Annotated in this window: 46 protein-coding genes (1 of these 46 running past the window's edge); 25 read left to right on the top strand and 21 right to left on the bottom strand. The window is 58.9% G+C overall.

Annotated features, from left to right (window positions below; all coding sequences use genetic code 11):
* On the bottom strand, positions 1–975 hold the start of the coding sequence (locus tag ACR0KW_RS19995; protein ID WP_480806561.1) for a beta-propeller fold lactonase family protein. It extends 1,065 nt beyond the left edge of the window; the window shows 975 of its 2,040 coding nt (coding positions 1–975); it begins with the start codon at positions 973–975; the stop codon falls past the left edge of the window.
* A 156-nt stretch (positions 976–1,131) separates the two neighbouring features.
* Here ACR0KW_RS19995 and ACR0KW_RS19990 point away from each other — a divergent pair, with 156 nt between their 5' ends.
* From ACR0KW_RS19990 to ACR0KW_RS19965, 6 genes are read left to right on the top strand one after another with little or no spacing between them, the layout of a single operon-like run.
* Positions 1,132–5,013: an Ig-like domain-containing protein gene (locus ACR0KW_RS19990; RefSeq protein ID WP_480806560.1), complete on the top strand. Its 3,882-nt coding sequence runs from the start codon at positions 1,132–1,134 to the stop codon at positions 5,011–5,013.
* A 58-nt stretch (positions 5,014–5,071) separates the two neighbouring features.
* Entirely contained in the window at positions 5,072–5,890 is an 819-nt protein-coding gene (locus ACR0KW_RS19985) for a SapC family protein (protein ID WP_480806559.1), read from the top strand.
* A gap of 7 nt (positions 5,891–5,897) precedes the next feature.
* Positions 5,898–7,241: a TolC family protein gene (locus ACR0KW_RS19980; RefSeq protein WP_480806558.1), complete on the top strand. Its 1,344-nt coding sequence runs from the start codon at positions 5,898–5,900 to the stop codon at positions 7,239–7,241.
* Entirely contained in the window at positions 7,238–8,752 is a 1,515-nt protein-coding gene (locus tag ACR0KW_RS19975) for an ABC transporter transmembrane domain-containing protein (RefSeq protein WP_480806557.1), read from the top strand. Before ACR0KW_RS19980 ends, ACR0KW_RS19975 begins: the two co-directional genes overlap by 4 nt.
* The gene (locus ACR0KW_RS19970) at positions 8,655–9,386 is read left to right on the top strand and encodes an ATP-binding cassette domain-containing protein (protein ID WP_480806556.1); all 732 of its coding nucleotides are present in this window, start codon (positions 8,655–8,657) and stop codon (positions 9,384–9,386) included. Before ACR0KW_RS19975 ends, ACR0KW_RS19970 begins: the two co-directional genes overlap by 98 nt.
* Positions 9,370–10,680 (top strand): HlyD family type I secretion periplasmic adaptor subunit, encoded by a 1,311-nt coding sequence (locus tag ACR0KW_RS19965; RefSeq protein WP_480806555.1) that lies wholly within the window; start codon positions 9,370–9,372, stop codon positions 10,678–10,680. Before ACR0KW_RS19970 ends, ACR0KW_RS19965 begins: the two co-directional genes overlap by 17 nt.
* Before the next feature lie 61 nt (positions 10,681–10,741).
* Here the strand turns inward: ACR0KW_RS19965 and ACR0KW_RS19960 are convergent, their stop codons facing one another.
* The 4 genes from ACR0KW_RS19960 to ACR0KW_RS19945 all read right to left on the bottom strand — a co-directional run bounded on the left by ACR0KW_RS19960 (position 10,742) and on the right by ACR0KW_RS19945 (position 17,007).
* Positions 10,742–12,529, bottom strand: a complete 1,788-nt coding sequence (locus ACR0KW_RS19960; protein ID WP_480806554.1) for an ABC transporter ATP-binding protein — start codon at positions 12,527–12,529, stop codon at positions 10,742–10,744.
* A gap of 273 nt (positions 12,530–12,802) precedes the next feature.
* The gene (locus ACR0KW_RS19955; RefSeq protein WP_480806553.1) at positions 12,803–13,504 is read right to left on the bottom strand and encodes a response regulator transcription factor; all 702 of its coding nucleotides are present in this window, start codon (positions 13,502–13,504) and stop codon (positions 12,803–12,805) included.
* The gene (locus tag ACR0KW_RS19950; RefSeq protein WP_480806574.1) at positions 13,504–15,369 is read right to left on the bottom strand and encodes a hybrid sensor histidine kinase/response regulator; all 1,866 of its coding nucleotides are present in this window, start codon (positions 15,367–15,369) and stop codon (positions 13,504–13,506) included. The genes ACR0KW_RS19955 and ACR0KW_RS19950 overlap by 1 nt, the downstream gene beginning before the upstream one ends.
* A 105-nt stretch (positions 15,370–15,474) precedes the next feature.
* A complete protein-coding gene (locus tag ACR0KW_RS19945) occupies positions 15,475–17,007 on the bottom strand; it encodes a sulfatase-like hydrolase/transferase (protein WP_480806552.1) in 1,533 nt (510 codons plus the stop codon).
* A gap of 275 nt (positions 17,008–17,282) precedes the next feature.
* On the opposite strand from ACR0KW_RS19945, the gene ACR0KW_RS19940 reads away from it, so the two are divergent.
* Genes ACR0KW_RS19940 through ACR0KW_RS19925 form a run of 4 tightly spaced genes read left to right on the top strand, consistent with a single transcriptional unit; the run spans position 17,283 to position 21,181 of the window.
* Positions 17,283–18,395, top strand: coding sequence for an ABC transporter permease (locus ACR0KW_RS19940; protein ID WP_480806551.1), 1,113 nt, complete (start codon positions 17,283–17,285; stop codon positions 18,393–18,395).
* Between the two features lies 1 nt (position 18,396).
* Positions 18,397–19,212 (top strand): ABC transporter ATP-binding protein, encoded by an 816-nt coding sequence (locus tag ACR0KW_RS19935; RefSeq protein ID WP_480806550.1) that lies wholly within the window; start codon positions 18,397–18,399, stop codon positions 19,210–19,212.
* Between the two features lie 5 nt (positions 19,213–19,217).
* Positions 19,218–20,534, top strand: a complete 1,317-nt coding sequence (locus ACR0KW_RS19930; RefSeq protein ID WP_480806549.1) for an MlaD family protein — start codon at positions 19,218–19,220, stop codon at positions 20,532–20,534.
* Positions 20,531–21,181, top strand: a complete 651-nt coding sequence (locus tag ACR0KW_RS19925; protein ID WP_480806548.1) for an ABC-type transport auxiliary lipoprotein family protein — start codon at positions 20,531–20,533, stop codon at positions 21,179–21,181. The genes ACR0KW_RS19930 and ACR0KW_RS19925 overlap by 4 nt, the downstream gene beginning before the upstream one ends.
* 47 nt (positions 21,182–21,228) lie before the next feature.
* Here ACR0KW_RS19925 and ACR0KW_RS19920 read toward each other — a convergent pair whose 3' ends face one another.
* From ACR0KW_RS19920 to ACR0KW_RS19910, 3 genes are all read right to left on the bottom strand, one after another.
* Positions 21,229–23,217 (bottom strand): vWA domain-containing protein, encoded by a 1,989-nt coding sequence (locus ACR0KW_RS19920; RefSeq protein ID WP_480806547.1) that lies wholly within the window; start codon positions 23,215–23,217, stop codon positions 21,229–21,231.
* The gene (locus tag ACR0KW_RS19915; RefSeq protein WP_480806546.1) at positions 23,214–23,753 is read right to left on the bottom strand and encodes an RNA polymerase sigma factor; all 540 of its coding nucleotides are present in this window, start codon (positions 23,751–23,753) and stop codon (positions 23,214–23,216) included. The genes ACR0KW_RS19920 and ACR0KW_RS19915 overlap by 4 nt, the downstream gene beginning before the upstream one ends.
* A 61-nt stretch (positions 23,754–23,814) precedes the next feature.
* Entirely contained in the window at positions 23,815–25,395 is a 1,581-nt protein-coding gene (locus tag ACR0KW_RS19910; RefSeq protein ID WP_480806545.1) for an FMN-binding glutamate synthase family protein, read from the bottom strand.
* Between the two features lie 198 nt (positions 25,396–25,593).
* Here ACR0KW_RS19910 and ACR0KW_RS19905 point away from each other — a divergent pair, with 198 nt between their 5' ends.
* Together ACR0KW_RS19905 and ACR0KW_RS19900 are read left to right on the top strand one after the other, a co-directional pair.
* The gene (locus tag ACR0KW_RS19905; protein WP_480806544.1) at positions 25,594–26,001 is read left to right on the top strand and encodes a fluoride efflux transporter FluC; all 408 of its coding nucleotides are present in this window, start codon (positions 25,594–25,596) and stop codon (positions 25,999–26,001) included.
* Positions 25,998–26,360 carry a fluoride efflux transporter FluC gene (locus ACR0KW_RS19900; protein ID WP_480806543.1) on the top strand — a complete coding sequence of 121 codons (363 nt, stop codon included), beginning with the start codon at positions 25,998–26,000 and terminating at the stop codon, positions 26,358–26,360. Before ACR0KW_RS19905 ends, ACR0KW_RS19900 begins: the two co-directional genes overlap by 4 nt.
* Here ACR0KW_RS19900 and ACR0KW_RS19895 read toward each other — a convergent pair.
* From ACR0KW_RS19895 to ACR0KW_RS19870, 6 genes are read right to left on the bottom strand one after another with little or no spacing between them, the layout of a single operon-like run.
* On the bottom strand, positions 26,357–27,880 hold the full coding sequence (locus ACR0KW_RS19895) for a DHA2 family efflux MFS transporter permease subunit (RefSeq protein ID WP_480806542.1): 1,524 nt from the start codon (positions 27,878–27,880) through the stop codon (positions 26,357–26,359). The two genes, ACR0KW_RS19900 and ACR0KW_RS19895, sit on opposite strands and share 4 nt — an antisense overlap.
* Complete coding sequence (locus ACR0KW_RS19890) at positions 27,877–28,860, bottom strand: HlyD family secretion protein (protein WP_480806541.1); 984 nt, start codon at positions 28,858–28,860, stop codon at positions 27,877–27,879. The genes ACR0KW_RS19895 and ACR0KW_RS19890 overlap by 4 nt, the downstream gene beginning before the upstream one ends.
* A 22-nt stretch (positions 28,861–28,882) precedes the next feature.
* The gene (locus tag ACR0KW_RS19885; protein WP_170330281.1) at positions 28,883–29,209 is read right to left on the bottom strand and encodes a cytochrome o ubiquinol oxidase subunit IV; all 327 of its coding nucleotides are present in this window, start codon (positions 29,207–29,209) and stop codon (positions 28,883–28,885) included.
* Entirely contained in the window at positions 29,202–29,834 is a 633-nt protein-coding gene (locus ACR0KW_RS19880; RefSeq protein ID WP_480806540.1) for a cytochrome c oxidase subunit 3, read from the bottom strand. Before ACR0KW_RS19880 ends, ACR0KW_RS19885 begins: the two co-directional genes overlap by 8 nt.
* Positions 29,831–31,915: a cbb3-type cytochrome c oxidase subunit I gene (locus ACR0KW_RS19875; RefSeq protein ID WP_480806539.1), complete on the bottom strand. Its 2,085-nt coding sequence runs from the start codon at positions 31,913–31,915 to the stop codon at positions 29,831–29,833. The genes ACR0KW_RS19880 and ACR0KW_RS19875 overlap by 4 nt, the downstream gene beginning before the upstream one ends.
* On the bottom strand, positions 31,912–32,874 hold the full coding sequence (locus ACR0KW_RS19870; RefSeq protein ID WP_480806538.1) for a cytochrome ubiquinol oxidase subunit II: 963 nt from the start codon (positions 32,872–32,874) through the stop codon (positions 31,912–31,914). Before ACR0KW_RS19870 ends, ACR0KW_RS19875 begins: the two co-directional genes overlap by 4 nt.
* A gap of 186 nt (positions 32,875–33,060) precedes the next feature.
* On the opposite strand from ACR0KW_RS19870, the gene ACR0KW_RS19865 reads away from it, so the two are divergent.
* From ACR0KW_RS19865 to ACR0KW_RS19835, 7 genes are all read left to right on the top strand, one after another.
* A complete protein-coding gene (locus ACR0KW_RS19865) occupies positions 33,061–34,296 on the top strand; it encodes a lytic murein transglycosylase (RefSeq protein WP_480806537.1) in 1,236 nt (411 codons plus the stop codon).
* 401 nt (positions 34,297–34,697) lie between these two features.
* Positions 34,698–36,326, top strand: coding sequence for a peptide ABC transporter substrate-binding protein (locus tag ACR0KW_RS19860; protein WP_480806536.1), 1,629 nt, complete (start codon positions 34,698–34,700; stop codon positions 36,324–36,326).
* A 66-nt stretch (positions 36,327–36,392) separates the two neighbouring features.
* Positions 36,393–37,316, top strand: a complete 924-nt coding sequence (gene oppB, locus ACR0KW_RS19855) for an oligopeptide ABC transporter permease OppB (RefSeq protein ID WP_170326672.1) — start codon at positions 36,393–36,395, stop codon at positions 37,314–37,316.
* A gap of 10 nt (positions 37,317–37,326) precedes the next feature.
* The gene (locus tag ACR0KW_RS19850) at positions 37,327–38,256 is read left to right on the top strand and encodes an ABC transporter permease subunit (RefSeq protein ID WP_480806535.1); all 930 of its coding nucleotides are present in this window, start codon (positions 37,327–37,329) and stop codon (positions 38,254–38,256) included.
* 1 nt (position 38,257) lies between these two features.
* Positions 38,258–40,063 carry an ABC transporter ATP-binding protein gene (locus tag ACR0KW_RS19845; protein WP_480806534.1) on the top strand — a complete coding sequence of 602 codons (1,806 nt, stop codon included), beginning with the start codon at positions 38,258–38,260 and terminating at the stop codon, positions 40,061–40,063.
* A gap of 304 nt (positions 40,064–40,367) precedes the next feature.
* Complete coding sequence (gene galU / locus ACR0KW_RS19840; protein WP_480806533.1) at positions 40,368–41,261, top strand: UTP--glucose-1-phosphate uridylyltransferase GalU; 894 nt, start codon at positions 40,368–40,370, stop codon at positions 41,259–41,261.
* A 185-nt stretch (positions 41,262–41,446) separates the two neighbouring features.
* Positions 41,447–42,523, top strand: coding sequence for a DUF2793 domain-containing protein (locus ACR0KW_RS19835; RefSeq protein WP_480806532.1), 1,077 nt, complete (start codon positions 41,447–41,449; stop codon positions 42,521–42,523).
* A 31-nt stretch (positions 42,524–42,554) separates the two neighbouring features.
* Here the strand turns inward: ACR0KW_RS19835 and fcl are convergent, their stop codons facing one another.
* The 3 genes from fcl to ACR0KW_RS19820 all read right to left on the bottom strand — a co-directional run bounded on the left by fcl (position 42,555) and on the right by ACR0KW_RS19820 (position 45,747).
* The gene (gene fcl / locus ACR0KW_RS19830) at positions 42,555–43,532 is read right to left on the bottom strand and encodes a GDP-L-fucose synthase (protein WP_480806531.1); all 978 of its coding nucleotides are present in this window, start codon (positions 43,530–43,532) and stop codon (positions 42,555–42,557) included.
* 10 nt (positions 43,533–43,542) lie between these two features.
* Positions 43,543–44,667: a GDP-mannose 4,6-dehydratase gene (gene gmd / locus ACR0KW_RS19825; protein ID WP_480806530.1), complete on the bottom strand. Its 1,125-nt coding sequence runs from the start codon at positions 44,665–44,667 to the stop codon at positions 43,543–43,545.
* Between the two features lie 201 nt (positions 44,668–44,868).
* Positions 44,869–45,747, bottom strand: coding sequence for a phytanoyl-CoA dioxygenase family protein (locus ACR0KW_RS19820; RefSeq protein WP_480806529.1), 879 nt, complete (start codon positions 45,745–45,747; stop codon positions 44,869–44,871).
* 103 nt (positions 45,748–45,850) lie between these two features.
* Between ACR0KW_RS19820 and ACR0KW_RS19815 the strand changes: the two genes are divergently transcribed.
* The gene (locus ACR0KW_RS19815; protein ID WP_480806528.1) at positions 45,851–46,741 is read left to right on the top strand and encodes a LysR family transcriptional regulator; all 891 of its coding nucleotides are present in this window, start codon (positions 45,851–45,853) and stop codon (positions 46,739–46,741) included.
* Here the strand turns inward: ACR0KW_RS19815 and ACR0KW_RS19810 are convergent.
* From ACR0KW_RS19810 to ACR0KW_RS19800, 3 genes are read right to left on the bottom strand one after another with little or no spacing between them, the layout of a single operon-like run.
* Entirely contained in the window at positions 46,714–47,793 is a 1,080-nt protein-coding gene (locus tag ACR0KW_RS19810; protein WP_480806527.1) for a helix-turn-helix domain-containing protein, read from the bottom strand. The genes ACR0KW_RS19815 and ACR0KW_RS19810 overlap by 28 nt on opposite strands.
* Before the next feature lie 58 nt (positions 47,794–47,851).
* Positions 47,852–48,598, bottom strand: a complete 747-nt coding sequence (locus tag ACR0KW_RS19805; protein WP_480806526.1) for an anti-sigma factor — start codon at positions 48,596–48,598, stop codon at positions 47,852–47,854.
* The gene (locus tag ACR0KW_RS19800) at positions 48,595–49,167 is read right to left on the bottom strand and encodes an RNA polymerase sigma factor (RefSeq protein ID WP_480806525.1); all 573 of its coding nucleotides are present in this window, start codon (positions 49,165–49,167) and stop codon (positions 48,595–48,597) included. The genes ACR0KW_RS19805 and ACR0KW_RS19800 overlap by 4 nt, the downstream gene beginning before the upstream one ends.
* A gap of 48 nt (positions 49,168–49,215) precedes the next feature.
* On the opposite strand from ACR0KW_RS19800, the gene ACR0KW_RS19795 reads away from it, so the two are divergent.
* Together ACR0KW_RS19795 and ACR0KW_RS19790 are read left to right on the top strand one after the other, a co-directional pair.
* A complete protein-coding gene (locus tag ACR0KW_RS19795) occupies positions 49,216–50,154 on the top strand; it encodes a c-type cytochrome (protein ID WP_480806524.1) in 939 nt (312 codons plus the stop codon).
* 99 nt (positions 50,155–50,253) lie between these two features.
* Entirely contained in the window at positions 50,254–52,560 is a 2,307-nt protein-coding gene (locus ACR0KW_RS19790; protein WP_480806523.1) for a Tex family protein, read from the top strand.
* Between the two features lie 38 nt (positions 52,561–52,598).
* On the opposite strand, the gene ACR0KW_RS19785 is transcribed toward ACR0KW_RS19790, so the two are convergent.
* Positions 52,599–53,858, bottom strand: a complete 1,260-nt coding sequence (locus ACR0KW_RS19785; protein WP_480806522.1) for a replication initiation protein — start codon at positions 53,856–53,858, stop codon at positions 52,599–52,601.
* Positions 53,859–54,439: 581 nt separating this feature from the next.
* Here ACR0KW_RS19785 and ACR0KW_RS19780 point away from each other — a divergent pair.
* From ACR0KW_RS19780 to ACR0KW_RS19770, 3 genes are all read left to right on the top strand, one after another.
* Positions 54,440–55,825 (top strand): AAA family ATPase, encoded by a 1,386-nt coding sequence (locus tag ACR0KW_RS19780; protein WP_480806521.1) that lies wholly within the window; start codon positions 54,440–54,442, stop codon positions 55,823–55,825.
* Complete coding sequence (locus ACR0KW_RS19775; protein WP_480806520.1) at positions 55,818–56,903, top strand: ParB/RepB/Spo0J family partition protein; 1,086 nt, start codon at positions 55,818–55,820, stop codon at positions 56,901–56,903. The genes ACR0KW_RS19780 and ACR0KW_RS19775 overlap by 8 nt, the downstream gene beginning before the upstream one ends.
* Positions 56,904–57,108: 205 nt before the next feature.
* Positions 57,109–57,671, top strand: a 563-nt coding sequence (locus ACR0KW_RS19770; RefSeq protein ID WP_480806519.1) for an IS6 family transposase, incomplete at its 3' end; no start/stop codon positions are given.

Genomic DNA, 57,671 nt, shown 5'->3' with positions numbered 1-57,671 from the left:
CGCAACACTCAGCGTTTCGACATTTTGCAGGCCGCTTTGCACAGTGTCGGCAAAACTGTCCAGATGCACCAGTTGGCCGTTCGGCGTCAGGGCAAACAGGGTCACACCGTCATCGCCGCCGCCAGCCACGACAAACACATGCCCGTCGGCTTCGATCACGGCCAGATCCTGTACAGTTTCAAACCGCGTATGCAGCGAATCCAGAACGTGGTCAGTTGCAATCAGACGTCCGTCAGCCGCCAGCTCCATCACGCTGAGCGAGTTGCTGCCCGCCCCTGCCACAACAACCCAGGACTGGCCGTATGCCTGCACCACCTCGACCGCTGTCGGTGTCGCGATCCCCAGTGTTGCCAGCGCGTCGCTGTTGTCGACCGTGGTCAGGGCACCGGTGTTTTGATCGACCTTGTAAGTGTTGATCGCGCCGCTGACGGCATCGGCCACAATCACGAAATGATCTGCCCCGGCTTGCAGCACCTGCATCGAATCAGCCTGCCCTGCGACCGAATCTGCCAGACTCAGTGACCCATCCCCGTTCACGGTATAAGCCGCTATCCGCCCTGTACCCTCATGCGCGATGGTCAACACATCGCCAAACTGAGCAAGGGCCGAGATATCTCCACCACCGACTAACGAGCCGGTTTCCTGCAAGGCGCCCACGGTCCCGTTTGGATTGAGTTTATACCCGACCAGTCCAATCGCCGTGCGCACATCCAGAACAAGATGATCATCTCCGACCAGCAATACGGGCATGGCACTGTCGCCGACCTGATACGTGATCGTGCCACTGAAATACTCGATGTCCTGCAATTGCGGCAGAGCGCCCTCGACCAGCTTCCACACCGCAATTCCGCCACCCGGGCCGGTCACGCTGTACAGATACGTTTCGCCATTAAGCGTTTTTAAAGCCGTATCGCCGATACCTGAATCGAGCGCAGCGCTCCCTGTTGCAACCACGCCTTCGAACTGAAGCACCATATCAAATCACCCCACGCCAAATCTGGCACCGACTACAGGATGATCTGATGCCCAGTTCGAAACCAAAGCGGGAATGTGGAGAAAACGAGGAGTTCGGCTTCAGTTTAACTCAATTTTTTCTGGTCCGACCGCATGAGTCACCGAAGGGAAAGACAGATGAACAAAACCTGGACCCCTCGGGCGGGCGCGGAAACCACATGTGAGGGCAAGATGACCAAAGAACCCGAATCCAAGATCCATCCGGCTACGGATCAATCTGATTTCGAGCGTAAGCAAAACATCCGTCGGTGGATCGACGGCAAAATGCGCCGTTGGGCCGGTCGTGGCATTGCGGGTGGGCTCGGGTCGACAATCCTGGCCCTGCCCGCACTGGCGCAGGCCACTGTCGAAGAGCTTTATGCCTTCCAATTCGCGGAAACCATTCCCGGGGTACGCTCGGTCAAGCTGCTGGATAATGGCGACGTTCTTCTGAAACTGGCAGATGGCCGCAAACTGGTTGTGGCCGCCGAAAATGTGCAGGTGCTGGAAAGCGGTGCGGTTATGATTGCCGAGGGCGTCGTATCCGAGATCGCCCAGTTCAGCCTGGCCGAGGCTGGCGGTGCCGCTGCGGTCGGGGGAATCAGTGGAACCGGTGCCGCTCTGGGTGGCTTGGGTCTGGCGGGTGCCGCGGCCGCTGCCGGTGGTGGTGGCGGTGGAGGGGACGACGATGCCTCTCCCGCGCCTACGCCTGCGCCCAACTATCCGGTACTCAATCTGGCCGGCTCGCAAGCCAACACTTTGAGTAGCGCCTATCTGAACCTGACCGCGCCGGAAGGTACGGAAACGGTTGAAGTAACCATCGGCCCGGTCACCAAGACCGTAACGCCCGAAGCTGATGGATCATGGAGCGTTTCACTGACCCCGGCTGAGGCCGCTTCTCTACCGCAAGGCGTGCAATCCGTGGCGATCCGCAATCTTGATACCGAGGGTACGGAATTGTCGTCTGAATCGGTTGCATTCGATGTGGATACCATCCCCCCGACTCTGACAATATCGGGGTTTTCGGACGGCGCGGTGATGAACGCAGCCGAACAGGCCACCGATCTGACCATTACCGGCACGACAACAGCCGAAGATGGCCAGACCGTCACCGTCACCATCTATGGGCAAGTTTACGAAGGCACAGCTTCCGGCGGGCAGTGGAGTGTAACAGTCCCTGCCGCAGGGCTGGCCGTCATGCCGGACGGCGCGACGATTGCCGTCACTGCGGACGTCACCGATCAGGCGGGCAATCCGGCCGCGCAAGCCGGGTCCAGCTTTGATACGGACTTTACCGCTCCAACAATTTCATTGGACCCGGTTGCCGGTGGGTCGATTGAATTGATCGACGTCAGCACCGATCTGACGTTGACAGGATCGACCACTGCCGTCGATGGTCGTCCCATTACCGTGACGTTCGATGGGCAACCCTATTCGACCTCCGCCGCGGGCGGCATCTGGAGCGTGACGATCCCCAGCGCCGATCTTGCTGGCCTGTCCACTGGTGTACCTGCCGCATTCAACGTCACTGTTTCCGACGCAGCTGGCAACGTCTCAGTGCCGGTTTCGGTGTCTGTTCCGGTTGATTTGACTGGCCCGTCTGTCACCATCTCTCCGTTGTCCGTCGGTGCGGTTTTGAATGCAGTTGAAGTGGGGTCCGACCTGACGATCTCGGGCACAACCGGCAATGTACAGGACGGACAGCAGGTTTCGGTCAACCTGAACGGTCAGACCTATGCCAATACCGTCTCGGGCGGCAGTTGGAGCGTAACAGTCCCAGCCGCCGATCTGGCTGCCTTACCAGACGGAGGGAATTTCACAATCTCTGCGGACGTTTCGGATTCCGATGGTCTGGCAGCGCCTCAGGCCAATGTGCCATTGGCCAAAGATGTGACCGCCCCGACGCTGTCGGTCGACAGCTTCTCGGACGGTGCCGTGCTGAACGCGGCTGAGCAGGGCACGGACCTGACTATCACGGGTTCGACCACGGCCGAAGACGGGCAGAGCGTTACCGTTTCTATGAACGGGCAAACCTACACTGGTGCTGCATCCGGTGGTGCGTGGTCCGTTACCGTTCCTGCCGCCGATCTGACAGCCTTGTCGGACGGGGCCACCATTGCAGTCACTGCAGATGTGACCGACCAGGCAGGGAACCCGGCGATCCAGGCCAGCAACAACTTTAATACGGACTTCACTGCGCCGACGGTGAACATCACAAACCTTTCGGATGGTGCCATCATGAACGCCGCGGAACAGGGCACGGACCTGACGGTAACCGGCACCTCTGACGCAGTGGATGGCACGGTGGTCTCGGTCGAAATCGCCCGCCCCGACGGAACCGTGGATGTCACCGGCACGGCCACGGTCAGCAGCGGCAACTGGAGCTATACGACCCCAGCCTCGGACCTAAGTGCGTTGCAGGATGGGGTCTCCTACGATGTGAACGCGTCGGTGTCAGATGCAGGAGGTAACAGCGCCCAGAATCGTGCGAGCTTTGACACCGATTTCACTGCTCCAACCGTAACACTCGATCCCCTATCCGTGGGATCCGAACTGGACGTGACCGAACAAGGCAGCGATCTGACGATCACCGGCGCAACCAGCGCCAAGGATGGGCAAACCGTTTCTGTCACCCTGAACGGACAGACCTATTCCGGTGTCGCATCCGGCGGTACATGGTTGGCAACTGTTCCCGCGGTCGATTTGGCCGCTCTGTCGGACAGCACCGGCTATCCGATCTCGGCCAGTGTATCCGATCAGGCCGGTAACCCGGCAACCCCGGCCACAACCACGCTGACTACGGATCTCCGCCCGGTTTTGTCCATGAACCCTGTCGGCACGAACAACGCTGTTTCACTGGCTGACGCTCAGGCATCTGGCGTAACCGTTTCCGGGACATCGATCGGCCTGAGCACTGGCAAAGCAGTGGGTATTTCACTCAACGGAAGCCCGATTGGCAGCGCAACTGTGGCGGCCGATGGCAGTTGGTCTTTGGCTGTCCCGGCCTCGGACTTCTCGGGTCTCGATTCGGGTGATACTCTTAACTTCTCGGCTGATGCTACGGTTTCCGGCGGGCCGGACCCTGCAACCGCAACCGATGAGAACACCGCGCACGAACCTGCGGGTTATGTCATCACTCAGGCCGGAATTTCCGGGAACACGGTGACGTTCGAGGTCTACGCGGACTTGGACACAGATATTTCAGGTGGGCTCGCCCTGGATGTGAAACTGGGTTTCGATCCCTCCGTAGCGACCTACGACCTCGGTTCTGAGATCCCAAATAGCGGTATCTTTGGCTTCTTCGCCAATCCGGATGGGGCATCGCTGATCCGTTTCTCCGGTGCCTCGACCACCATCACAGACCTGAGCCAACCCCTGATGAGCTTCGACATGACGGTCGTCGATGCAAGCAAACCAATTGAGCTGTCGATCGCGACGTCTGTTGGCGGGCATTCCGTCTTCCAGCTCGGAACCAACGGTGTTGACGCGCTAGTCGCAACCGATGTCGACAACATCATCCGCGGGCAGGGCGGCAACGATGCGATTGATGTTTCCGCCGCAGGTCGTGACATTGTAGTGTTCGAGGCAGACCCGGCGGTTAACGGCCTCGACACGGTGACGGGTTTCACGATCGGCCCGGCGGCCGAAGTGGCGGACGCCATTATGTTCAGTGGCCTGAGTGTTGGAACTCTGCGCGGTGACGGAACAGATGTCGAAACTTTGGCCGTTGGCGATGCGATTGGCACCGATACCGGTGTTGTTGGCCTGACAACGGCTTTGGGCGATTTGTCCCAAAACACGATCGAAGCCGCGGTTGAGAGCTTTACCGGGCTTCAAGCAGGCGACGAAATCTACGTCATGGCAACGGACGGTACTGACAGCGTGTTGGTAAAAGTCGACTACAGTGCTCCGAACTCAGCGTCTGTTGAAACCGTCGCGCAATTCACTGGGCTGGATGACCTGACCGGTCTGAGCACAGACAACATCCTGCATACCGATCCCACCGGAGCAACCGCCTGATCACCAAAATGGCTGCCGGTCGCTCTGATTGGCAGCCGTAGCAAAAAATGGGGTAACGATGGCGCAGAACGACCTGGTTCCAGTCACTGCCGCAAGGCACGGGCGCCAATACTGGAAACATTTCACCTCTTACGAATTCGCAGCCAATCGCGCTGAATGCGCGATTGTATTGCAGGAAGTACCGCAAATTGCAGCGGCCTTTCCGATTGTGTTCAGGGAAAGCGGCAGGGATATCGAACCCAGGGCCGTTTTGTCCCTGTCACAGGATATGCCTACCCCTTTTGTTTCCAAAGACGGGCGATGGTTGGCAGGTTACGTTCCATCCGAGCTGCGATGCCACCCCTTTCATGCAGAGCCCTTGGGCCAGAGCACGGCCAACGGATCAACCCTGTTTCAGCTGAATGTGGATGAAACATCCGGGCTGCTAAGCACCAACTCGAAAGACGAACCTTTCTTTGACGGGGCCGGGATTCTGTCACCGGCATTACGCGATGTGCGCAGGTTCCTTCAAAACCGTGTTGCGGCCCGCGAGGCGACTCTGGAAATTTGCCGGGTAATCAAGGCTATGGGGCTATTTGAACCCGCTGAATCCCACGATGGCATCACATTGCCTTCCGGGGCTTTGGGCATATCGACACCGCGCCTAAAGAAACTGTCGCGGGCTGAAAAACTGAAACTGGTTGATTCAGGTGCCTTTCTGCTGATCCACGGCCACCAGATCTCGCTTTGCCATTTCGCTTGGCTGGCACGCGCACAGCAACAGCTGGTCGAGCAAATCTCGCGACAGAAATATACCGAAAATTCAGACATTTCCGGTTTCCTTAGCGCAATGGCCAACGCTCAGAACGACGATTTCCTTGGAACCAGTGGGGTGTGAAACACCTATGCCAATACTCAATCGCAGTCCCGGAAGTGCACTTTATTTCCTCCTTGCCGCAGTGTTGTCGGCCTGTACACCTACGCCCGACCTGACAGGGGTTGAGATGTCCCTGTCCAGCGGGTCCGTCGGGGCTGGTGCAAGCGCACCTGCACCTCGGTTGGCGCAGAGTCCGTTTGGTCAACGGATCAAGTCAGCCGTCGAATCAAACCCGGACCTGGCGCAAAGCGCAACGCGGCTGGAAATTGCAGCAGCAAACACGGATGCCGCAAAGGGGGCCTTTCTGCCTCGACTCTCCGTTGGCGTAAACGCGCGGTCCGAACGCGTAGACTCCGACATTGCCGATGTCACGCCTTATCTGCGCATTTCTCAATTGGTTTATGATGGCGGGGCGGCGTCGAATGATCTGGCAGCGGCAAAGGCGCGCGTGTTGCAAAGCCGCGGAGACCAGGTGCAGACGGCATCGGCGGTGGCGCTGTCGGCGATCGAAGCCTATGTCGTGGTTCTGGACCGGCGGAAAATTCTGGAGATATCTACCCGGAATGTCGCGGTTCATGAAGAGCTGGTGCGCCAGATCACGGAACGCTCGACACAAGGAGTGGGGTCGAATGCTGATGTTCTGACGGCGCGCTCTCGCATGGCGGATGCCCAGACGCGGTTGGCAGATGCCAGGGCGCGCCTGGACCGTGCAGATGCGCAGTATCGAGAGTTTTTTAGCGCGGCGCCCGACGCTCTCCCACCACCCGTCACGGCTCCGAAACTGTCGCGGACCGACGCCCAGATCGTGATGGACAGCCCGCAGGTCAGGCGGGCCGATGCAGCCCTGCTGTCGGCAAAGGCAGAGCAGGCCACCGCCCTTGCTCGCCGTCAGCCCGGCGTTGAAATCGCAGCTTTTGCCGACCGGGATGACAGCAACGACGCGAATTTCGGTGTCGATCTGTCCTTCAACTACGAAATCGACAGTACGGGGCAACGACGGGCGGCCATCGCGGCAGCAGAGGCACAGGTTAAAGAGGCGGAATTTGCGCGGGACTCGGTCATTCGGGACATTCGCCGCGAGCTGGAGTTCATTCGTTCCGACCAGCAAGCCGGCGCAGTTCGCCTTCAGGCAGCCCGGGTTGCCGTGCAGGCCAACGCCGACAGTGTCACCGCCGCTCGCGAACAGTTTACCATCGGCAGGCGCAGCCTGATCGAAATTCTGGATGCACAGCGGGATTATGTGAACGCGCAGGAAAGGCTGATCCTGGCCGAACAGAGTTTCTTTCTGACCAACTACGCCGCGCTGAGCCTCACGGGCGACATCCTGGATCTGCTGGGCGTCTCAACGGTGAAATGGGGTGACGGTCTATGACACAGCTTTTGCCTATATCGCGCGCACCTTCGCTCTCTGCCCTCGAAGCTTGCTTGTTGCATGTCGCAGCCCAACTGGACCGCCCCTTGACGGTGGCCGCCCTGCACGCTGCCCAAACCGGCGCATCAGATGAACTGACCGTTCGCGATGCCATCGATGTGGCGCAAAACTCCGGATTGCAGGCCGGGTACGGTAAACGCAAGTTGCAGGATTTTGACGCGACCCTGTCACCTGCCCTGTTGGTCTTGGAGAACAACAAAGCCGTTGTGTTCCACGGTCGCACGCGTGACGGCAGCCTTCTGATCTTCGATCCGGACCTTGGGGACGGGATCGGCGAAGTGTCAGAGGACAAACTGGGCCGCACGTACACCGGATACGCGATCCTGTTTCGCCGCGACCACCGGGCCGAGGCCTCGGGCAATGAGGCCCTCTCGGCCGGTCATTGGTTCTGGTCGGCGATGGCGGCAAACCGGTGGTCCTATACACAAGTGGTTCTGGCCGCGGCGCTGGCAAACTTGCTGGGGCTGTCCACATCGATCTTCATCATGGTTGTCTATGACCGCGTATTGCCGAATGAGGCTACCGAATCCTTGATCGCCCTGACTGCCGGTGTGGGCCTCGCCCTGGGGTTTGATTTCCTTCTGAAACTCTTGCGTGCCGGGTTCATCGACCGCGCCGGACAAAAGGCTGACATGCAGATGGGGCGGCGTGTTTTCGATCAGGTGTTGAACATCCGCATGAAGTCTCGCACCGGGTCAACCGGCGCGATGGCAAGCACTGTGCGAGAGTTCGAAACCCTGCGAGAGTTTTTCACCTCGGCAACGCTGGTTGCGTTGGTTGATCTGCCGTTTATTGCCCTGTTCGTCTTTGTCATCCATCTGGTCGGCGGTCCGCTGGCCCTGATCCCTGCCCTTGCGGTTCCGATTGTCTTGCTGGCCGGAGTGGCCGTGCAGCCTATATTGTCGCGTCTGGCCGAGAAGAGTTTCTCGGACGGCCAGTCCAAGCAATCTGTTCTGGTGGAAACCGTTTCGGGGCTTGAGACGATCAAGACCACAGCGGCGGCCAGACCAATGCGAACCCGCTGGGAAAGCGCGATTGAGCGTCAATCCTCGCACGGTACGCGCAGCCGTATGGTGACACAGTTCGCCCTGAACCTGACCGGGTTCACCCAGCAGGCGGCGCAGGTTTTGATCGTCTTCTACGGCGTGTTTTTGATAACCGATGGGCAAGCAAGCATGGGGGCTTTGGTCGCTTCGGTAATGCTGACCGGGCGGGCTCTGGCGCCATTGGGGCAGCTTGCCCAGACCCTGACCCGTGTCAATCAGGCCCGCAGCGCGTATCGCAATCTGAACGCGTTGATGCAGGCCGAGAGCGAAAGACCGCATGGGCGCAGCTGGATCAGCCGAAACAGCTTTGACGGTCGCATCCGATTCAAAAAACGTCCACTTCGCCTACCCAGATCAGGCAGAGGATACACTGACCGGGGTATCCTTCTCGATCGAACCCGGTGAAAAAGTTGCGATTTTGGGGCCAATCGGGTCCGGGAAAAGTACGATCTCGCGTCTGCTGCTTGGGCTGTACGAGCCGCGGACCGGTTCTGTCATGCTGGATGGCGTGGATATTCGCCAGATTGATCCGGGCGATTTGCGCCGCAATGTCGGCTCCGTATTGCAGGATATCTGGCTGTTTTCCGGGACGGTGCGCGAAAACATCAGCAGTGGCACTGTCCGACCGCGCGATCAGGACCTGATCCGCGCAGGACAGGTGGCCGGGGTAGAAGACTTCATCGCCCATCACCCTAACGGCTATGATCTGAAACTGGCCGAACGCGGCGAAGGCCTGTCCGGAGGACAGCGGCAGGCCATCGCGCTGGCCAGAGCTCTGATCGGACGCCCGCCGGTTCTTTTGCTGGATGAACCGACCAGTGCGATGGACGTGAAAACCGAAGCGGAAGTGATCCGGCGCCTCAAACAGGACACGCAGGACACCACGATGGTCATCGTCACACATCGCACCAGCCTATTGGAACTGGTGGACCGGGTGATCGTGATCGAAGGTGGACGTGTGTCTGCCGATGGGCCCAAGAGTATGCTCGCTCAACACGCGCGCAAGGCAGGGAGGCACCTGAATGTCGCGGCAACCTGACCTCGCCACCCTCGCGCGGGAAATGCGCGGGCGTTCACCGTTGCGCGGCTCCCTGCTTTTAATGGTGATTGCCTCATGCCTGATCGCGCTAGGCCTTTGGGCGCACCTGACTGAGCTGGACGATGTGACACGCGTGGACGGGCGGATTGTACCTTCGGCCGACGTTCAGGTGATAGAAGCCACGGAACCCGGTGTTCTGCAATCGTTGAAGGTTCGCGAAGGACAGGTGGTCGACAAAGGCAAATTGTTGATGGAGTTCGAAACAACCCAGATCGACAGCCAGTTCAACCAGGAACAGCAGCGCACCTTCGGCCTGATGGCGCGAACGCAACGCTTGCAGGCGGAAATCGACGGGACTGACCTGAGTTTTTCACCAGACCTGATCACAGGCGCACCCGAGGTGGTGCGATCGGAGACCGCGCTGTATCAGGGACGGCAATCCGAGCTACTCGCTGAAATCGCCATCCTTGAGCGCCAGCGTCAACAACGGCAGCAGGAATACGAAGAAGGCCTTGTCGACCGGATCACCGCAAACGAAACGCTCAGGCTATTGGCGGAAGAGCGCGCGATGATGGAACCCCTTGTGGCAAAAAGGATGGAGCCCGCAACAACGCTTTTAACGCTGCGTCGCGGTGAGACCGAGTGGGAAGGTCGGAAAACACGGGCTATGGCCGCGACCAACCGTCTGAAAACCGGTCTGGATGAGATAGACGACCGCATCCGCGCGACCCGCAGCCGATTTCGCAGCGCCGCGTTGACGGATCTGGCGGTGGCAACCACCGAACTTGCCGCGCTGCAACCGGTTTTGCCCGCGCTTCGGGATAGGGTCGACAGGGCGCAGGTGCGGTCTCCGGTACGTGGCATCGTCAACCGGCTACATCGAAGTACGATCGGAGGGCTGGCGCGCAGTGGGGAAGAACTGATTGAAATCGTACCCTTGAATGACACTTTGCTTGTCGAAGCTTATGTTCGACCGGAAGACATCGCATTCCTACATGCCGGGCAGTTGGTCAAGGTCAAGATCACGGCATATGACTTTGCTCGATACGGGGCGCTGGACGGCCAGATCATGCGGATCGGTGCGGACACGATCACGCGGTCCGAACGCAATGACGAAGAGGTTTTCGTGGTGGAGATTGAAACCAGCAATGCGATGTTGGACGCCGATGGTGTCGCCGTCGAAATCATTCCCGGCATGATTGCTGAGGTTGATATCCTGTCGGGCCGCAAGACGGTTCTGGAATATCTGTTGCAGCCGGTTGTCAAAATCAGGGACAGAGCTTTTCGCGATTAGGAATTTCGACAGTCGGCACTGGCCTTGCATGTGCCGACTGCATCCCTCTGACGCTCAAACGCTAGTGCGGAGAGTTAACCCCCTCGGCAGCTGGCTGTTTGAATTGATGGTCGAACAACTGGCGGAACACCCCGTCCTTCTCGATCAGGGTTTCAAGATTGCCTTCTTCAAGAACTTCGCCTTCCTGAATGACAACAATCTTGTCCGCCTCAAGCACGGTCGACAACCGATGGGCGATGACAATCGTCGTTACATTCTCGGTCAGCCTGTCCAGAGCTTTTTTCACAAGCGTCTCGGATTCCGCATCGAGGGCACTGGTGGCCTCGTCCAGCAACAGGATTTCAGACTTGCGCAGAATTGCGCGCGCGATGGCAAGCCGCTGTTTTTGCCCCCCGGACAAAAACGCGCCGTTCTCTCCGACCTGCGTATCGTAACCCTCTTCCAGCTTGCTGATAAAATCGTGGGCATGGGCTGCGCGGGCGGCTTCCATTACCTCTTCATCGGTGGCATCCGGGCGCGCGTATCTCAGGTTGTCCATAACCGAGGACGAAAACAAAAATGTCTCCTGGCCGACATACGAAATCTTCTGCCGCAGTGAAGCAAAGCTCACGCCCTGCAAGTCCTGACCATCTATCTCGACAATCCCGGAATCAGGATCATAGAACCGCATGATCAGGCCAAAGATCGTTGATTTACCACCACCGGACTGACCGACCAGAGCTGTTGTCTTGCCGGCTTCAAAGGTCAGGTTCATATTTGAAATGACCGGTGTGTTCCCCTTATACCCAAACGTCAGGTCCTTGAGACGGATTTCACCCGGCCCCGTGACCAGGGTTTTGGCGTCAGGGCTTTCCCGCATGGCGTCTTCTTCGTCCAGAAGCTCGAACATCATGTTGATCGGAACCAGCGCGGTCTCGATGATAACGCGCATCTTCGACAGCCGTTTTGCCGGCTCGTAAGCCATCAGCAAAGCCGTGATGAAAGACATCAGCTGACCAGCCGAGGTTGGTTCGCTGGCTCCGATGCCGATGGCGCTGATCACCAGAATGCCCGCAATCGCAAGACCTGCCAGAAGTTCCATCAATGGGCTGGCAATCGACTGCAACTTGGAAATCGAGTTCGCACGTTTCTCGACATTCCTGATCGCCCGGTTCATGCGGTTTGTCATGTGGTCTTCGAGGGCAAAAACTTTGATGATCGTAATCCCGCCCGACGTTTCCTGCAGGACTTTGATGATTTCAGACAGTGCCATCATCTCGGATTGCATGATCGCTTTGACACGCTTCAGCAACATGCGAACGCTGATTAACGCGACCGGGCCGACGACAAAGAACAACACCGATAGCATCGGTTGTTGGTAAATCATGACAAATATCAGACCAATCAAGGTCAGCAGATCGCGAACAAAGCTTGTCACGACGACATCGACAAGCCGTCTGGCGGCCTGCGCACCCTGTGTGACGCGCAACAACAGTCCCGAGGATTCGTTTCTTGAGAAAAACCCGACACCGCGTTTGATCAGCTTTGCATAAAGGCGCTCTTGCTGAACGGCAATAATACGGTTACCGGCGCGCGCCAGAAAGACCGCCTGAATGTACGACGCGATCGCCTTGCCAAAAAACAGCCCGATCACGGCGAGGGCGATCAGCCCGACCTTGGATCGCATTTCCGGCTCGGTCATCGCGTTGACGATGTTCTCCATCATCCACGCGGTACCGGCGGTCGTCCCGGCAACACCAACCATGGCCACCATTGCGATCCCGTACAGCCAGCCCTGACTTCTGAGGCTTTCGAACAGCAAGCGGCCAATATTACCAGATTTCCATTTGGCCCAGGTTTTTGTGATCATTCTTTTCTCCAAAACCTTCAGCGGTTCCGATGCCTGACAGCGTCGTGGTCATACCCCGGCACCAACCTGCGGCAGAGGTCAGCTGCGGTGCTGTTAGTTATGCGCGACTGCGTCAAGAATCCATAGGCAGCACACAGATATTGAGGCCGATGTGTCCCGGTTAACATCAATTACAATCTTTTTGAACTGATCTGTGCATAACAATATGTAATCGCAGACATTTTAGTAATTGCGCCAACAAGACAACCTTACCACAGAATATTTATCGGCGTTTTATCGCCACTCGACATCCCCCAGGAAAATATATCCCGCCCCGTAGATTGTCTTGATAAGGCGCGGATTTTTGGGATCTTCGCCCAACTTCGTCCGCAGCCGGGATATACGCACATCCATCGCCCGGTCGAAACTGTCACCTGCGGCACCGCCCAGTGCTTCCTGCATCTGGGCCCGGCTGATCAGGCGTTTGGGACTTTCCAGAAACAGCCGCAAAACCTCGCCTTCCGCATGGCTGAAAGGTGTTTCCGCTCCGCGGCCATCCTCCAGAACGTAACGATCAAAATGCGCGATCCAGCCATTGAAACGTGCCACATCCGATTGCGACGCCTGCACGCGCGGGGACCGCAACCTTGCCCGGATGCGGGCCACGACCTCGGCAGGGTCGAACGGTTTGGTGATGTAGTCATCAGCTCCAAGCTCCAGTCCGGTGACGCGATCCTGCACCTGGGCACGGCCCGAAATGATGATCACCGCCGCCCCTTGTTCAAGCGCCAGCCGGTGAACAAGCGCCAGACCGTCAGTGTCCGGCAAGGACAAATCGACCAGGCACACATCCGGCGTCACGCGTTTCAACGCAGCTTCGAATTCCCGAGCGCGGGAAAAGCTCTGGGTGCGAAAGCCAGCCTCTTCCAGCGCGTCGGTCAGAACACGTCGGATTTCAGGCTCATCGTCGACAATGGTGACCAGTGGTTGTGTCATCAGGCAGCCTCGGTACGGATCAGGGCGGACAGTTGCGCCCGGGTAAACGGCTTGCTCAGCACCGGCGCCAGCGTCAGCGCCTGCCGGTGGAGTGGATCGGAATAGGGCAAAGAGGTCATAAGAATACACGGCAGCGCAGGTTTAAGCTGCGCCAGCAAATCCAGACCGGTCCCCTGCCCTTCCAAACGAATGTCCGACAGCACAAAAGCAATGTCGTCGATATCCGCCGTCAGCGCCAGGGCTTCGTCGACCGAGGTTGCCTCGATCACCGAGAACCCAAGCTCGACCAGCATATCCCGAAACTGCCAACGCAGGTCGTCATTGTCTTCGACCAGAAGGACAAGGCCCTCCTGTTTCGGTGGGGCCGGACGATAGGGCAAACGCATGGCCACCGTCGCGCCCGAAGGGGTATTGCGCAGGTTCAGATCTCCTCCCGCAAGTTTCACGGTGTCGTAGACCATCGGCAGACCCAGCCCGGACCCTTTGCTGCCTTTAGTGGTGAAGAACGGGTTCAGAGCCTTCTCCAGGCCTTCCTCGGAAAAGCCTGATCCGGTGTCCGAGACCGCGATCTCGATCCAGATATCGCCAATCTTATGCGCACTGATGGTGATCTGACCGAACCCGCCGCAGGCATCGCGGGCGTTCAGTACCAGATTCAAAAGCGCGTCCTGAATCATGCCTGGGTCAAGCATCAGTGCCTCGTCGGGCAAAGTGTTAACCACCGACAGCCCCACGCCTCGCGGCAAGGAGGGAGAGGCCAGAACGCGCAGATCCTCCAACAGACCACGCATATCGGTCGCTTTCGGCTGAAAGGTGCGGTTTCCGGTCATGTCCGCGATCCTGTTCAGCAACTGCCCGCCCCGCCGGGCGGTTTGTTGGGTGGCATCTACCAGTTCCCGGGCCTCGGCCGGCAGGTCCATCTTTTCCAGCCGCGACTGCATTCCCAGAATGATCGTCAACAGGTTTGAAAAATCATGCGCCAGTCCGCTGGTCATCTGCGCCGCCATCGCCCGGCGTCGGGTCTGTTGCAGGGCAACACGCGCCTGAGTTTCCTCGGTGATGTCGACCGACATCACATAGACACCACCTTCACCATCCGGGGAAAACGACACGCGGATACGGCGGGAATCCTGATCTTCGGTAAACTCAAACACCGAGGCTTCGCCGCCATAGGCCTTTTTCAAATGGGGTTCGACACGCGGGAAGGCCGCAGACCCCAAAGCCGCTGAGACATGCATACCCAGAATTTCAGAAGGACGGCCCGGCATGACCGAGCTGAGCCGGCGGTTCGAATAATCATAGCGCCCGTCCGGGTCCAGATGCGCGATATGGGCCGGCATCATCTCGGTCGTCATACGCGTGCGGGCTTCGATCTCGGTCAGCTGGCGTTTGGCCTCTTCCAGCGCGGCATTGGTAGCGGCCAGTTTTCGGTTGGTTGCCGAAAGCTCTTCAGCACGGTCCAGCAACTGGCCCGACAATTCCTCGGACCGGGCGCGCAGCAGGGCCTCGGCCTTTTTGGTGTTGGTGATATCGGTGTAAACGGAAACCCAACCGCCTTTTGGCAGAGGCGCCCCTTCAACCGAAATTACCCGACCGTTGGCACGCACACGTTCCATGTAATGCGGTTCAAAGGTCAGCGCCTGTTGAACCCGCAACTCTACGGTTGCTTCTACATTCGCGTCTGTGCCGTATTCACCCCGCGCTGCCAGATAGCGGATCGTGTCCCGGAACTGCGCCCCGGGTCGGACCAGTTCGTCCGGCAAATCGAACATCACCTGAAACGGCCGGTTGCTGACAACCAACCGCAATTGGCTGTCATAAATCGACAACGCCTGCCCGATCAGATTCAGACCGGCAGTCGTCATTTCTTTTATGTGCTTTTCGGTAATGTCCAAATTCGCCCTCCCCGTAGCACATGCGTAACACCGGATCTGCCACAGGTGTAGAGGGCACAGACGCGACAGATTGGGTCAGTATCGCGGTTTGGTCTTTGCCCCGTCCGATGTCAGGGAACACAGCGACAGCGTGTGATCCATGTTGCGCATACGGTGCCGAAGCATCATCCGCCCCAGACGCGCGAGGTCCGCGGCGTAGTCGGTGTTCTCGGCAACATTCTCCATTTCGCCCTTACCCTGATGGTCAAACAGAAGCGGCGGCAGATCGGCGGCGAATTCGACCAGCGTGAAACGGTCATCCCGCAAGATATCCAAACACGAGTCGCTGTTGCCCGTACCCAGCTGTTGCTGCCACAAGCTGGGGTTTTCGGGCGCCGAAAAATCCAGTTCGCTGAACGAATAGCTGCGCCAATCCTCCGGGATCTGCCCTTGCAGCAACGGCATCAGGGATCGCCCGTCCATCGCGTTCGGGATCGGCGACCCCGCCCAATCCAGTATGGTCGGGGTGATGTCGATGGATTCTGTCGGCACAGTAACCACGGCTCCCGCCTGATCGTGATTACCGGGCATCCGGATGATCAGCGGCGTGTGATAGGCTGCGTCATAAACCGTCATCTTGCCCCAGGTGTGGCGGTCGCCCAACATCTCTCCGTGGTCGGCGGTAATCACCACAAGGGTATTGTCATATTGACCGCTGTCCTTGAGGAACTGGATTACACGGCCGACATGATGATCCACTTCGGTCGCCAGTCCCAGATAGACCGAGCGTAGTTTCCGGGCGTTTTCGGGCGTCGGATCCACGTTATCGAACCCTTCGACGAAATCCTTCGCCGATTGCTTTTCCATCGCGGGACCAAAGAAGGGGTGCATCGCACTTTCGTCAGCAGTATCTGCAAACCCTGCCGGCAGGGGCAACGCATCCGGATCGTACATATCATTGTAGGGGGTCGGCGCGACCAGAGGCGGGTGTGGACGGATATAAGTCAGATGCGCAAACCAGTTCTGGTCCTTGAACGGCGCCATGCTGCTGAGGAACGCATTGGTCAGAAAGGCGGTGTCGCTGTCCTCGGCCCGATACAGGGCAGGATCGTTCAGGCGCGGCGCACCACCGTTTGGCGAAACCGGCTTGTACACGTCCCAGTATTTCTCGAACGCGTACCCTTTCTGCATCAGATATGACTGCCAGGGATAAGACTCCTCCAACCGCATTTCGATGACTTCGTGAAATCCGGCCATAGGGTTTTCATAGGACGTCAGGATCGGATCACCCGGATCAAAGACTCGCGGATCGGCTGATGTGTCGGTATAGCCGAACAGCATGGGCAGGTAACCGGCCTTGCGCATCTCGGTCGCGATGCTTGGGGTGTCATGCCGCAATGGTGTGCCATTGCGGATTGACCGGTGGTTCATCGCATATTGCCCGGTCAGGATCGAGGCGCGCGACGGCCCGCAAGGGTTGGTGACCGAAAAGTGCCGGTCAAAGGTTACCGCCTCATCCATGAATGCGCGCAGGTTTGGCAGATCGACATGGGCCGCAAGGGCCCCGTTCAGGCAGTCCGCCCGCAACTGGTCGATGATGATGAACAGGACATTTCCGGGTTTCTGCATTTGGCCTAACCTGATTCCACCGTGGCGTTTCAGCTGTGATCTTTGTCGCGGTTCGGGCGATCGGGCAACTACTTCCTGACCTTGGGTTTTGATCAGGCATAAAAAACTGAACTTAAACGAAAAGCAGGGTTGATTCACGCAATCGGCCGCACCGACGCCGGGTCGCTCCCAAATTGTCACACTGCTGCTATTGCGCGGCGACAATTCCCGGCGGTGCGCAGAAATCCGTTGCAGCCTAACACGGTTTCACATCACATATCGTCATGACGCAGCCCATGATACATCCGGACCATGACGCCGATGGCGTCTGCCTGCGTATTTCGGGAGAAATGCTGACCCAGTCATTGGAAAAAGTGGAACAGGCATTCGCGGCGATAAAACCGCAAAGTGGAAAAGTCACATTTGATCTGTCCAAGGTCGAGGCGCTGGATACCGGCGGGGCTTGGCTGATTGCTGATCTGGCGCGGCGAGAGCGCGCCGTCGGAGCCGAGGTCCGGTTCGAAGGGCTGAGCCCGGCCCATTCCGCCCTGCTTGAATCTGTGGCCGAGAACATACCCGACGATCCAGGGATCGAAACCGAACGCCGCAGCTTTGCCGACTGGGTCGCCAGTATTGGCATGCGCACCGTAGGGTCGTGGAAAGACACGCTCTCGATGCTGGGTTTTCTTGGCCTGACGCTGCATCGATTGGTCCGAACTATAGTGATGCCGTGGCGACTGCGCCGGGCCGCACTGGTGTCGCAGATGGAGGAGGTCGGCTTCAAGGCGATCCCGATTGTGGCCCTGATGGGATTCCTGATCGGTGTCGTGCTTGCCTTTCAGGGTGCCACCCAGCTGAAACAGTTCGGGGCTGAGATTTTTGTGGTCGAGCTAATCTCGATCTCGGTTCTGCGTGAGCTGGGCATCCTGCTGACGGCCATCATTGTTGCGGGCCGGTCCGGGTCGGCCTTCACCGCGTCGATCGGGTCGATGAAAGTGCAGGAAGAGATCGACGCCATGCGCACGCTGGGACTGGACCCGATCGAGGTGCTGGTGATCCCGCGGGTCGTGGCCCTGTTGATCATGCTGCCGATCCTTGGCTTCATTTCCGATATGGCGGCCCTTTTTGGCGGCGGCTTGATGAGTTGGATCGATCTGGACATCAGCCCCGGCATGTTTGTGACCCGCTTGAAGGAAAGTACCGGTATCTGGCATTTCGCCGTCGGCATGATCAAAGCCCCGTTCTTTGCGTTGGTGATTGGCGTGATTGCCTGCTGGCAAGCGATGCAGGTCAAGGGATCGGCCCAAAGCGTCGGCCAGAGAACAACGGCCTCGGTGGTGCAAGCCATCTTCATGGTCATTGCGCTGGATGCTCTGTTCTCGATCTTCTTCTCGGCACTGGATGTCTGACATGGACGGAACCGTGCTGGAACAGGCCTCGGATACCAACGCCCAGCGAGAGGCGGTGATCCGCGTGCGCAACCTGACCAACCGGTTCGGACCGCAGGTCGTGCACGACAACCTCAATCTGGATGTCTGGCGCGGCGAGGTGCTGGGCATCGTTGGCGGCTCGGGCACTGGTAAGTCGGTGCTGCTGCGCACGATTGTCGGGCTGAACAAACCCGCCTCTGGCACTATCGAGGTGCTGGGTGTCGACGTGTTGAACGGCCCGGAACAGGAACGCCGACGCATCGAAAAGCGTTGGGGCGTTGCGTTTCAGGACGGCGCCCTGTTTTCCTCGCTGACCGTTTTGCAGAACGTCATGGCGCCACTGCGCGAACACACAGGCATCAGCGAAAAGCTGATGCAGGCCCTGGGAAGTCTGAAGATCAGCCTTGTCGGCCTACCGCAATTGAGCTGCGGCAAATTCCCCTCGGAACTGTCGGGCGGGATGCGCAAACGCGCGGCTCTGGCCCGCGCGCTGGCGCTGGACCCCGAGATCGTGTTTCTGGACGAGCCCACCGCCGGGTTAGACCCGATCGGGGCAGCGGCCTATGACGAACTGATCGGAGAATTGCAGCACGCGCTGGGGCTGACCGTCTTCATGGTCACGCATGATCTGGACAGCCTTTATGCGATTTGTGACCGCATCGCGGTTCTTGCGGAAAAACGCGTTCTGGTTGAAGGACCGATTGAAGAAATGACCAAAGTCGATCATCCTTGGGTGCAGGAATACTTCACTGGCCCCCGGGCGCGCGCGGCGCAAGAGAAGGGGCAGGACAGGTAGAGGCTATGGAAACCCGAGCGAATTATATCCTGATCGGCGCTTTCACCCTTGCGGGTATTCTGGGGGCGTTCGGCTTTTTCCTCTGGCTCGCCAAATTCGAAGTGTCGCGGCAATACGCCTATTACGACGTGCTGTTCGACAATGTCTCGGGCCTGTCGGCGGCGGGCGGTGTGAGCTTTAACGGCCTGCCAGTCGGACAGGTGATTTCGCTGCAACTGGACGACAACGACCCGTCGAAGGTGCGGGTCAAACTTGAGGTCGATGCCGACATCCCGGTGACCGAGGATACGATTGCGCAGCTGCAATCTCTGGGCGTGACAGGGGTCAGTTATGTCGAACTGACCGGAGGATCGGCCAGCGGCACGCGGTTGCCGCAGAACAGTGTGATCAAAAGCAGGCGCAGTGCGATCCAATCATTGTTCGAAGGCGCACCGAAAGTGCTGGACGAGGCGGTCACGCTGCTGGAGAACCTCAATGCCGTGGTCGATGACAAGAACCGCAAATCGGTCAGCGATATCCTGGAAAATGTCGCCTCGGCATCGGGACGGTTGGACAAGACTCTGTCTGATTTCGAAAACCTGTCTTCTGATCTGGGCGGCGCGGCAAAGAAACTCGCTGACTTTACCAACAAACTGGACCCGTTGATAGAAAAAGCGGAAACAACCCTGACGACCGGCACGGATACGTTGGAAAGCATAAAGACCGCGTCTGTGTCCGCGACCGCCACCCTGGACAGCGCCAAGACGGCCATCGAAAACACCGACCGCGTTATTCAGCAAGATGTCCGCCCACTGATCGAACGGGCGACGACTTTGGCCGAAAACCTGAACGGCCTGTCGGATGAGGCTGACATTGCCTTGGCGACGATCTCGGAAACGTTCCTGAACGCAAACGAGACACTGGGGTCCATCACCGGCGCGATGGAGACTGCAAAAGGCACCCTGACCTCCGCCGAGCGCGCCTTTGACTCGGCCAACAAAGTCATAAACGAAGATGTCGGTGCCGTGATGGACGACATCCGCACGGCAGCGAACGAAGTGTCTGCGACCGTGAAAAACGTCACCGAGCGGCTGGATGATATTTCGGCCGATATCCTCAGCGCGTCCAAATCCGCCTCGGAATTGTTGGGCACCATTGACGGCATCGTGCAGGACAACCGCCGCCACCTGTCGGATTTCCTGCGGGTCGGCCTGCCCCAGTTCACGCGCTTTGTCGAAGAGTCACAGAGATTGGTCATCAGTCTGGACCGGCTCGTCGACAAGGTCGAACGTGACCCCGCGCGCTTCCTACTTGGAACCCAGGCATCGGAGTTTCGCCAATGATCAGGCTTTTTCTTGTGGTTCTTGCCCTTGTGTCGCTGGGGGGCTGCACGGGTCTGGGGACGCTGCGGCAGGCCTCCAAACCAAACGACCTGTACCTGTTGACACCCAAAAGCACGTTCTCGTCGTCGCTGCCGCGCGTTCAAAGGCAGATCGTGGTTCAGGAACCAACGGCCACTGCGGCTGTCAATACCGACCAGATCGCTATCCAGCCCACACCTTTGCAGGTTCAGTACCTGCCGCGCGCGCGCTGGGTTGATCGCGCTCCGCTGATCGTTCAGGCGCTGCTGGTCGAAAGTTATGAAAACAGCGGCAAGGTCGCCGCCGTCGGCCGATCAACCGTTGGATTACGCGCCGACTATGTCATCGTTCCTGATCTGCGGGAATTTCAGGGAATGGTGATCAGCGATGCTGACGGCAACCAAACCATCCGGGTCGAAGTTCGCATCAACATCAAGATCATTGACGAGTTCGAAGACAAGATCATCGCCTCGGATTCCTTTCGCGAGTTCGTAATCGCGGCCAGCGACCAGACCCCGGATCTGGTCAGGGCCTTTGATGAAGCTTTGGGCAAGACCATGCGGGACGCGGTGGAATGGAGTGTTCAGAAAATCCACACCCACGCCGCCAACAACCCTCGTCAATACTAAGCTAAGCAAGAGGGGCGCTGCTGGAAAACAGCGCCCCGAGTCCGGTATCACTGCGACAAGCTATCGGCCAGCCGCATCAGTGTGATGGCTTCGGATCGATAGCCGAACGGGTCCTGACCTTTGGCCCCATCGGCCAGCGCGATCGCATCCTCATAGGACCAACCCCCCAGGTATTCCCCGCCGCGCAGCAACTGGCCAAAACCCGCGATGGCATATGAGAACCGGACATCCCCGGTCGCCTGCCCCCGCCCCGGCAGGATCGGTTCCTCAATCAACTGGCTTTCGGTTTCACCGGGCAGTTTGTAGCGCATTTTGAAGAACCCGATCTCGTCGGACCCATCAGATGCCGATTGTTCTGCGTAACGCAGCGGACTATTCCGGATGGCATCAGAGCCCACAGGCGTTACCTCGTAGATCGCCGTCACCGTATGGCCAGCGCCGATGTCGCCTGCATCCACCTTGTCGTTCGAGAAATCCTCGCGCCGCAGGACACGGGTTTTGTATCCGATCAGGCGGTACTCGGCGATTTGCGCCGGATTGAATTCGACCTGAATCTTGACGTCATTGGCAATCGGGAACAGGGCGCCGGTCAATTGATCGACCAGCACTTTGCGCGCCTCGCCCAGCGTATCGATATAGGCCGCCTGGCCGTTGCCGTTCTGGGCCAGCGCCTGCATGGTTGCGTCATCCAGATTGCCCCGGCCAAAGCCCAGAACGCTCAGGAATGTGCCGCTGTCCCGTTTGCGGGCGATGAATTCTTTCAGGGCGTCGGGGTCAGACAGGCCGACATTGAAATCGCCATCGGTGGCCAGAATGACCCGAGTTATCTCTCCGTCCTCTGCCATGCCTTCTGCCACCTGATAGGCTTGTTGCAACCCGGCCTGCCCGGCGGTCGAGCCCCCGGCCTCCAACCGATCCAGCGCAGTCAGGATCTTGCTTTTCTCCGAGGCCGCCGTCGGCTCCAGCACCTGCCCGGCGCTGCCCGCGTAAGTGACGATCGAGACCTGATCCTCGGGCTGCAGTTCCGACAGCAACAGACGGAAGGACTGCTTCAGCAATGGCAGTTTGTTCGCATCCTGCATCGACCCGGAGGTATCGATCAGAAATACGAGGTTCAACGGCGGACGATCCTCGATCTGCGGAAGCGCCCCCTGAATGCCGATATGGACCAGTTGCGTGCCCTCGTTCCACGGCGTTGGCGAGACGGTAATGGCCGGGCGGAACGGTGCATCCCCTTCGGGCGCTGGATAGCTGTAGGGGAAATAGTTCACCATCTCTTCCACCCGCACCGCGTCTTTCGGTGGAAACTGACCGCGCAGCAACGAGGACCGGACAATCGAGTACGAGGCCGTATCAACATCAATCGAGAAGGTCGATACCGGGTCGTCCGCCGTGACTTTCAGCGGGTTGGTTTCGGCATTGGCAAAGGCTTCGGTGCTCTGTTCTGGTGCGAGACGAAGCCCGTCCGACCCCGGAGGCGGCGCTATCGAAACCGCGCCTTCGTACAATCCGCCACTTGCCACGCCAAAATCTGCGGTGGCGCCCAAGCCATTCATCTGTCTTTTGCTCAGCTCGCGGACTCCCGGTGCTGGCGCTACGGGTTCTTCGATCGCCACCGGCGCTTCTACAACTGGTTCCTCCAGAGCATCCTGCATCAGGTTGTTATCAACCACGGCCTCCTGATCAGATTCCGCCGTTTGAACCGGAGCCTCAGCACGGCTGGTTTCACTCCAGGATGTGGGGTTCACGACATAGTCCCGGGTCTGCGGCACGATCATCACCAACGCTACGGCGGCGATTGCAGTTGTCGCGGTCAAAGCACCACGATGCGATAGGGCATTCAACATGGATTTCACTCCTTCTGTCACGCGGGCCATCAGGCCTCGCTTGACAGTCGGACGCGTGGCGGCACGCGATCCTTGGGCCCGGTCGAAAATTTTCTGCGCCTGTTCCAGATTTTTTGCCCGCCGCTGCGCATCCGGCGCGGGGGTGGCGGCTTTCATCAGCGTTTTGAGGTCTTCAAGATCGTCTGTCATGGGGCCAGCTCCTCTTGCCGCAGGGCGCGCAGGCGCTTGCGGATATCCGACATGCGCCAGGACACCGTGCCCTCGGACACGCCCAGCACTTCGGCGGCTTCGGCATGGGTCATTTCGTCTTCAAGCGTCAGGGCCAGCGTGTCCTGCAACTCCTGCGGCAGTGACCGCATAGCCCGTTGCAGCCAATCGACGGCTTCGGCGGTTTCCGCAGCCTCGGCCCGCCGCATCTGTTCGACATCGCCCCACCCCACTGCGGCGCGACTGTGGCTGGCCTGACGGCGGCGCGCGTCTTCGGCGGCGTTGACGACAACCCGGTACAGCCAGGTGGTGAACTTGGCCTGCGCCCGAAACCCTGCAATCTTGGCTGGCAAGGCCGCGCAGATATCCTGCGTCAGGTCTTCAGCCTGATCAGCCCGCCCGGTAAGGCGAAAGGCCAAACGGAAAACCCGGTCGTAATGCCGCGCCAACAGGGCAGCAAACGCGTCAACGTCGCCTTTTGCAGCGGCTTTGGCCAGATCCTCATCCGATGTTGTCATGCGCATCACAAAGGGTAGGACGGATCGAAACGGTCAATCCTTGGCGGCAGGGCGAGAAAAATCAGAAATGATCCGCCGAAGCCATTTTCCAATCCGCCGCGAATCCATCCGGGATCGAGTCCGTCAACAAAACGCCGTCGTCGATGAACGTATAAAGGTCGGCATAGGACCACTCCCTCTCATCCGCTGTGCGGCGGCGGATATCGCCCGGATGCAGGTCCGAGACCTTTTCCTTGCCCATCGCACCCAGAAGTTCGCGAAAGCTCTCCAATGTGGCATCGTGGAAACGATGAACCCGTTTACGTTTTTGCGGCACATGCACGGCCCGTCCACGGATCGGGTCCTGCGTTGCCACGCCCGAAGGGCAGCGGTTGGTGTTGCAATGCAATGCCTGAATACAGCCCACCGCAAACATCATCGCCCGCGCGGCGTTGCACATATCCGCACCGAGTGCGAATTTTTCGACCATGTCATAGCCGGTGGCGACCTTGCCCGAGCAGATGATCCGAATCTTGTCGCGCAGCCCCACGCCGCGCAGACAGTTGTTGACGAAGATCAGTGCCTCGTTCAGTGGCATCCCCAGACGGTTGGTGAATTCGACCGGTGCCGCGCCGGTGCCGCCTTCGGCCCCGTCGATGGTGATGAAATCGGGCAGGATACCGGTTTCCAGCATTGCCTTGCAAATTGCCATGAATTCGGATGGTCTGCCGATACACAGTTTGAACCCGATGGGTTTGCCGTCCGACATCTCTCGCAGGTGTTGGACGAAATGCAACAGACCGGTTGGCCCTTCAAAGGCCGAGTGGATGGGCGGAGAGATAACATCCTGATGCTCGGGCACGCCGCGAATTTCCGCGATTTCCTTGTCGACCTTGGCTGCGGGCAGCACGCCGCCATGGGAGGGCTTGGCGCCTTGCGACAGCTTGATCTCAATCGCTTTGACCACGTCCTTCCTGGCCTTCTCGGCGAACAGGTCCTTGTCGAACCCGCCGTCCGGCGTGCGGCAGCCGAAATATCCAGTACCGATCTGCCAGATGATATCTCCACCCTCGGCCAGATGGTGCGGAGACAGGCCGCCCTCACCGGTGTTATGTGCAAAACCGCCGTCTTTGGCGCCGCCATTCAGTGCCCGGATCGCATTGGCGCTGAGGGCACCGAAGCTCATGGCAGACACGTTCAAACGCGAGGCGCTGTAGGGTTGCGTGCATTGCGGTCCGCCCAACATGATCCGCTCTTCGCTTTCCGGCACGTGCTTGGGCGCAAGCGAGTGATTGGCCCGATGATAGCCCACGGTCAGGATGTCGTATTGGGTACCGAAAGCCTGTGTATCGACCTGCCCCTTGGCCCGGGAATAGACCAGACTGCGAATGATCCGGTTGTAAGGGCGACCGCTTTCATTGGTTTCCACGAAATACTGCCGAATTTCCGGACTGACGAATTCCAGCATATACCGGAAATGGCCCAGAACCGGGTAGTTGTTCAGCACGTTGTGCTTAGTGGTCAGCATGTCATACAGACCAACCACGGCATAGGGGATCAGGATCACCAGCAACCAATGGGCGGGTGGCCAGAAGAACCCCCACAGCAATGTCAAAGGAAGGCACACGTAGCTCAGGATGTAATAGAGTCTGCGTACAATCATTTCGTGCTCTCCCAAAGTGCTGCCATATCAACCTTGTAGCAACCGTGGATCAAATCGGCATTTGATTGCAAGCGTTTGCGCCCGGGCTCACGCGATCCGGCGGGATTGTGAGGCAAGCAGAAGATTTGGTGGCAGTTGATCCATGCTTCAGCAGTAGGTATGCCGAGACAGAGGTAAACTTGGGCAGGACTACCGGCCGTGACACAAACCCGACCCGCCGTCCGGACCACGGCCATTATGTTCACCGCCGTTTTTGTTGGCGGCGCGGCGGGGTCGCTGCTGCGCGAGGCGTTCTCGGCCCAGATCCCCGGTGCTCCGGTGCTGACGGCGACCTTCGGGATCAATGTCGTGGCCTGTTTCGTGCTTGGTTGGCTCTATGCGGTTCGTAACCGCGTCCACGCGCACGTGTTGCATCTGGGGGCGGTCGGGTTCTGCGGCGGGTTATCGACCTTTTCCTCTTTTGTGGCCGAACTGGAACGAATGGCCGAAGCGCACCTTTGGAGTGCCATTTCCGCCGCCGCACTTGAAATTGCCGTCGGCCTTGCCGCTGCCATTCTGGGCGAAGCTATCGGACGGCGACTTCACGGGCAGAGGTCGGCGGGATGAGCGCGTTTTTTCTTCACGCCATGTTCGGATTGGGCGGCGGATTGGGAGCGGTTCTGCGTCACTGGATCGCTTTGCGCGTCAACCATGACCTGCCCTTTGCAACGCTGATCGTGAACGTCCTGGGCAGCCTGCTATTGGGTCTGTGGATTGGTTACCTTGGCGGGCCGGTGGACTTGGGCGAGGAAGAAAGACGGCTGATATTTGGCTTCTGCGGCGGCTTCACCACGTTTTCCAGCTTTGCGTATCAATCTCTGGAACTGCGGCGGGAACGGACAATCGCGCTGGCCGCGGGAAACATCCTGCTCAGCCTCGGCTTATGCTGGCTTGCCCTATGGCTGGGTTTGGTGCTGATGCGCTAATGCGCGGCAACGGCAGCCTGCGTTCCGGGTTTGGGCGCTTTGCAGAAAAACAGTAGCGGTATCGTAGCCAAAGCCAGCAAACCCAGATTGTTGAATACAGTCAGATAGGAAATCAGCTCGGCCTGCTGGCCGATCACCTGCCCCAGAACGGCAGCCCCTTCGGCGCTTTCTGGTGTCAGGTCAAGTGGCTGTAAATAGGCCTGCGCCGCCGGATTATAGGGGGTCACGTTCTGGCTCAGCACCGCCGTATTTGTCTGCAGCCCGCGCACCACCCATGTCCCCACCAGCGATATCCCCACCGATGAGCCCAATTGCCGGGTCACGTTGAACAGGCCCGAGGCTTCGTCCTGCCGTGATTTCGAAATACTCTCAAACGCCAGAATCGACATCGGCACAAAGACCAGCCCCATGCCCAACCCGCTGACGGCCCCTGGCCACGCAAGCTCCCAGAACCCCGCATTCATATTCAGCGCGCCCATCATGAAGTTGCTTATGGCCGTCAACAGCATCCCCACCCCGGCCAGAAGACGCGGATCGAACCGTGACACCAGCACCGCTCCGGTCACAACCATCGATAGCCCGGCGGTGATGCCACGCGGAATGAACAGGTGCCCCGAGGCGATAACGGGATAATCCAGCAGGTTCTGCACAAAGGTCGGCAGGATCGCGATACCGCCAAACAGTGAGATGGCAAAACCCGCAATGACCAGATTGCACAGGGCAAAGTTGCGATCCGCGAAAAATCGCAGGTCCACTACTGGCCGTTTGGTGGTCAACGCGTGGGCGATGAACCCCAATGCACCCAGAACCGACGCGATCAGTGCCACCTGAATGACACGGGACGACAACCAGTCCTTGGTCTCGCCCTGATCGAGGATGAACTGCAGGCAGCCGATGCCAATTGCCAGCAGGGCCAGGCCTGCCCAGTCGATCCGCACCTCTTCGGTTTTGTCATCGGGCAGCTCGCCCGCCAGCAGCAACAGCGCCATCGCGGCCACCGGGAGGTTGACGAAAAACACCATCCGCCACGAGAAATACTCGGTCAGAAGCGCCCCGACTGTTGGCCCCAACACCGGGGCCACCACAACCCCCAGCCCAAAAACCGCCATCGCCTGGCCGCGTTTTTCACGGGGGAAAGCATCGAAAAGAATGGACTGAGACAACGGGATCAGAAACGCGCCGAACATGCCCTGCGCGAGACGAAAGAAAACTATGGTTTCAAGGCTCCAGGACAGGCCGCACATGACAGACATGGTTGTGAAACCAGTGATAGCCGTCAGGATCAGCCGTCTTCGACCTACCCGACGGGCGACGAAACCGGTCAGGGGCATGACCACAACCGCCGAGACAATGTAGCTGGTCAAAATCCACGTCGCCTGATCGGTCGTGGCCCCAAATGCGGCCTGAATGTGGGGCAGCGCGACGTTGACGATGGTGCTGTCCAGCACCTCGAGAATGGCGCTGAGCACCACGGCGACAACAATCACCGGATTGACGCGGCTTGCCGCCGATCCGGTCATTTCCCGGACTGATCCGCTGTGGTGTCCACGGTCACCTTACTGCTACCGCCCACGCGCAGCGGTACATCGGTCGGGTCAAGTTCCACACGCACCGGGAACCGGCGGGTCACCTTGACCCAATTGCCGCTGGCGTTCTCAGACGGCAAGAGCGAGAACGTGTCCCCTGACCCGCGCCCGATCGAGGCCACTTTGCCCGTCAGGGTAACCCCCGGCAGCATATCAACCTTGATCGTAACCGGCTGACCGGGTCGGATACGCGGCAGTGCGGTTTCCTTGAAATTGGCATCCACCCACCAGTCAGAGGATTCGACGATGGAGAACTGCGGTGCATTGGCCGAAACGGCCGATCCCGGACGCAGTGTCAGGTTTGCGACCCAGCCATCTGCGGTGGCGTAGACCTTGGTCCAATTCAGGTTGGCCTGTGCAATTTCAAGCTGCGCTCGTGCAGACAAAACTTCGTCCTGCTTCGCGGCGAGCCCGCTTTGCAGCGCCAGCAGTTCGGATTGGCTGGTGGTCAGACGGGCCGAGGCCTCGGCAAACGCCGTTGTCGCTTGATCCAGCGAGACCTGCGCCAGATCGCCGTCCGAAAACAGCGCCTTGGACCGTTCAAAATTATTCTTGGCAGTGTTGAAGGCCGATTGAGAGGACTGAACCGCCGCCTCAGCCGCGGTGATCTGATTGGAATAGGATTGCGCCTGTTGAAGCGAACTGTCCAGATCGGCCTGTGCCTGATCCACTGACGCCTTGAACTGCGTGTCGTCGATCGTGAACAACAGATCCCCAGTCTTGATCGGCTGGTTGTCGGTGATCGGAACTTCAGCCACCTGCCCCGTCACCTGCGCCGCCACGTTAATGATGTTCGCACCCACATAAGCGTCTTTGGTCGAGGGATACCGTTCCTCGTGCCGCCAATACAGAAACAGCCCGGCGGTGATGGCGATCAGCATGGCTGCGACGGCGGCGATTTTGAAAGATTTCATGCATCAGGCCTCTTGCAGGTCGTTACATCGGATAGGTGTGCATCCGCACCGCCAGATTGCCCATGATCCAAACGGTTCCGAGGATGATGATCAGCAGGACCAGCGTTGAAAACAGGACCAAGTCAAGGTCTTCGCGGCTGCTGCGGCGACGGTCGATATGCAGGAAATAGACCAGTTGCACGATCAGTTGCGCCAAGCCCAACAATGCAATCGAGAGGTAAACGCCCGTGGTCTTTATTCCGTATTTATAGGCGATGAGGAACACCGCCGCCGTCAGTAAAAGCGAGCCGCCATAGCCGATGACGTACCGCCGACGTTCGCGCCGGTGCATCTCGCTGCGCTTATCCATAGGTCAGCCCTCCGAAATAAACGATGGTGATGATGCCGATCCAGATCAGGTCGAGGAAATGCCAAAACAGCGCCAACCGCACCACGCGCGACATCAGCAAGTCGGTAAGGCCAAACACCCGCAGCTGGATGCCCAGCACGATCAGCCACACACAGCCAGCCGCCACGTGTAGCCCGTGCAGCGGCACCAACCCGTAGAAGGCGGACAGGAAACCGCTGCGTTGGGGGATACCGCCCTTTTCAGCCATTGCGATGAAGTCCCGGATTTCCAGCACCAGAAAGCTGAGGCCCAACACCAGTGTCACGCAGAACCAGAATACGATCCGCCATCGGGGCAGGTTGTATTTCAGCGCCAGCATCGCCAGACCCACCGTCAGACTGCTGGTCAGCAGGATCAGCGTTTGGGCAAAGATGCTGTACAGATCGAACAGCTCATGCGGACCCGGCCCCCCCGCTTGTGCGTCGATCATGGTGATATAGATGGCAAACATCAGGCCGAAATAGACTAGGTCGCTCATCAGAAAGACCCAGAAACCGAAGGTGACAACTTCGGTGGCCCGGTGGGCGCTTTCATGGCGCCGCCCAAGGTTCAGGCCGGGATAGCTGTGGGTGGGTGCACGCTTCATGTCGCGGCCTCCAGATCGGGGCGGGCAAGGCCGCGGTTCTCTGGGGCCGTTTCATGGTCGCGATCTACAGGTTTGGAGGTGCGCACCAGATCAAGCCAGGCTTCGTGTTGTTTGCGCACCTCTTCGGCCGGAATGAGCTCTTCAAAGTCGGTTTTGAAAGTCCAGGCTATGAAGGACGCAAGCATCAGAACCGTCATCAAGGCCGCCAGCCACCAGATCCACCAGACCAGTGCAAACATCCAGACACCGCTGAGCACACAGAGTGTAAACCCGATCGCGGTATTGCGCGGCATCGAGATGTCCTCATAAGCGTCGGGGCTGGGGTAGGCCTCGCCCCGCTCCTTGGCCACGGCGAAGTTATCCCGGTCAGTGACCTGCGGGATGATGGCGAAGTTATAGGGCGGCGGCGGCGACGGGATCGACCATTCCAGCGTGCGACCATCCCATGGGTCGCCAACAGGGGCGCGGGTATTCTCACGGTCCCGGATGCTGACCCACAGCTGGACGAGGATGGACAGCAGCCCGCAGGTGATGATCAAAGCACCGATAATCGCGACGAGCATGTAGGGGTGGAATGAGGCGTCGCTATAGCTGAAGGACCGGCGCGGCATCCCCATCAGACCTACGAAATAGAGCGGCATGAAAGTCAGCAGGAACCCGACCGTCCAGCACACGACCGATACCCGGCCCCAGAACTCGTTCAGGCGGAACCCGAAGGCCTTGGGGAACCAGTAGTTATAGGCCGCCAGCAAGCCAAACAGCACCCCCGGCAACAGCGCGTTGTGGAAATGCGCCACCAGGAACAGGGTGTTGTGGACCTGATAATCGACAGTGGGGTTAGCAAGGATCACGCCCGACAACCCACCGATGACAAACAGCATCAGGAAGGCCAGGCCATACAGCATCGGAACGGAAAACCGGATGCGCCCGCGGTATAGGGTGGCCATCCAATCATAGACCTTCACCCCGGTTGGGACGGCGATCAGCATCGTCGCAATGCCAAACACCGCATTGATCAGCGCGCTTTGGCCCATGGTGAAGAAATGGTGCAGCCAGACGGTGAAGGAGAGTACCGCGATACACATGGTGGCTATGACCAGCGAGTTATACCCGTACAACCGCTTGGCCGAGAAGGTGGCGAAAACCTCGGAATAGATGCCATAGGCGGGCAGAACCAGCAGGTAGACCTCGGGGTGGCCGAACAGCCAGAACAGGTTGGCATAGTTCATCATGTTGCCGCCCAGGTCGTTGGTGAAAAAGTGAAAGTCCAGATACCGGTCCGCCGCCAGCATCAGCGCGGCAACGCCAAGCGGCGGCATGGCGAAGATGATCAGGATCGAGCTGCTGATGATCGTCCAGCAATACATCGGCAGCCGCATGAACTTCATCCCGGGCGCCCGCAGCTTGTAGATCGTGACGGCAAAGTTGATCCCCGTCAGCGTCGTGCCGATGCCCGAGACGACAATGGCCCAGATCCAGTAATCCGGCCCCACCCCGGGATTGAACGCAGCGCCCGTATAGGGTGGATAGGCCGTCCAGCCGCCGGTCGAGAAATTGCCCACCACCAGCGACACCATCAGCATCATGCCCGCCGAGACGGTGAGCCCGAGGCTGATCTGGTTCATCACCGGAAAGGCCACATCCCGCGCGCCGATCATCAGCGGCACCAGATAGTTCGCGACGCCAAAGACAAAGGGCACGGCCACAAAGAACACCATGATGGTGCCATGGGTGCTGAACAGCTCGGCGAAATGTTCGGCCTCTAGGAAACCATCGCCCGGCCCTGCCGCCTGTTGGGCGCGCATGACCACACCCTCCAATACGCCCCGCGCCAGCATGACGATGGCAAAAACGATATACATGATGCCGATCTTCTTGTGGTCGGCGCTGGTCAGCCAGTCACGCCATAGCGGCCCCCACAGGCGGAACCATGACAGCAACCCGACTACGGCGATCACGCCGACGACAACAATGCCAGCGGCCGCATTCGCCACGATCTCATTCGTGTTAGGCGTCTGGATCAGGCCGGCAATCGGAAACGCGTCCCAGTTCAGGCGGCCAAAGAACCCGGTATCGGTCATTGCGTGGCCTCCTGTCCAAACTCTACCGTTCCCGGCTGTTGATCCACGGGCAGAGGTTGACCGCCGTGATAACGATGCAGAATGGACTGGAGCAGATCACCGTCCTCCAGCGTGAAATACAAAGCGTTGAGCGGCATGAGAGGGGTTCCCAATTCCGCCTGTACCTCATCCCGGTCCGTGCGCTTGGCCAGTGTTCTGTATGTGTCCTCGGTCAACGGGATGCCGTTGGCGCGGACACTTTCAACCCATGCATTGAAGTCTTCGGGCTGCATGGCCTGGGTCAGGAACTTCTGTTTGGTGAACCCACGGCCATTATACTGCGTGTTTTCGCCTTGCATCGTCTCAGGCGTGTCCGCCACCAGATGCAGTTTTGTCGTCATCCCGGGCATGGCGTAAATCTGCCCCGCCAAAGCTGGGATCATGAAGGACTGCATGACCGTGTCCGTGGTCAGCGTCATCGCAACCTGTTGTTTGACCGGAATTCCCAGTTCGCCGACGGTGGCGATACCGAGGTCGGGGTAAATGAACAGCCATTTCCAATCGAGGCCAACGACCTGAACGTTCAGCGCCGGGGTCTCTCCGAAAGCGGCCGAATAAGGGTCTAGCCGATGCGTCGCTTTCCACAAATAAAAGGACAGCAGCGCCACAATCACCACCGGCACGCCCCACATGACGAATTCCAGCTTGGCGGAGAAATCCCATTTTGGCCGATAGGCCGCCGTACCGCCTTTGCGTCGCCGATACCGCAGGGCAATCAAAGGCACCAGAACAAGCACCGGAAGCACGGCAATCATGATCAGAACGGTTGCCCGCAACAGATGGGTTTTCTGGACAGCCGCTATTGGACCCTGAGGGTCCATGAAACTGTCGGCGGCCCACGCCATCTGCGCTGATACAGCCACGCTTGCGGCCGATACCAGCACTGCCCATGCCGCAGCTGAAGGTCTGAGTAAGGTCACGCCTGATCGTCCTCTTCTGCCTTCGTTTCGGCCAACTATCGGCAGAGTCACGAAATTTCTCAAGGTTTTTTCCAAAACCATCGATTGTCCCCAGCGTCACCTGAACAACCAAAGCTATAGGAGTGTACAAAACGCCACCAATGCTACGGTTGACTTGACCTTACAGGCACGCGACACATTCCAGTGATGCGTTGGATTGTTCTTGCCCTCAGCCTGTGGTGCCTTTCGACAAGCGCCTATGCGCAGGATCGCGCTGCAGTTGAGCGGCAATTTCAGGTTTGGTTGAACGAAACGGTCTGGCCACGTGCCAGGGCCAAAGGCGTCTCACGCAAGACCATGAAGCGGGCCTTTGACGGGGTAACGCTCAATTGGAAACTACCGGATCTTGTACCGCCGGGGCAAAGGGCAGAAACACCCAAACAGCAAAAACAGGCTGAGTTCGGATCGCCCGGGCGCTATTTCAACGCAGGCTCTGTGCAGGGGGCGACAGCCACAGGGCGGCAGATGGCGCGCCGCCATGCGACAACACTGGCGCGGATCGAGGCCGAAACCGGCGTGCCCGGCCGCATCATTCTCGCAATCTGGGGCCGCGAAAGCGGATATGGGCAAGTCCCCATCCGCCACAACGCGTTTCAGGTGCTGGGGACCAAAGGCTTCATGAGCACCCGCTCGGACTATTTCACCGAGGAACTGATCGCCGCTTTGCAAATCGCCGAGGCCGGGCACGCCCCGTCCGGCACGTTGAAAAGCAGTTGGGCCGGTGCGTTGGGCCAACCGCAATTCATGCCCTCGAACTTTCTGACTTATGCGGCGGATGGCAACGGTGACGGGCGGTCTGATATCTGGGCCTCGCCCGAGGATACAATCGCATCGATTGGGAATTTTCTGTCGCAACATGGTTGGATCGCCGGGTGCGACTGGGGTTTTGAAGTGACCGTCCCGCCCTCGGTTTCCTGTGCCTTGGAAGGACCGGACCAGGGCAAGCCCATTCGGGACTGGGCTGCGATGGGCGTAACCCGTGTGTCAGGCAAACCGTTTCCGAAACATGAACTGCCGGGCGAAGGCTTTCTGATGATGCCCGCAGGGCGCAATGGCCCCGCCTTCATCGTCACGCCGAATTTCTACGTTCTGAAGGACTACAACAAAAGCGATCTCTACGCCCTGTTCGTCGGCCATGTCGGAGACCGCATTCAATATGGCGTCGGAGATTTCAGTGCCCGCTGGGGCAAGGTCGGCAATCTCTACCGGTCTGATGTGGCCGCCATGCAGAGAGCTTTGGAGCGCCAGGGGCATGATGTCGGCGGCGCGGACGGGTTGCCCGGATTCAAGACCCGCCGCTCGATCGGGCGCTGGCAACAGGCCACGGGCCGCACCCCGACCTGTTTCCCCGAAGCCAGCATGAAATCCACCCTGAACCAATAGCGATTCGCACGGTCCCTTACGTCACTTCGTCGGCAAAACCCCGTCCTTTGGGCAAAGCACAAATCGAGACCTTCACGAAAGTGTTAAGAACCGCTGAAGTTTCCTCATTATATTTCGGAACCACCCCGGGTTTCATTCACAATCCACCTATAGTTGCCTATTTTTCAGGCAAAGGCTTTATCCTTTTTTGAAATAGTGCCACCTTCGGCGCCAGTGAAAGGCGACTTTCGCAACCACGTTCCCGACTGCAAACCGAAAGACTGCGACGCGGTGTTCATTGCGATCTGAAAAAGCAAAATTCGAACGGGTCCCGGTCTCGACCAGAGTCGGACAAACAAGGTGGCCAGCAGCCATCCTGAATGGATGCGCGCGCCTTGCCTCTAAAAAATGGGAGTAGAAAAATGAACAAGTATATTCGTACATCTCTGGCCGGGCTGTTGACCTCGACCATGATTACCGGCGCGGCCTTTGCCGCAGGGACCCATCCTGAAACCGGCGAGGCGCTGGCGGACGATCAGACCTTCATCTATCGCCTTCTGGACGAAACCACGTCCTTTGACCCTCAGGTCGTTGAAGACGTCGACGGCTCGGATATCGTCCGGGACCTGTTCGAAGGCCTGATGAACCAGGACGAAGACGGTAATCTGGTTCCCGGTGTTGCCACCGGCTATACCACAAACGACACCAAAGACGTTTATACCTTTACCCTTCGGGATAACGCCAAGTGGTCGAACGGCGACCCGGTGACCGCAAATGACTTTGTCTACGCGTGGAAACGGGCCGTCGATCCTGCCCTGTCCTCGCCCTATGCCTGGTTCATGGAGCTGATGTCGATCGAGAATGCGTCTGAGATCATCGCAGGTGAAAAACCCGTCGATGACCTGGGCGTCACCGCGATCGACGACCACACGCTTGAGGTCAAGCTGAGCGCACCGCTGCCCTATTTTGCGCAGATGACCACTCATACCACCACTTTCCCTGCCCCGCAGAAAGTCATTGAAGAGCTTGGCAGCGAATGGACCAAACCCGGAAACATCGTCTCGAACGGTGCGTACGTGCTGACGGAACACCTTCCGCAGGAACGTTCGACCCGTGAGCGCAACGAGATGTACTGGGACAATGAAAACACGATCCTCGACAAGGTCGTTGCGCTGGTCATCAATGACGAGAACGTCGCCCTGACCCGTTATCTGGCTGGTGAGCTGGACCGCACCGATGTACCGGCAGGTCAGTTCCCGCGCCTGAAGAAAGAGCACCCGGAAGAGGCCGTCAGCTTCCCGCGTCTTTGCAACTACTATTACACGTTCAACCTGTCCGACACCGGCCCCGAGGCGTTCAAAGATCCCAACGTACGTCAGGCGTTGTCCCTGGCCGTGGATCGTAAAATCATCACCGAAAACGTGATGGCGGGCGGCCAACCACAGGCCTACACTTTCGCGCCTGAAGCCACTGCAGGGTTCAACGTACCCGAAGTTGAGATGGCCTCTATGTCTCAGCCGGAACGCGATGAGCTGGCCAAGGAACTGCTGGCAGAAGCAGGCTATGGCCCCGACAATCCGCTGAGCTTTGAAATGGTGTACAACACCTCGGAAGCGCACAAGAAAGTGGCCGTTGCCCTCAGCCAGATGTGGAAACAGAAGCTGGGCGTAAACGCCAACCTGGCGAACATGGAATGGAAAGTGTTCCTGGAAGAGCGCGGTAACCAGAACTTCGATCTGGCCCGCGGCGCATGGTGTGGCGACTACAACGAAGCCTCGACCTTCCTTGACCTGCTGCAATCGCAATCCGGCTACAACGACGGCAAGTACAACAATGCACGTGTCGACGAGTTGCTGGCCGAAGCGAAGACCTCGGACGACCCGGCTCCGCTGTACACCGAGGTGGAACGGATCATCGCGCAAGAGACCCCGGTTATCCCGATCTACCACTATGCTGGCGTCTACATGATCGACAGCGATGTCGGAAACTGGCCGATCAATAACGTAGAGCAGAACTGGTATTCCCGGAACCTCTACAAGCGCGCCGAATAATCATCCTGAAAACACGCTTTGCCCCGAATAACGCTTTCGGGGCAAAGCCAATAACGGGGGCATGAAATGCTTGCCTATATCATCCGGCGGTTGTTGATCGCCGTTCCGACGATCCTGTTGCTGATCGTCGCCTGTTTCTTTCTGATGCACTTTGCGCCCGGCGGGCCTTTCACGTCAGAGCGGCCTTTGCCGCCGGCGGTTCTGGCCAATATCGAGGCGCGTTACGGGTTGGACCAGCCGCTGTGGAAACAGCTGTGGGACTACCTCTATAACATCGTGGTGCATTTCGATTTCGGCCCGTCCTTCAAATTCAAGGACCGGGACGTGAATGACATCATTTCGCAGGGTTTCCCGATCTCGCTGACCTATGGCTCGTTGTCCTTCCTTGTGGCCACCGTCATCGGTGTGAGTCTGGGGATTGCCGCTGCAATCAAGCACAATAGCTGGATCGACTATTTCGCTGTGGGTCTGGGCATCGCTGCGCAGGCGCTGCCGAACTTCATCATGGGCCCGATCTTGATCCTGACATTTACCCTGTGGCTGGGATGGCTGCCGGGTGGCGGCTGGCACGGCGGACAGTGGCAATATCTGATCATGCCGGTGATCGCACTGGCGACCTCGTACATGGGGTCGATCGCCCGGATCACACGGTCTTCGATGCTTGAGGTTCTGAACTCGAACTTCATCCGCACCGCCCGCGCCAAGGGTCTGCCGACCAGAACCGTGATCTGGCGCCATGCGCTGAAACCCACCCTCCTGCCGGTCGTGTCTTATCTGGGTCCGGTCTTTGTCTACGTGCTGACAGGATCGGTCTTTGTTGACCTGTATTTCTCGACAGGTGGATTGGGTCAGTCGTATGTGAGCTCGGCCCTATCTCGAGATTACGCGGTGCTGCTGGGGGTCACGATCCTTTATGGTACGCTGACCGTCATCGTGAACCTGCTGACCGACCTGGCCTATGCCTGGTTCGATCCGAAAATCCGTTACTGAGGGGCTGGCAATGCTTGGAAAATCACAAAAAGCCGCCCAACTGGCCGAAGATGTCACCGACTACACGGTCATTCAGGGGCGCTCGCTTTGGCAGGACGCGCGGATGCGCTTTGTCCGCAACAAGGCCGCGATGGCCAGCGTGTTCATTCTGGTGCTGATCGTTCTGTTCACGATCATCGGCCCGTATTTCGCCGTTTGGACCAACGAGGAAATCGACTGGAACGTCATGGGTGACGTGAGCGGCATGGGGATGCCGTCCGTCGAGACCGGGCACTTCTTCGGTGTCGATGATCTGGGGCGCGACCTTTACAGCCGTGTCATTCAGGCGACGACCACCTCGTTGCTGGTGGGGTTGATCGGGGCGGCGACCGCGCTGATCGTGGGTACCTTCTACGGGATCGCGGCAGGATATATCGGCGGCCGTACCGACAGCGTGATGATGCGCTTTGTCGATATCCTGCTGGCCATCCCGGCCACACTGATCATCATCCTTTTGCTGGTGGTCGCGGGGCGCTCGTTCTTCATGCTGTTCATCGCTCTGGGCGCGGTCGGGTGGCTGACCATGGCGCGGATCGTCCGGGGGCAGACCCTGACCCTGAAGAACCGCGAATTCATCGAAGCCGCACGCGCCGCCGGTGTCAGCGAATTTACCATCATGTACCGCCACATCCTGCCCAACCTGTTGGGCGTGGTGATCGTGTATGCCTCGCTTCTGGTGCCCGAGATGATCCTGACGGAAAGCTTCATCTCATTCCTCGGCCTTGGTATTTCAGAGCCCTACACATCGTTGGGCCGTCTGATCGCCGAAGGCGCCGGCACCATGGGTTATGGCACCCTGTGGCAACTGATGTTCCCCCTGGCATTCTACGTCGCCATCATCATCACGATGTTCTTCATCGGGGATGGTCTGCGTGACGCTCTGGACCCGAAGGATCGCTGATATGAGCCTGTTTTCTGTTAAAGACCTGAGCGTCCAGTTCGATACCCCCGATGGCGTGGTCGAGGCCGTCAAAGGCATCAGTTTCGACATCAATCCGGGCGAATGCCTTGGCATCGTCGGCGAGAGCGGGTCGGGCAAAAGCCAGACCTTCATGGCCGCGATGGGATTGTTGCCACCCGCCGGTCGGGCCTTGGGATCCGCCACTCTGAATGGCGAGGAAATCCTGAACCTGCCTATCAATAAGCTGAACAAGATTCGCGGCGACGACGTCGGCATGATCTTCCAGGACCCGCTGACCGCGCTGACCCCGCATCTGCGGATCGGTCAGCAGATGCGCGAAGTCCTGCAAGTGCACGAAGGGTTGCAAGGGTCCGCCGCACGGGCGCGTTGCCTAGAATGGCTGGATCGTGTTCGCATCCCCGAGGCAAAGCGGCGGCTGGATCAATACCCGCACGAGTTGTCGGGCGGAATGCGTCAGCGCGTGATGATCGCCATGTCGATGCTGTGCAACCCCAAGCTGCTGATTGCGGATGAGCCCACGACCGCGCTGGACGTGACCGTTCAGGCCGACATTCTGGATCTGATGGTACGCCTGCAAAAGGACGAAGGCACCGCGATTGCCCTGATCACGCATGATATGGGCGTTGTTGCCCGGATGTGCGATCGCATTCAGGTCATGCGCCTGGGTCAGTTTGTCGAGGCCGGGGACACGCGCGAAATCTTCCGCGCACCGCAGCATGACTACACCCGTACCCTGCTGGAAGCGATGCCGCGGATCGATGCCGGGGATGCGCCGAAAGCGCTGGAAAAGGTCGATGACCCGCTGCTCAAGGTCGATGACGTCAAGGTTCACTTCCCGATCCACGTCAAAGGCGGGGTGTTCGGACGCAAGGTGCCTCTGAAAGCCGTGGATGGTGTCAGCTTTGACATCCGCAAGGGCGAAACGCTGGGCGTAGTGGGTGAGTCCGGTTGTGGCAAGTCCACTTTGGCGCGGGCGGTTCTTCAGCTGATCGAACCCAGCGCGGGCAATGTCAGCTGGCTAGGCCACCCTATCGTCGGGCTGAAACGGGCCGAGCTGAACAAATACCGCAAGGACCTGCAGATCGTATTCCAGGATCCGCTGGCCAGCCTTGATCCGCGCATGACGATCTCGGCCTCGATTGCCGAGCCGTTGAAGACCTATCGCCCTGATCTGACCGATCGCGAACGCAAGGATATGGTCGCGCAAATGATGGAGCGGGTCGGCCTGAAGGCCAACATGATCAACCGCTATCCGCACGAGCTGTCTGGTGGCCAGAACCAGCGCGTCGGCATCGCACGCGCGATGATCAACAAACCCAAGTTGATCATCTGCGATGAGGCGGTCTCGGCCCTTGATGTGTCCATTCAGGCGCAGATCGTCGAATTGTTGCGCGAGTTGCAGCAAGAGTTCGGGCTGTCGATGATCTTCATCAGCCACGACCTGTCGGTGGTGCGCGCAGTGTCGAACCGGATCATGGTTTTGTATCTGGGCCGGATCGTCGAACTGGGCGACGGAGAGGTGATCTGTTCCGATCCGATCCACCCCTACACGAAGTCCCTGATATCGGCGGTTCCAATCCCGGACCCGGATGTCGAACGGACCCGCCAGCGGTTGAAACTGCCGGGTGAGCTACCCTCGCCCATGGACCCGAAAGCTGCGCTTCGGTTCCTGCCCAGCCGGTTGGCCGCGGGGGAAAACAACTATGTTCCGCAGCTTACCGAAGTGAGACCCGATCATTTCGTGGCCGAACATGACCCGCTGGATGCGATCATGAACCCGGGCTGACCCCCTCTGCCCCGAAGCCTTTTAACCGGCTTCGGGGCAATGGTTTTGTCACGTCCAGCCGACCATTTCATGGCTGCTCCGGCCGTCACCAGTCGGATGCCTCATTTCGCTGCAAAGGGTGCAGAAAATCGCGATGTTCAGCATGTGGGGCCAGATCGTTTTGACTTTTACCCCCCCGGGTGGCACCATCTTGGGAAATCGCGGCCTGTTTACCCGTTGACGTTGAATGTTCAGGCCGCAGGTCCTAAGAGGTCTGCGCAGTAAACACACTATCAGACATTGTTTTAGTAACTTGAGAGGTCAAATGGCACGTAAGGTCACAAAGGCGATCTTCCCCGTCGCAGGGCTTGGCACACGGTTCCTGCCGGCGACAAAGTCGGTTCCGAAAGAGATCATGACTTTGGTTGATCGCCCGCTGGTACAATATGCCATCGACGAGGCGCGCGCCGCCGGTATCACCGAATTCATCTTTGTAACGTCACGCGGCAAATCTGCTCTGGAGGACTATTTTGACCACAATCTGGTTCTCGAGCAGGAATTGAAAACCAAGGGCAAGGACCAGCTGCTGGAAACGCTGAACGCAACCAATATGGAAAGCGGCGCGATCGCGTATATCCGTCAGCACAAGGCGCTGGGTCTGGGTCACGCGGTCTGGTGCGCCCGCCGCCTGATCGGCGATGAACCCTTTGCCGTGATGCTGCCCGATGACGTGATCGCTGGCGACAAACCCTGCCTGAAGCAGATGGTCGAAGCCTATGAGGAAACCGGCGGCAACATGGTTGCGGCCATGGAAGTTCCGGCTGACAAAACCAGCGCTTACGGCGTTTTGGATGTAGGCGAGAATATCGGTTCGGTCGTCCGGGCGCGCGGTATGGTCGAAAAACCGAAACCCGAAGAGGCACCGTCGAATCTGGCTGTTATCGGGCGCTACATTCTGGGCCCGTCAGTTCTGTACAACCTGAACCAGATGAAGAAGGGCAGCGGCGGTGAAATCCAACTGACCGATGCGATTGCAGAGGATATCGGGAACGGTGTGCCGGTCTTTGGCTACAAGTTCGATGGTCAGCGTTTTGATTGCGGTTCCAAGTCCGGCTTCCTGCAGGCCACGGTCGCCTTTGCACTGGCCCGCGATGACCTGCGTGAAGACCTGAGCCAGTATCTGCACGACATCGTCGCCATAGGTCAGGCCGCGCAGTAACGAACCGCCTTTAAACAGGTTCAAGAATTCCGGCCGGGGTGTTCAGCGCCCCGGCCTTTTTGTGCGCCTGCAAAAGTTAGCAAGTGGTTTCTCGGGCGTCCGGCCCGGTCAGACAGGATTCATGCACCACACGGCAATGTGGCGCGCAATGCAATTGTCGGACCGACAGCCTCAGGAGGACGCCCGTGTCACAGAACTCACCTCGCTTGAACCTGCCATTTCTACAGCCGTCGCAGGCGCAGAAACACGTCACCCATAACGAAGCGCTGCGGCAGCTGGACCTGATCACGCAGCTGAGTGTGGCCACGACAAACGCCTCGACCCCGCCCGCCGTTCCGGACCAGGGAGAGGTCCACGCGTTGGGCCCAGCCCCCACGGGGGATTGGACCGGGCAAGCCGGGAAGCTGGCAGCGTGGCTGGACAACGCCTGGCATTTTATCACGCCCGGCACAGGCTGGCGCGCGTGGGACGAGAGCGTTGGGCAAATGAAAATCTGGGATGGCAGCGCCTGGGTCAATCCTCCGGTCGCGACGCAAAACTTGGACGGTGTGGGGATTGCCACCGGTTTTGACAGCACAAACCGTCTTTCGGTGCGATCTCCGGCAACGCTTTTTAGTCATGATGGCGGCGGGCATCAGTTGAAGATCAACAAGGCCAATGCAGGTGACACCGCATCCCTGTTGTTTCAATCCAACTGGACCGGCCATGCCGAGATGGGCCTGTCCGGCACCACCGGCTTTGCAATCAAAGTCTCGCCCGATGGCAGCAACTGGACCGACGCGCTGAGTTTCGATCCAGCGACCGGAGCCGCCAGCGGCGCGGCTGTTCAGACCAGCGCGGATGACACCACCGCTGGTCGGCTGATGCGGGCGGACTACGGCTATGGCCCGGGCAACCTGCTGGGTGTCGTGGCGCAGAGCGGTGGCAGTCCGACCGGGGGCGTCATCGAACGCGGTTCAAACGCAAATGGCGATTATGTGCGCTTTGCAGATGGTACTCAGATCTGCGCCGTCTCGCTGACGGCCATGGACTGTACGAATGCAGAAGGCGCTTTGTTTGCAAGCAATGCGGTGGTTTGGGATTTCCCGGTGGCTTTTGCAGTGGGCTCAACCGTTGCGGTGTCCGGTAGCGGAGGCGCTACCACCCGTTTCATGGGGCTCGATGCACCGACTGACACTCAGGTACAGTTCAAGGTTCTGTCCACCGCGAATGATGGGACGGCGCTGGCACCAACGGCCACTGCAATTGGCCGCTGGTTCTGATCTCGAATTGCCCGGGCCCACGCCCGGGCTTTTACTTGGCGCGCAGATCCGCGTCCGCCTGATCCAGGAACCAGGCATAGGTTTCGCGAATCCCGTCTTCGAGCCCGACACGCGCGCGCCAGCCCATATCAGCCAGGCGAGACACATCCATCAGCTTGCGCATAGTGCCGTCCGGTTTACTGACATCCTGCGTGATCTTGCCGGTGAACCCGGTGGTTTTCGCCACCAAGGCTGCCAGTTCCGCGATCGAGACGTCCTCACCACAGCCGACGTTGATATGGCTCAACATCGGCTGGGTGTTCGCCTCGTAAACGTCGCGCGGCAGGTCGAGCACAAACAGAGACGCCTCGGCCATATCGTCAACATGGAGGAATTCGCGGCGGGGCTTGCCGGTGCCCCAGATCACCACCTCATCCAACCCATCCCGCTGCGCCTCGTGGAAGCGACGGATCAGGGCAGGCAGCACATGGCTGTTTTCCGGGTGGAAATTGTCACCCGGCCCATAGAGGTTGGTCGGCATGACCGAGCGGTAATCGACACCGTGCTGCCGGTTGTAGCTTTCACACAGTTTGATCCCGGCGATCTTGGCCACCGCATAGGGCTCGTTGGTCGGCTCAAGCACACCGGTCAGCAACGCATCTTCGCGCATCGGCTGCGGTACAGCGCGTGGGTAGATGCAGGAACTTCCCAGCTGCAGCAGATGCTTCACCCCGGCGGCAAAGGCCTGATGGATCACGTTACATTCGATCATCAGGTTGTCGTAGATAAAATCCGCCGGAAACGTGTTGTTGGCGTGAATACCGCCCACCTTGGCCGCGGCCAGGATCACGACATCCGGGCGTTCCGCCTGCATGAAGTCGCGCACGGCGGCCTGATCGGTCAGGTCCAGCTCGGAATGGGTGCGGGTGATCAGCTCAAGCGCTTCGCCTGCGGCCCTACGATCCTGCAAACGGCGCAGGATTGCGCCACCAACCATGCCGCGGTGGCCTGCTACGTAGATCTTGCGCATGGCGCCCTCCTCAGCCGTTTTCCAGACTTACCGGCAACTCATAGCCATGCTCTTTCAACAGCGCATGACGTTTCGCGGTCTTGAGGTCCTCGACAACCATCTCGGCGCACATTTCCTGAACGGTCAGCTCGGGCTCCCAGCCCAGCTTGGTCTTGGCATTCGACGGATCGCCCAGCAGCGTTTCCACCTCGGCCGGGCGGAAATATTGCGGGTCGATGCGCATGATCACGTCGCCCGGCTTCAGGGCCGGTGCGTTGTCGCCCTCGATCGATTTGACCGTTGCAATCTCATCCACGCCCTCGCCCGTGAACTCCAGCGTGATGCCCAACTCAGCCGCCGACCATTCGATGAACTGACGGACCGAGTACTGAACGCCGGTCGCGATCACGAAATCTTCGGGGTTGTCCTGTTGCAGCATCAGCCATTGCATCCGCACATAGTCTTTCGCGTGGCCCCAATCGCGCAGGCTGTCGATGTTGCCCATATACAGGCAGTTTTCCAGACCTTGCGCGATATTCGCCAGACCGCGGGTGATCTTGCGGGTCACGAAGGTTTCGCCACGACGCGGGCTCTCGTGGTTGAACAGGATGCCGTTGCAGGCATACATGCCATAAGCCTCACGGTAGTTCACCGTGATCCAGTAGGAATACAGCTTGGCCACCGCATAGGGCGAGCGCGGGTGGAACGGCGTCGTCTCGCGCTGCGGGATTTCCTGCACCAGACCATACAGCTCCGAGGTCGAGGCCTGGTAGAACCGTGTTTTCTTCTCGAGCCCAAGGAACCGGATCGCTTCAAGCAGGCGCAGCGTGCCGATAGCATCGACATCGGCAGTATATTCCGGAGATTCAAAACTGACCGCGACATGGGACTGCGCGCCGAGGTTGTAAACCTCGTCCGGCTGCACTTCCTGAATGATTCGCGTCAGGTTCGACGTGTCGCTGAGGTCACCGTAATGCAGGTGCAGTTTCGGGTTGGGAACATGCGGGTCCTGATAGATATGGTCGATCCGCTGCGTGTTGAACGAGGACGCGCGGCGCTTAATCCCATGAACTTCATAGCCTTTTTCCAGCAAGAATTCGGCCAGATAGGACCCGTCCTGTCCGGTAATACCGGTAATCAACGCCTTTTTTGTCATCGTTTTTTCCCACGGAATACTGTGTGCATCTTTGACGCCTCAGAAACAGCAAGAAGTCGCGGAATGCAACCCAAGGCGGGAAATCGCTGCGAAAACCGGCGGCAGGTTCCTGCCTGCACGCCGGTCAGGGAAATCGAATGATAACAGAGGTTTTGCGACAGGCGGCGAAGCCAGCGCCTAACACTGTCTGCTGTGGTCAGCCTACCCGTACAATGGAACCGCGCTTTTGGCCCCATCCGCCAGCGCTTTGCTCTGATCCCTGCGCACCTGTTCGTAAAGGGCCAACGCCCGCTCCGAGAACAGGTTGCTTGGCGGCTCGACATGCACGAAGTTGGACTGCCCGTCCTGTCCACGCGCCAACATGGCATAGTCACGATCCGCAACCAGCTGCTTTGCGTTGGGGTTCAGATACCGGATGGCCAGACCGATCCTGCGATCCTCGGACCGGTTCGGACCCGAGCCGTGAATTGTCAGCCCGTGGTGCAAGGACATCTGCCCCGGCGCCAGTTCGATATGGGTCTTGTCCTCCTCGGCCACATCGACAGCAACCTCCTGACCGCGCGACAGCAGGTTGGTTTCGGAATAGGTATCGTTATGCGGCAGGATCGGGTTCTTGTGGCTGCCCTGCACAAAATCCATGCAGCCGCTTGCGACCGTGGCAGGGGACAGCGCAATCCAGGCGGTGACCTGATCCGGCGTTTCACCCATACCCCAATAAGTCAGGTCCTGATGCATACCCACGGTGTGATCGGTATGTGCCTCTTTGATAAAAAACTCGGCCGACCAGACCATGATATCCGGGCCCAGAACGCCCTCAACCGCGTCCAACACCCTGGGGTCCAGCGCGATCCGGGCCGCCAGCGGTATCACCAGATGCGCGTTTACACGCTTGTAGGTGTTCAGCGGCAGGGGCAAATCCGCAGCCAGCCAATCCTGTTCAAGCTGTTCCAGCTCAGCGCGAATCTCAGCGGTTTCCTGGGCTGAGAAAACCGTCAGCGGAAAAAGAAACCCGTCTTCCCAATACTGTGCGGATTGGGCTGCAGTCAGCGCGGTTTCAGACTTTGGGGCGGTTTGCGGCATGTCGTACCTCTTGGATGCGTGTCGCCGAAGGATAGGGCACAAACCAATCGGGCCAGCGCGCAACCTCTTGCCCGTGAGGATAAGTTCAGCTTAGCCTTTGTTCATGTCGTCCCGCATCCCCTCTCTTAATTGGCTGCGCGTGTTCGAGGCCGCGGCCCGCACCGAAAGCTTTGCCCGCGCTGCCACTCAGTTGAACATGTCGGCAGCAGCCGTCAGCCAACAGGTCAAGGCGTTGGAGACACGGCTGGGCACGCCGTTGTTTCACCGCCACGCCCATGCGGTGACCCTGACCGAGGCGGGACGGGCCTATCTGCCATCGGTTCAGCAATCTCTGCTGATGCTGGAAACCGCCACTACAGGGCTATTTGGCGAAACCCGGGCACAGCGGTTATTTGTACAGTCCGTCCTGTTGTTCGCGCATGGCGTCATTGCCGGTGGCTTGTCGGATTTTCAAACAGCGCATCCTCAGATCAACCTGTCCCTGACCACTGGAAATCTGGTGTCGGACTTTGCCAACCAGTTCACCGATTTGCAGATCGTCTTCGGCAACCCGGCGCTCTACGGGGCTGACAGCGACAGGCTTTTGCATGAAACCCTGTACCCGATGGCCCCGCCCGAGATTGCAGCGCAGATCCAAAGCCCGCAGGACCTGTTTCAGTTCCCGCTGATCGAGGTCTCGACCCATCGCGCAAGCTGGCTGCACCTGTTCGAAACCCTGCGTCTGCCCGCCGGTCAGGCTCGGTTTTTCTTTGCAGACAATTCACTGATGGCGGCCGAGCTTTCGGCCAGCGGCGGTGGCATTGCGCTGGCCCGCGCGCCTGCCTCGGATCGTATCATGCAACTGTCCGGCCTTGTCCCCTGCCTGCCGGACATTCAGGTTGCCGGGCAGGAGGCCTATCATCTGGTCTATCCGTCGCGCGCCGCATTGCGCCCACCTGCGCGTGCGTTTCGCGACTGGCTGCTGGATTACAGCGCCGCAGTCCAGACGCGGTAACGCCCCTGCCCCGTCACCTCACGGATCAGGCCGCGTCGGGAAAATCGGTCAATATTGCGCTGCACCGCCGCGCGTGAGGCTTTGGTCAGTTCTTCGGCCAGCGGCGCCGAAACCATGGGCCATGCGGTCAGAACATCAATCAACAGGGGTGGTGTCCGCCCGCTAAGCCCGCTGGTGGCCTCGCGCGCGCGCTGGTCCCAGGCACTGACCCGGTCCAGATGCATCAACGCGGCCAACGCCGCCTGCCCTGCCCCCCGAACCCAAGCCGAGAGCTTTTCGTCCACCTCCCCTGCCCCGCGCAACGCGCCCGGGCCTGACAGGGCCAGCGGCATGAACATCGCCCCACCCCGCCCCATGGTGGCCGCATGACGGGCCGCGATGATTGCGGCCTCGGTATCCTGACCAATGCCTTGCGACAGCGCGCGCCAGGCGTGAAAGGCCATTGCGGCCTGCGTGACCGGGTGCAAACCTTCCGAGTTGCGCATCACTTCGGCCAGATCGGCCACCGCCTCGGGGATGTCTTCGATCCCCTGCGCCATCCGGTCCAGAAACGCGGTCAGTCCGGTCTCCCACCCGCCCTCTGCGGGGCCGGGACCGGCAGTTAGCCGCCGCACCGCCCAACCTGCGCGGAACAGCGCCTGAACGTCGTCTCCGGTTGCACCGATGCGCAGACCCGTCCACAGCGCCAGTCGATCCACACTGATCCGGTCGCCGGTCCACCAGCCCAGATCGGACACATCCATCAGAGCCAACCGATGGGTCCACCCATCGGGCCCTGCGCGCAATCGTTCGTCCAACGCACCGAAGATCGCAGCGAGATCGGCCAGTTCATAGGACAGCTCGGCCTGTGCCGCGCGCCAATCCCGCGGATCGAACAACAATCGGCGATCCACCTTGGGACCGGGGATCAAATAATCCTCGACCGCCTCTTCATCCTCGGGCGGCAGAAACCACAGATCGTCATCTTCGGGCGGGTCCGCGTCATAGATACTGGGAGGACCAACCGCGTCGGCGTCCTCATCCGGATCAGGTATGACAGGTTTTGTCGTCATATCCGGTATATTTCGGGGAATTGCCGCAGTTCACAAGGCGTTTTTGCGCCACGCGCCCTCAGCCCGGGAAACTTGTGGTCAGGATGTCCAGCTGCCCGGCCAGATCGGTCTGATCCTTGGCGCCGATCAGCATGTATCCATACCCATCCTGCGCCCAGGTTGCCGTGGCCAACCCGCTGAGAACCGCCTCTTTCAGTTCCCTTGTCGGCGCGCCTTCGCCCTGCCGGATCACACAAAAGGCAAAAGGCTGACCCTGTTCGTCGGCAAACACGACCTGAACCAGCGGCTTGCCCTTGAAGGACAGGATCTGCGCGCGTTTCAGTTCTCCGCCCGGCAGCGCCTCAAGCGCCGCGCGGTTCAGCGACCGCCCCAGCTGTTCCTCGGCCAAAGCAAACTGCGCGTCCAGCGTGTGGGAAGAGCTATCAAGCGACGCGATCGTGTCCGGCGTATAGAGCGACTGATAAATTGCCGCCTGCGCGGCCCAGCCCAAAGGTTTCGGACGCATAGCCCAGTAGGTAGCGGATACGGCCACAACCGCGACCGAGGCCGCAACCGCCAACAATCGCAACCCGCCGCTTGCAGGCCGGACGGGTGCAACAGGCGCGTGCTCGGGCAGATCCACCGAAGGCGTTTCGGCGGGGACACGCTCGAACACCGCCTGCATCACAGGCGCAAACGGGTCCAGCACCATCAGGCGCTGTTCCAGCTCGGGGTCGGCCTCAACCGCGCTCTCGATGGCGCGGGCTTCGGCCTCGTCCAGTTTGCCTTCCAGATACGCTATCAGCGTCTCGTCGGAAAACTTCATTTGCCACTCCGTCGAACGGCGTCTGCCGCCTCATGCTGCATCACGGTTTTCAGTTTCTGCCGGGCGTTGGACAGCCGGCTCATGATCGTTCCAATCGGCACCTCCAGTAAAGCCGCAGCCTCGCGGTAGCTATAGCCCTCGACGAACACAAGCATGACCGTCTCGCGCTGCGCTTCCGGAAGTTGCATCACTTGAGTAAACACTTCAGCGGCGAAAATATTCGTTTCCGCGTCTGGCCCGGCGGCAATCAGTTCCGCTTCGGGCGTGACCGACAGCGCCTGCGCCTTGCGGACCGAGCGGGCCCGCACCTCGTTCAGCCAGATCGAGCGGCAGATTGTGATCAGCCAACTGTCCAGCCGCTCAAAGGACGTCACCTGATGATGGCGTTCCAGCGCGCGCAGACAAGTGGATTGCAACAGGTCGTCGGCCACGTCCGAGGCACCGGACAGCGCCAGCCCGAACCGCCAGACACGTTTCGAGTGCATCTGGATCGCGCCGCGCACGGCCTGTTCCGAGCTTGTTTCACCACTCATCGAATAAATCGCGACCTGTGTGTGTTTGTCATTCACGGACCGGGCCCGCGGGCTCAGATTTGACATAACCCGAGGAGGAAGGAAATGAAACTTCTGTTGAAGGCAGTCACGATAGCGTCGGCAATTGTTGCAACCCCGGTGCTTGCCGAAAGCTGGACTCTGGCGCCTGATGGCTCGCATCTGGCCTATGGCACGGTCAAAAAAGACGCCGTGGGCGAGGTCAATTCTTTCACCGGCCTCAGCGGTCACGTCAGCCCGGATGGCAGGGCCGAGATCAAGATTGACCTGTCTTCGGTCGAAACCAATATCGATACCCGAAACGAACGCATGATCGAGCACGTATTCCGCAAGGCGGGAACCGCGTCCCTGACCGCACAGTTCAATATGAACAAAGTATCGGGCTTGGACGTCGGTGAAACCACGACCGTCGACGCCGAAGCTGTTCTGTCTTTGGTTGGCACGGATGTTGCGTTTGATGCCGAGATATTTGTGGCCTGTCTATCCGAAACCTCGGTTATGGTATCGACCAATGACATGGTGTTCCTCAGCACCGAAGACGCAGGCGTGAATGCGGGGGTGGACAAGCTGATGGAACTGGCCGGCCTACCAGGCATCACCCGGACGGTTCCCGTAACCGCACGTCTGGTTTTCGACATGGACGACAAAAAGGCCGAGGCAACACCCGCTGCCCCTGTCACCGTTGCGGCAGTTACAGGCGAGGTCAAAGCCGGCAAGAAAGTGTTCCGCAAGTGCAGCGCCTGCCACAAGCTGCAGCAGAATCGCCACTCTGTCGGCCCGTCGTTGCACGGCATCATCGGTGCCACCGCTGGTCAGGCAGACGGGTTCCGGTATTCGGGCCTGCTTCAGGACTCTGGCGTCGTCTGGACCCCGGATACCCTGACCGCCTTCCTGGCCGATCCCAAGGCCACCGTTCCGGGCAACAAGATGCAGTTTCGAGGCCTGAATGAAGACGAGGATATCTTCAACGTCATCGCCTATCTGCAGGCCGAAGCACAGGGCTGATCGGCCTACGGTTCATTTTCGCCCAAGCGACCGCCTTCCCCTTTTCCTCACAGGCGCTGCTGGCTAAGAAGGTCCTCCAGACATTATCAGGAGGCCCCCTTGGACCGCATCGCCCGCACCATCGCCACCGAGATCAACGCCCGCCCCGAACAGGTGGGGGCAGCGGTGAAACTGCTGGACGAAGGGGCCACCGTCCCCTTCGTCGCCCGCTACCGGAAAGAGGTGACCGGCGGGCTGGACGATACCCAACTGCGGACCCTGTCCGACCGGCTGACCTATTTGCGAGAGCTTGAGGCCCGGCGCGAGACTATTCTGGGTTCGATCAAAGATCAGGGCAAGCTGACCGACGATCTGGCCAAGTCCATCGCGCAAGCCGATACCAAGGCGCAGCTGGAAGACATCTACCTGCCCTACAAACCCAAGCGCCGCACCAAGGCGATGATCGCGCGGGAAAACGGGCTCGAGCCATTGGCCGATGCCATTCTGGCCGACCGGTCCTCAGATCCCGAAGTTCTGGCGCAGGGCTACGTGACCGAGGCGGTCCCGACCACCAAAGACGCCCTGAACGGCGCGCGGGACATTATCACCGAGAGGCTGACGGAAAACGCCACCCTTTTGGGCGAGCTGCGTGATTTCATGCAGCGCGAGGCCCTGCTGACCTCAAAAGTGATCGATGGCAAGGAACAGGAAGGCGCGAAGTTCAGCGACTATTTCGGCCACACTGAGCTTTGGGCCAAAACTCCGTCGCACCGCGCGCTGGCGATGCTACGTGCCTCGAAAGAGGGAATCGTGACGCTGGATATCGCGCCCGAACCCGAAGCAGGCGCGGCCCGCGCTGAATCCATGGTCGCGGCCCATCTACATACGCGCGGAGATGGCCCCGCTGATATGTGGCTGCGCAAAGTGGCTGGGTGGACCTGGCGGGTGAAACTGTCCTTGTCGATGATGGTCGAGCTGATGGCGGATCTGCGCAGCCGAGCGCAGGACGAAGCTATTCAGGTTTTCTCCCGCAATCTCAAGGACTTGCTATTTTCCGCACCGGCCGGAGCGCGGGCAACCTTGGGTCTGGACCCCGGTATCCGCACCGGCGTCAAAGCGGCCGTTGTCGACGCCACCGGGAAGGTGGTCGCAACGGATACGCTCTACCCGTTTCAGCCCAAGAACGATCTGCGGGGCGCGCAGGCGGCCATTCTGAACTTGGTTGCCACCAACAAGATCGAGCTGATCGCCATCGGCAACGGCACCGCCAGCCGCGAAACTGAGAAAATGGTTGCCGACGCGCTGAAGCTGTTGCCCAAAACCGCTAAGACCCCAACAAAGGTGGTGGTGTCCGAAGCGGGCGCCTCGGTCTATTCCGCCTCGGAACTGGCCGCGCGCGAGTTTCCCGATCTCGACGTTTCCTTGCGCGGTGCCGTGTCCATCGCCCGACGGCTACAGGACCCTCTGGCCGAACTGGTCAAGATCGAACCTAAATCGATTGGCGTCGGCCAGTATCAACATGACGTGGATCAGCACCGCCTGTCACAATCCCTTGCCTCGGTGATCGAGGACGTGGTGAACGCGGTGGGCGTCGATCTGAACACGGCCTCGGCCCCCCTGCTCTCTCACGTCTCTGGCCTGGGCCCCGGGCTGGCCGAAGCGATTGTGCTGCACCGCGACCTGAACGGCGCGTTTCAATCACGCAAAGAGTTGCTGAAAGTGGCACGTCTTGGCCCCCGTGCTTATGAGCAATGTGCGGGCTTTTTGCGCATACGCGACGGCTCGGAACCTTTGGACGCGTCGTCGGTTCACCCCGAAGCCTATGACGTGGCGCGCCGGGTTGTATCCGCTTGCGGACGCGACATCCGGCAGATCATGGGCCATTGCGGCGCTTTGAAAGGACTGCGAGCTGAGCAATTCGTCAACGACACGTTCGGCCTGCCGACCGTTCGGGATATCTTTGCCGAATTGGAAAAACCCGGCCGCGATCCAAGACCGAGTTTTGTTACCGCCTCGTTCACCGATGGCGTCGAAGAGATCACCGATCTCAAACCGGGTATGGTGCTGGAAGGTACTGTCACCAATGTCGCCGCCTTTGGAGCCTTCGTTGATATCGGCGTGCATCAGGACGGGCTGGTGCATGTCAGCCAACTGGCGGACCGGTTCGTCAAGGACCCGCATGAGGTGGTCAAAACCGGCCAGGTTGTCAAAGTCACAGTGGTCGAAGTGGATGTTCCCCGCAAACGGATCGGCCTGACGATGCGCAAGGATGGCGGTGCCTCAGCGCGCGAGGATCGGGCCAACCGTGAGCCGAAAAAGAGCTTTGGCCACTCAAAGGCCAAAGGAACACAACGCGCAAAATCTGACGATAATGCACACAACAGCGCATTCGCGGATGCACTCAAGTCGGCGATGAAAGACCGTTGATGTTCTAAGGGGCCGCTTACGGCCCCTTCTTCCGATGCTTAGGTAAATGCGTCGGGCTCAAGTTCTTCCCAGAAATCGAAGATGGCGTTGGCGTTCAGACCCGAGCGCCAGCTATGAGTGCGGAAATGCTCTCGGTCCAGATCATTGTCGAGCCCTGCCAGAAACAGCCGTTTATCTGCATCCCTTTGTGTGGGGTTTCGCCGCGAAACCAGCTCTTCGACGATTAACAGTTTACGCGAACGCTCGGCCCGTTCCGCAGCGCGCACGGCATAGGCCTGATCCTCGAGCGCCTTTTCGGCCTCGCGCACGCGCGCAGCCTCAACGGCTTCGGGACTGGGTTCAACCGGTGCTTCTTTTTCCGGCGGCTGGTAGTCGTCCCGCAAAGCCGCGGACAAATAGCCGACCGTAGATTTCACGTCACCCTGTCCGCTGACATAGTCCAGCTTCTGCTGCACGTAGTCCTCGCCATGTTCAGCGATCCATTGACGTGCCAGCCGATCCGACACCCCCTGTTTGCGCAGCGTCTTGTAGACCTGCAGGTTGCGAACGCCATCACTGTCATCGATTTCGAACATCGCCTTTTGTGGGTTTCCCTTGATCAGAAACCGGATATCGGTGACCGTCCGCCCCTTTTTCTGAAACTCTGGCTCGATCAGAATGTCTGAGCTCTTGTTTACTTCGGCAACGGCTGGCTTGATGATCTTCGCGTTCAGGTGTTTGAAGCTGCTGTAGTAGTCGCTGCCATCCACCCCCATAAGCTTGCGGAACACATCCAGCGCCCACCATCCGGTCGAACCCGTCCGAACGAAGCGATAGCAATTCTCATAAAGCGCCAGACCATGACCCGAACTGAAGTTCCTTTGGATCTGGACGTTGATCAGCGCATAGATTTTTGGATCATAGAGTTTCTGAGCCAGAGCCGGAGAATAAGCGTACTCGCAAATCCCGTTCTTCAGTTTGGCAAAACTGAGCAGCGAGGAAACTCCCCATTCCTGCCGGCCCTGTTCGTCCAGCATGTCCCACTCAGCGACGGTTTCGGCCAGCGCCCGCAAGCTGGCGCGTAGCGTGTCGAAATCGTTGGAATTGTAGCCAACCATCATCGCAAGGGTTCGTGCGTCAATTGTGTGCGTCGGCGCAGAGGTCAAAGCGTCATAGGCATTCAGCAACAGGACATTGGACAGCTTGCGCTGCAGCAGTGTCAGCTTGCCGCTGATGTGAATCGCGGCGACGTTTTTCTTGACCGTCTCTCGGCGCAAAGCGCCGGAAAGCTGGTCCATATCCAATTGTGTATCCGGCATGATTCTGCCTGGCTGCTCGCTTTCGGTATATCTGACATGAAAAGTACCTACGGATCAAATCAATTTGGGTACCCAAATACAGGAATGAGAGAATCCCGTAACCGGGTACCTTAAGTGAGATCTCTCAAAATTATCCACAGAACTGATACCCGCAAGCGTTCTAAATGGACTCCGCCCGCGAAGCCGCGCTGCCGAGAAGCCCGGATTTAGGGTCTAAACTGGCTGAAAATTCAATGCCCTGCGAATCGGCTCCCTTCTTCCCGGAATCCGGAACCTTTCGTCCTGCATATGGGGACCTTTGATACTGTAATCGGGTACCTTTGATCCTGTTTTCAGGTACCTTTGTTGGCATTACATCTTGTTTTAAATGGTTTTTTTTGCCGCAAAGATTCTAAACTATCTAAAAATAATAAACTCTTTGTTGGTCATTGTGCTCCTTTTTCCTTGAGTTTCGTGGCGAAACCGAGTGCCTTAACCATATTCTGTGGAAAACCCGCGTTCAAAGGATAGCGTCAACGTAAAATGTTCGCTATGGTGGGCAATATACGCCGGTAAGGCGAACATTATCCGAGGCATCGACAGTGAATAAATCTACCCAACCTCCTCTGCCGCCCTATTTGAACTTGGACCCCGAGCTTGCAGCGGAAAAGCTGCCCGATCCTATCGGCACCTCTCGATTCGCAAAAGCGGCTACATTCTGTGCCAAGGGGCGCGAAGACTTGGCCCGCCGGGGATACGCCCCGGATGGAGAGAAAAGACTGCGCCGTTTTTCAATTTGGGAAATCACCAAATATTTGATTCCGGTGGCACCGGCCCATCTGCGCCGGGTTTTAAAGGCCAACCCGGACCTGCCACAAGGAGAAGGCGAGGCCGGTTCGAAATGGTTCACGCTCGAGGAAGTGCTCATACTCAGGAAGCACTTCGCCGCCGAAGGCGTCAGCACCAAGGAATATTTGCCGTACCGGCCGGAAGGGTTGCCCGCCAAAGTCGTAGCAGTTGCCAATTTCAAAGGCGGTGTCGGCAAAACCTCGACCGCCGCGCATCTGGCCATGTCTGCCGCATTGGACGGGTATAAAGTACTGGTCATCGATCTGGACAGTCAGGGGTCGATGACCTCAATTCTGGGCGGGAATGTTGCAGATGAATGGCAAACGGTGTTTCCCCTGATTGCGAAGGATTATGCACGTGCCGTACAGGAGGAAAACAGGGTCAGGGATGCAGCGGGCCAGCCTGAAATTCCCCTGGATGAAACCCTGCAGGAGGCGCTAAACACCCTGCCCCGTGATGTAATTCAAAAAACGCACTGGCCTAACATCGATCTGATTGGCGCCCAGCTGAACCTTTATTGGGCCGAATTTCAGATCCCGGTCTGGCGCATGGGTCTGCGCAGTTGGCCGCTGTGGGACGGATTGACCAATTTCCTGCATGACGAGGGCGTTCTGAGCGATTACGACATCGTGTTCCTCGATACGCCTCCTGCACTTGGGTACCTAACGATTAATGCGTTGGCCGCCGCCGACATTCTGCTGGTTCCCTTGGGCGCGTCGTTTCTTGAATTTGACTCGACAGGGCGGTTTTTCGACATGCTCTACACGACTTTTGCAAGCATTGAGGACGGCGAGAACGCGGCTCAAAGAGCGGCGGGTTTGCCCGAGCTCAAGTTTGAGTGGGATGTAGTCCGGGCAATCATCACCCGGTTTGACGCCAGTCAACAGACGGATATGGCCAACGTGATCCAGGCCTATTTCGGGGATTTCATGAACGCGTACCGGCAAGATTATACGGCGTTGGTCGGGCAGGCCGGTGAGCAGGTCAACGGCATCTATGAAGCCGACTACAGGGATTTCAACCGAGACACATACGTGAGGGGCCGGGAAACATTTGACCGCACCTATGCCGAATTCAAGCAGGTTCTGATTGGATGCTGGTGGCGCGATGCACAGATGGGAGGAGAAGCAGATGGCTAAACGCAGAAGATTGACCGCTCCGAATACCGAGGAACTGGAACAACTTGAGGCCGGTTTCGCGGCGAAACCCTCAATCAGCCCGTTTGAGACCAAGTCGTCGACGCCTCCGATTGCTCAGGTCGCGGCAGAAGCTGCGACTTTGAATGGCATGACCGCCGTCACGGATCGGCTTGCACTGGCGCAGGACCAGGGGGATGCCGCCCGGTGGCGCGATGCTCAGGATGCGGGATTGGTGGCGGAGCGGTTGCCGCTGGATCAGATTGATGCGGACTACATTCGCCGCGACCGGATGGTCGAAGACGAAGAGGCCATGGCAGAACTGCTCGAGTCTCTGCGTGTCCACGGTCTGCGTACTCCAGTCGAGGTGACACGGGATGGGGATGGCTACGGGCTGATCTCGGGGTTCCGACGTTTAAATGCCTTTCGGCGCCTTGCTGAAACAGATTCGCGTTTTGCTGATATTCCTGCCTTCATCCGCGAGGCGGGGTCCGGGCAGGGCGCCTATGTGTCCATGGTCGAAGAAAATGAGCTTCGGGCGAATATCAGCCCTTATGAACGCGGTCGCATTGCGGCGCTGGCTGCGGGGCAGGGGGTGTTCGAATCGACCGAAGCCGCCGTCGATGTCCTGTTTGCCGCGGCGTCCAAGGCAAAACGATCCAAGGTTCGCAGCTTTGCAATGGTGCATGAAGCGTTGGGTGACCTGTTGCAACATCCCGTTGCTTTGTCCGAGAAGTCCGGCTTGAAACTGGCCTCGGCATTGCGGGACGGCGCGCAGACCAAACTGCGACAGGCGCTTGCTGGGGTAGGGGAGTTGGATCCGAAATCGGAATGGGCCCTGCTGGAAGCTGCCTTGAAGACATCGCCCACGCCTGCAAAGGAAAAGGCACGCGGGGGACGTCCACAGCAGGTTCAGCGGCTTTCGCCCGTCGCTCTGTCCGGGGGTGGCAATATTGTGGCCGAGGTTTCTGCCGGGGAAATGCGTATTCGCATTCGGGGGAAAGATGTCTCTTCCGAAGATGCACAGGTCATCCTAGGGCAGCTTGCTGAATACCTTGGAGAGTTTCGCAGCGAAACCTGATCCTGAACCAAATCACCCAGTGAATTTATGGGCTTACTTGTGATGAGCAAAAAGGCTAGATTTTGCACACCATATCAGTTTTGTTGTGTTTTCTATTGGTGACTGCGTAGATGGAGTGGTCGTGTCGCAAACGTTGGGTCGAAGTTGACGAAATCGCGTGCCCTAGTGCTTGTTGCTTTCAAATCAATCGCGAGCGGGTTTCAGAATGGTTTCTTTGAAAGGCTGCCACTTCCCCAAGGATGTGGTCTTGTACGCTGTATTTTTCTATTTGCGCCACACTGTTTCCTATCGCGACCTTGAGGAAATCATGGCTGAACGGGGCGTATCGGTCGACCACGCCACATTGAATGGATGGGTTGTGAAGTATTCACCGATGATCGCAGCGCGCGCGCAATCGAAAAAGCGCCCAACACAGAAATCTTGGAGAATGGACGAGACTTACATCCGTGTGCGCGGCAATTGGGTGTATCTCTACCGGGCTGTCGATAAAGCAGGGAACACCCTTGATTTTATGCTGTCTGAGCGAAGGAACGGTCCCGCAGCAACCAGGTTCTTTGCCAAAGCGCTGTCATCAAACGGAATCCCAGACAAAATCGTCATCGATAAGAGCGGAGCTAATGCAACCGGTATTCGAGAAGTGAACAGAATCCTGAAGCGATTTGGTTGCCCGGCTAAAGGGTTTTGTTGCAAAGATTTGAGCCCGTTGAGTTGTTTCAGCAACCGCTTGTGCGTCAGGTGGCGAGCTCAGCGAACTGCTGAAATGGGCAG

It is taken from the genome of Ruegeria sp. CG11 (assembly GCF_056537245.1).
Note: the sequence above shows the minus strand (reverse complement) of the source record. Positions and strands in the feature narration are given on the sequence as shown.

Bases quoted from the DNA above. Each gene is read 5' to 3' on its own strand.
- ACR0KW_RS19965 (WP_480806555.1), top strand. From the start codon at position 9,370: ATGTCGCGGCAACCTGACCTCGCCACCCTCGCGCGGGAAATGCGCGGG.
- ACR0KW_RS19880 (WP_480806540.1), bottom strand. From the start codon at position 29,834: ATGAAGCGTGCACCCACCCACAGCTATCCCGGCCTGAACCTTGGGCGG.
- ACR0KW_RS19895 (WP_480806542.1), bottom strand. From the start codon at position 27,880: ATGACCGGATCGGCGGCAAGCCGCGTCAATCCGGTGATTGTTGTCGCC.
- ACR0KW_RS19985 (WP_480806559.1), top strand. From the start codon at position 5,072: ATGGCGCAGAACGACCTGGTTCCAGTCACTGCCGCAAGGCACGGGCGC.
- ACR0KW_RS19820 (WP_480806529.1), bottom strand. From the start codon at position 45,747: ATGCCGCAAACCGCCCCAAAGTCTGAAACCGCGCTGACTGCAGCCCAA.
- ACR0KW_RS19775 (WP_480806520.1), top strand. From the start codon at position 55,818: ATGGCTAAACGCAGAAGATTGACCGCTCCGAATACCGAGGAACTGGAA.
- ACR0KW_RS19805 (WP_480806526.1), bottom strand. From the start codon at position 48,598: ATGAAGTTTTCCGACGAGACGCTGATAGCGTATCTGGAAGGCAAACTG.
- ACR0KW_RS19845 (WP_480806534.1), top strand. From the start codon at position 38,258: ATGAGCCTGTTTTCTGTTAAAGACCTGAGCGTCCAGTTCGATACCCCC.
- ACR0KW_RS19945 (WP_480806552.1), bottom strand. From the start codon at position 17,007: ATGCAGAAACCCGGAAATGTCCTGTTCATCATCATCGACCAGTTGCGG.
- ACR0KW_RS19860 (WP_480806536.1), top strand. From the start codon at position 34,698: ATGAACAAGTATATTCGTACATCTCTGGCCGGGCTGTTGACCTCGACC.
- ACR0KW_RS19955 (WP_480806553.1), bottom strand. From the start codon at position 13,504: ATGACACAACCACTGGTCACCATTGTCGACGATGAGCCTGAAATCCGA.
- ACR0KW_RS19815 (WP_480806528.1), top strand. From the start codon at position 45,851: ATGTCGTCCCGCATCCCCTCTCTTAATTGGCTGCGCGTGTTCGAGGCC.
- gmd (WP_480806530.1), bottom strand. From the start codon at position 44,667: ATGACAAAAAAGGCGTTGATTACCGGTATTACCGGACAGGACGGGTCC.
- ACR0KW_RS19785 (WP_480806522.1), bottom strand. From the start codon at position 53,858: ATGCCGGATACACAATTGGATATGGACCAGCTTTCCGGCGCTTTGCGC.
- ACR0KW_RS19810 (WP_480806527.1), bottom strand. From the start codon at position 47,793: ATGACGACAAAACCTGTCATACCTGATCCGGATGAGGACGCCGACGCG.
- ACR0KW_RS19935 (WP_480806550.1), top strand. From the start codon at position 18,397: ATGGACGGAACCGTGCTGGAACAGGCCTCGGATACCAACGCCCAGCGA.
- ACR0KW_RS19795 (WP_480806524.1), top strand. From the start codon at position 49,216: ATGAAACTTCTGTTGAAGGCAGTCACGATAGCGTCGGCAATTGTTGCA.
- ACR0KW_RS19925 (WP_480806548.1), top strand. From the start codon at position 20,531: ATGATCAGGCTTTTTCTTGTGGTTCTTGCCCTTGTGTCGCTGGGGGGC.
- ACR0KW_RS19910 (WP_480806545.1), bottom strand. From the start codon at position 25,395: ATGATTGTACGCAGACTCTATTACATCCTGAGCTACGTGTGCCTTCCT.
- fcl (WP_480806531.1), bottom strand. From the start codon at position 43,532: ATGCGCAAGATCTACGTAGCAGGCCACCGCGGCATGGTTGGTGGCGCA.
- ACR0KW_RS19975 (WP_480806557.1), top strand. From the start codon at position 7,238: ATGACACAGCTTTTGCCTATATCGCGCGCACCTTCGCTCTCTGCCCTC.
- ACR0KW_RS19875 (WP_480806539.1), bottom strand. From the start codon at position 31,915: ATGACCGATACCGGGTTCTTTGGCCGCCTGAACTGGGACGCGTTTCCG.
- ACR0KW_RS19980 (WP_480806558.1), top strand. From the start codon at position 5,898: ATGCCAATACTCAATCGCAGTCCCGGAAGTGCACTTTATTTCCTCCTT.
- ACR0KW_RS19950 (WP_480806574.1), bottom strand. From the start codon at position 15,369: ATGACGACTGCCGGTCTGAATCTGATCGGGCAGGCGTTGTCGATTTAT.
- ACR0KW_RS19885 (WP_170330281.1), bottom strand. From the start codon at position 29,209: ATGGATAAGCGCAGCGAGATGCACCGGCGCGAACGTCGGCGGTACGTC.
- ACR0KW_RS19940 (WP_480806551.1), top strand. From the start codon at position 17,283: ATGATACATCCGGACCATGACGCCGATGGCGTCTGCCTGCGTATTTCG.
- oppB (WP_170326672.1), top strand. From the start codon at position 36,393: ATGCTTGCCTATATCATCCGGCGGTTGTTGATCGCCGTTCCGACGATC.
- ACR0KW_RS19920 (WP_480806547.1), bottom strand. From the start codon at position 23,217: ATGACAGACGATCTTGAAGACCTCAAAACGCTGATGAAAGCCGCCACC.
- ACR0KW_RS19850 (WP_480806535.1), top strand. From the start codon at position 37,327: ATGCTTGGAAAATCACAAAAAGCCGCCCAACTGGCCGAAGATGTCACC.
- ACR0KW_RS19865 (WP_480806537.1), top strand. From the start codon at position 33,061: ATGCGTTGGATTGTTCTTGCCCTCAGCCTGTGGTGCCTTTCGACAAGC.
- ACR0KW_RS19915 (WP_480806546.1), bottom strand. From the start codon at position 23,753: ATGACAACATCGGATGAGGATCTGGCCAAAGCCGCTGCAAAAGGCGAC.
- ACR0KW_RS19990 (WP_480806560.1), top strand. From the start codon at position 1,132: ATGAACAAAACCTGGACCCCTCGGGCGGGCGCGGAAACCACATGTGAG.
- ACR0KW_RS19890 (WP_480806541.1), bottom strand. From the start codon at position 28,860: ATGAAATCTTTCAAAATCGCCGCCGTCGCAGCCATGCTGATCGCCATC.
- ACR0KW_RS19900 (WP_480806543.1), top strand. From the start codon at position 25,998: ATGAGCGCGTTTTTTCTTCACGCCATGTTCGGATTGGGCGGCGGATTG.
- galU (WP_480806533.1), top strand. From the start codon at position 40,368: ATGGCACGTAAGGTCACAAAGGCGATCTTCCCCGTCGCAGGGCTTGGC.
- ACR0KW_RS19960 (WP_480806554.1), bottom strand. From the start codon at position 12,529: ATGATCACAAAAACCTGGGCCAAATGGAAATCTGGTAATATTGGCCGC.
- ACR0KW_RS19930 (WP_480806549.1), top strand. From the start codon at position 19,218: ATGGAAACCCGAGCGAATTATATCCTGATCGGCGCTTTCACCCTTGCG.